The organism is Agarivorans sp. 1_MG-2023, from assembly GCF_030548385.1.
GTDB lineage: Bacteria > Pseudomonadota > Gammaproteobacteria > Enterobacterales > Celerinatantimonadaceae > Agarivorans.
In genome coordinates this window covers 461,373-509,702 of sequence record NZ_JAUOSJ010000002.1, presented here as the reverse complement: position 1 = coordinate 509,702, position 48,330 = coordinate 461,373, and the positions used below count along the sequence as shown (strand labels likewise).

The 48,330-nt window shown below is 44.7% G+C and carries 37 protein-coding genes and 3 tRNA genes; 9 read left to right on the top strand and 31 right to left on the bottom strand.

Annotated features, from left to right (window positions below; genetic code table 11):
* The 3 genes from Q4592_RS04350 to dnaQ all read right to left on the bottom strand — a co-directional run bounded on the left by Q4592_RS04350 (nt 1) and on the right by dnaQ (nt 2,256).
* Nucleotides 1-74 (bottom strand) — tRNA-Asp (locus tag Q4592_RS04350).
* 146 nt (nt 75-220) lie between these two features.
* Nucleotides 221-1,474, bottom strand: a complete 1,254-nt coding sequence (locus tag Q4592_RS04345; protein WP_303510219.1) for a TIGR03503 family protein — start codon at nt 1,472-1,474, stop codon at nt 221-223.
* A 5-nt stretch (nt 1,475-1,479) separates the two neighbouring features.
* Nucleotides 1,480-2,256 carry a DNA polymerase III subunit epsilon gene (gene dnaQ / locus Q4592_RS04340; RefSeq protein ID WP_137674938.1) on the bottom strand — a complete coding sequence of 259 codons (777 nt, stop codon included), beginning with the start codon at nt 2,254-2,256 and terminating at the stop codon, nt 1,480-1,482.
* A gap of 51 nt (nt 2,257-2,307) precedes the next feature.
* On the opposite strand from dnaQ, the gene rnhA reads away from it, so the two are divergent.
* Nucleotides 2,308-2,781, top strand: a complete 474-nt coding sequence (rnhA, locus tag Q4592_RS04335) for a ribonuclease HI (protein WP_137674937.1) — start codon at nt 2,308-2,310, stop codon at nt 2,779-2,781.
* Here the strand turns inward: rnhA and Q4592_RS04330 are convergent.
* Nucleotides 2,778-3,494, bottom strand: a complete 717-nt coding sequence (locus Q4592_RS04330; protein ID WP_303510210.1) for a methyltransferase domain-containing protein — start codon at nt 3,492-3,494, stop codon at nt 2,778-2,780. The genes rnhA and Q4592_RS04330 overlap by 4 nt on opposite strands.
* Nucleotides 3,495-3,565: 71 nt before the next feature.
* Between Q4592_RS04330 and gloB the strand changes: the two genes are divergently transcribed.
* Together gloB and Q4592_RS04320 are read left to right on the top strand one after the other, a co-directional pair.
* Entirely contained in the window at nt 3,566-4,336 is a 771-nt protein-coding gene (gene gloB / locus Q4592_RS04325; RefSeq protein ID WP_303510208.1) for a hydroxyacylglutathione hydrolase, read from the top strand.
* A 61-nt stretch (nt 4,337-4,397) separates the two neighbouring features.
* Complete coding sequence (locus Q4592_RS04320) at nt 4,398-5,999, top strand: LysM peptidoglycan-binding domain-containing protein (protein WP_303510205.1); 1,602 nt, start codon at nt 4,398-4,400, stop codon at nt 5,997-5,999.
* Here the strand turns inward: Q4592_RS04320 and Q4592_RS04315 are convergent.
* Nucleotides 5,974-6,810, bottom strand: a complete 837-nt coding sequence (locus Q4592_RS04315; protein ID WP_303510202.1) for an endonuclease/exonuclease/phosphatase family protein — start codon at nt 6,808-6,810, stop codon at nt 5,974-5,976. The genes Q4592_RS04320 and Q4592_RS04315 overlap by 26 nt on opposite strands.
* Before the next feature lie 94 nt (nt 6,811-6,904).
* Here Q4592_RS04315 and Q4592_RS04310 point away from each other — a divergent pair, with 94 nt between their 5' ends.
* The 3 genes from Q4592_RS04310 to Q4592_RS04300 all read left to right on the top strand — a co-directional run bounded on the left by Q4592_RS04310 (nt 6,905) and on the right by Q4592_RS04300 (nt 11,371).
* The gene (locus Q4592_RS04310) at nt 6,905-7,774 is read left to right on the top strand and encodes a patatin-like phospholipase family protein (protein WP_303510200.1); all 870 of its coding nucleotides are present in this window, start codon (nt 6,905-6,907) and stop codon (nt 7,772-7,774) included.
* A gap of 112 nt (nt 7,775-7,886) precedes the next feature.
* Nucleotides 7,887-9,548 carry a methyl-accepting chemotaxis protein gene (locus Q4592_RS04305; RefSeq protein WP_303510199.1) on the top strand — a complete coding sequence of 554 codons (1,662 nt, stop codon included), beginning with the start codon at nt 7,887-7,889 and terminating at the stop codon, nt 9,546-9,548.
* 161 nt (nt 9,549-9,709) lie between these two features.
* Nucleotides 9,710-11,371 (top strand): methyl-accepting chemotaxis protein, encoded by a 1,662-nt coding sequence (locus tag Q4592_RS04300; RefSeq protein WP_303510198.1) that lies wholly within the window; start codon nt 9,710-9,712, stop codon nt 11,369-11,371.
* Nucleotides 11,372-11,437: 66 nt separating this feature from the next.
* Here Q4592_RS04300 and purL read toward each other — a convergent pair whose 3' ends face one another.
* Nucleotides 11,438-15,331, bottom strand: a complete 3,894-nt coding sequence (gene purL, locus Q4592_RS04295; protein ID WP_303510195.1) for a phosphoribosylformylglycinamidine synthase — start codon at nt 15,329-15,331, stop codon at nt 11,438-11,440.
* A 179-nt stretch (nt 15,332-15,510) separates the two neighbouring features.
* On the opposite strand from purL, the gene mltF reads away from it, so the two are divergent.
* Together mltF and Q4592_RS04285 are read left to right on the top strand one after the other, a co-directional pair.
* Complete coding sequence (gene mltF, locus Q4592_RS04290; protein WP_303510192.1) at nt 15,511-16,980, top strand: membrane-bound lytic murein transglycosylase MltF; 1,470 nt, start codon at nt 15,511-15,513, stop codon at nt 16,978-16,980.
* Nucleotides 16,981-17,089: 109 nt separating this feature from the next.
* The gene (locus Q4592_RS04285) at nt 17,090-17,224 is read left to right on the top strand and encodes a hypothetical protein (protein WP_303510189.1); all 135 of its coding nucleotides are present in this window, start codon (nt 17,090-17,092) and stop codon (nt 17,222-17,224) included.
* Here Q4592_RS04285 and tadA read toward each other — a convergent pair.
* The 15 genes from tadA to rlmE all read right to left on the bottom strand — a co-directional run bounded on the left by tadA (nt 17,204) and on the right by rlmE (nt 32,353).
* Nucleotides 17,204-17,713, bottom strand: coding sequence for a tRNA adenosine(34) deaminase TadA (tadA, locus tag Q4592_RS04280; RefSeq protein ID WP_303510186.1), 510 nt, complete (start codon nt 17,711-17,713; stop codon nt 17,204-17,206). The genes Q4592_RS04285 and tadA overlap by 21 nt on opposite strands.
* A 150-nt stretch (nt 17,714-17,863) precedes the next feature.
* Nucleotides 17,864-19,978 carry a polyribonucleotide nucleotidyltransferase gene (gene pnp, locus Q4592_RS04275; RefSeq protein ID WP_303510183.1) on the bottom strand — a complete coding sequence of 705 codons (2,115 nt, stop codon included), beginning with the start codon at nt 19,976-19,978 and terminating at the stop codon, nt 17,864-17,866.
* A 184-nt stretch (nt 19,979-20,162) separates the two neighbouring features.
* On the bottom strand, nt 20,163-20,432 hold the full coding sequence (gene rpsO / locus Q4592_RS04270) for a 30S ribosomal protein S15 (protein ID WP_016402372.1): 270 nt from the start codon (nt 20,430-20,432) through the stop codon (nt 20,163-20,165).
* A gap of 101 nt (nt 20,433-20,533) precedes the next feature.
* A complete protein-coding gene (truB, locus tag Q4592_RS04265) occupies nt 20,534-21,481 on the bottom strand; it encodes a tRNA pseudouridine(55) synthase TruB (protein ID WP_303510171.1) in 948 nt (315 codons plus the stop codon).
* A complete protein-coding gene (gene rbfA, locus Q4592_RS04260; RefSeq protein WP_303510168.1) occupies nt 21,481-21,903 on the bottom strand; it encodes a 30S ribosome-binding factor RbfA in 423 nt (140 codons plus the stop codon). The genes truB and rbfA overlap by 1 nt, the downstream gene beginning before the upstream one ends.
* A gap of 91 nt (nt 21,904-21,994) precedes the next feature.
* Nucleotides 21,995-24,652, bottom strand: coding sequence for a translation initiation factor IF-2 (infB, locus tag Q4592_RS04255; RefSeq protein ID WP_303510165.1), 2,658 nt, complete (start codon nt 24,650-24,652; stop codon nt 21,995-21,997).
* 23 nt (nt 24,653-24,675) lie between these two features.
* Nucleotides 24,676-26,172 carry a transcription termination factor NusA gene (gene nusA, locus Q4592_RS04250; RefSeq protein WP_137675436.1) on the bottom strand — a complete coding sequence of 499 codons (1,497 nt, stop codon included), beginning with the start codon at nt 26,170-26,172 and terminating at the stop codon, nt 24,676-24,678.
* Nucleotides 26,173-26,184: 12 nt separating this feature from the next.
* On the bottom strand, nt 26,185-26,643 hold the full coding sequence (rimP, locus tag Q4592_RS04245) for a ribosome maturation factor RimP (RefSeq protein ID WP_137675437.1): 459 nt from the start codon (nt 26,641-26,643) through the stop codon (nt 26,185-26,187).
* A 146-nt stretch (nt 26,644-26,789) separates the two neighbouring features.
* Nucleotides 26,790-26,866, bottom strand: a tRNA-Met gene (locus tag Q4592_RS04240).
* A 53-nt stretch (nt 26,867-26,919) separates the two neighbouring features.
* Nucleotides 26,920-27,005: transfer RNA gene (locus Q4592_RS04235), tRNA-Leu, on the bottom strand.
* Between the two features lie 5 nt (nt 27,006-27,010).
* On the bottom strand, nt 27,011-27,355 hold the full coding sequence (gene secG, locus Q4592_RS04230; protein WP_137675438.1) for a preprotein translocase subunit SecG: 345 nt from the start codon (nt 27,353-27,355) through the stop codon (nt 27,011-27,013).
* A 160-nt stretch (nt 27,356-27,515) separates the two neighbouring features.
* Nucleotides 27,516-28,853: a phosphoglucosamine mutase gene (gene glmM, locus Q4592_RS04225; protein WP_303510154.1), complete on the bottom strand. Its 1,338-nt coding sequence runs from the start codon at nt 28,851-28,853 to the stop codon at nt 27,516-27,518.
* Nucleotides 28,853-29,683 (bottom strand): dihydropteroate synthase, encoded by an 831-nt coding sequence (gene folP / locus Q4592_RS04220; protein WP_303510152.1) that lies wholly within the window; start codon nt 29,681-29,683, stop codon nt 28,853-28,855. Before folP ends, glmM begins: the two co-directional genes overlap by 1 nt.
* Nucleotides 29,684-29,742: 59 nt before the next feature.
* Entirely contained in the window at nt 29,743-31,674 is a 1,932-nt protein-coding gene (ftsH, locus tag Q4592_RS04215) for an ATP-dependent zinc metalloprotease FtsH (protein WP_303510149.1), read from the bottom strand.
* A gap of 49 nt (nt 31,675-31,723) precedes the next feature.
* A complete protein-coding gene (gene rlmE, locus Q4592_RS04210) occupies nt 31,724-32,353 on the bottom strand; it encodes a 23S rRNA (uridine(2552)-2'-O)-methyltransferase RlmE (protein ID WP_137675442.1) in 630 nt (209 codons plus the stop codon).
* A 114-nt stretch (nt 32,354-32,467) separates the two neighbouring features.
* On the opposite strand from rlmE, the gene yhbY reads away from it, so the two are divergent.
* Complete coding sequence (yhbY, locus tag Q4592_RS04205) at nt 32,468-32,764, top strand: ribosome assembly RNA-binding protein YhbY (RefSeq protein ID WP_137675443.1); 297 nt, start codon at nt 32,468-32,470, stop codon at nt 32,762-32,764.
* A gap of 39 nt (nt 32,765-32,803) precedes the next feature.
* Here yhbY and Q4592_RS04200 read toward each other — a convergent pair whose 3' ends face one another.
* The 10 genes from Q4592_RS04200 to Q4592_RS04155 form a co-directional block, all read right to left on the bottom strand.
* Complete coding sequence (locus Q4592_RS04200; RefSeq protein ID WP_303510144.1) at nt 32,804-33,298, bottom strand: hypothetical protein; 495 nt, start codon at nt 33,296-33,298, stop codon at nt 32,804-32,806.
* A gap of 169 nt (nt 33,299-33,467) precedes the next feature.
* Nucleotides 33,468-34,076, bottom strand: a complete 609-nt coding sequence (locus Q4592_RS04195; protein ID WP_303510141.1) for an HAD family phosphatase — start codon at nt 34,074-34,076, stop codon at nt 33,468-33,470.
* 58 nt (nt 34,077-34,134) lie between these two features.
* Complete coding sequence (gene greA / locus Q4592_RS04190; RefSeq protein WP_137675238.1) at nt 34,135-34,611, bottom strand: transcription elongation factor GreA; 477 nt, start codon at nt 34,609-34,611, stop codon at nt 34,135-34,137.
* A 147-nt stretch (nt 34,612-34,758) separates the two neighbouring features.
* A complete protein-coding gene (carB, locus tag Q4592_RS04185; protein ID WP_137675239.1) occupies nt 34,759-37,977 on the bottom strand; it encodes a carbamoyl-phosphate synthase large subunit in 3,219 nt (1,072 codons plus the stop codon).
* A 19-nt stretch (nt 37,978-37,996) separates the two neighbouring features.
* Nucleotides 37,997-39,139 (bottom strand): glutamine-hydrolyzing carbamoyl-phosphate synthase small subunit, encoded by a 1,143-nt coding sequence (carA, locus tag Q4592_RS04180; protein WP_303510134.1) that lies wholly within the window; start codon nt 39,137-39,139, stop codon nt 37,997-37,999.
* 317 nt (nt 39,140-39,456) lie between these two features.
* Nucleotides 39,457-43,464 carry a pullulanase-type alpha-1,6-glucosidase gene (gene pulA / locus Q4592_RS04175; RefSeq protein ID WP_303510131.1) on the bottom strand — a complete coding sequence of 1,336 codons (4,008 nt, stop codon included), beginning with the start codon at nt 43,462-43,464 and terminating at the stop codon, nt 39,457-39,459.
* 351 nt (nt 43,465-43,815) lie between these two features.
* Entirely contained in the window at nt 43,816-44,628 is an 813-nt protein-coding gene (gene dapB / locus Q4592_RS04170; RefSeq protein WP_303510128.1) for a 4-hydroxy-tetrahydrodipicolinate reductase, read from the bottom strand.
* Nucleotides 44,629-44,851: 223 nt separating this feature from the next.
* Complete coding sequence (locus tag Q4592_RS04165) at nt 44,852-45,691, bottom strand: ABC transporter ATP-binding protein (RefSeq protein WP_303510125.1); 840 nt, start codon at nt 45,689-45,691, stop codon at nt 44,852-44,854.
* 15 nt (nt 45,692-45,706) lie between these two features.
* Entirely contained in the window at nt 45,707-46,672 is a 966-nt protein-coding gene (locus tag Q4592_RS04160) for an ABC transporter permease (protein WP_303510252.1), read from the bottom strand.
* Between the two features lie 125 nt (nt 46,673-46,797).
* On the bottom strand, nt 46,798-48,183 hold the full coding sequence (locus Q4592_RS04155) for a CmpA/NrtA family ABC transporter substrate-binding protein (RefSeq protein WP_303510123.1): 1,386 nt from the start codon (nt 48,181-48,183) through the stop codon (nt 46,798-46,800).
* Nucleotides 48,184-48,330: the final 147 nt, after the last annotated feature.

The window sequence follows — 48,330 nt, the reverse complement described above, 5'->3', positions numbered from 1 at the left end:
CGGAGTGGACGGGACTCGAACCCGCGACCCCCGGCGTGACAGGCCGGTATTCTAACCAACTGAACTACCACTCCGCAGAACCATCTCGTCTGGTGCGGCGCAGATAATACGGTTATGCCTATTACGAGTCAACAAAGAATTGTCTTATTTCTTTAAAAATCCGTTCAAGCGCCGATGTTTTAGCCAATGCGCCGAGCTTTTAGCCAAGACGGTTAAAAAATCACTCAGACGGCATTTTTAAAGTACTGGCTTCATCCATTTTAGGCTCAACGCTTGGTTGGGCCGCTGGGGCTTCTTTGGCATTTTTTAACGCCGCTTCAAAGGCCTTACGTTTACGCCACCAAATAAACAAAAATGCCAAGCCGGCAACCGCCACAAAACCGAATACCGATAACAGTATAACTAACCACAAAGACATCTCTGGCTCTGGCACAACCACCGTTTTAACAACTACTGGTTCTGGTGGCGGAGGTGGTGGTGGCAAAATCACAAAATCTTCTTCAGGTAAATCGATAACAATTTCGCGGTTTTGAATCGTTGTTGCTAATAACGTCCCCATTACCCGATAGCGGCCTTGTTCTGTAGGTGTAGGCAAATCAACCGTAAACTCTTCACCGTCGGCATAAGTTTGAAAAGCTTGCTCCCACCCTACGTTGTTATATACCTTGCCGCTAATCACTACCGACTCAGGTCGCACTTCATCGGTATCTATCACCAACGCCATACGCGCTTGGCGCTGTTCGTCTTTTGGTGACATCACCTTTATAGACACTGGATTAGGATAAATAAGGACTGGTGAAAGCTGTGCGCGAGTGAAAATTTGGTTTAGCGTGCTCACCACCATCTCATACTTACCTGGCCGAGCTTCTAACTTAATGTGGGTTGTGAATACACCGTCATCGGCATATTCATCATAGTCTTTACCATCATCATAGAATTTACCGAGTTCATCTCGACGCACTTCTACGGTTTGGTCTTCCAGTAACTGTTGACGCATTAGCGCTACGTTCATCAAGGCTTCTTTGAGCATGACCTCTAGATCTATCCGCTCGCCCTTAGAACTTAAACGTGCCGAGATGCGTAAACGTTCGCCTTGATATAGTTGATGGGGGATGGGATCAACGTTGAGTTCTACGTCACTGAGAATCCGAATACGATTACGCCCGTTGTTTTCTGCCACTGCTTGCCAAGGACCACGCATCGGGTTTTCAATGGTCACAATATCCAGCTCGTCGGTTTCTAACCAGCTCACATTTTTGGGCACTTCCCAAGCGTAGATTTTGCTGCCATCGGGGCGTACTAAAATAGCAGCCGGAGAGCCCGGCGAACGATACAGCAGGAAGGTGGCTTTCTCGATACTGTGATCTAAACGAAAGCGGTTATCGATTAAAGGGATATCACGGTTTTCAAAAATAGTGCTGGCTTGCAAGGGCAGCGCCAGCCATAACAACAGCCACAGAGTTTTTTTAATCATTCAGTCTAGTTACGCCAGCGACACTGGCCTCCCTTTTTTTCTACCAAATCTAAGCGCTCTTGGTGCGAACCAAGTTCTTGTTCGCTGGCAAACACCACTTTTAGTGGAGGCCTATTTGAATCAACCAAGCGAACACCTACTCCGTCACCACTGCCCTTTTGCTTTAAGTTCAGCTTATTCTGGCCACCGGTCATCTTTAAGAACACGTCAGCCAATAACTCGGCATCAAGCAATGCACCGTGATAGGTACGTGAAGAGCGGTCTACGCCATAGTAATCACTTAAAGAATCTAAGTTTTTCCGTGAAGGTAAGGGTTTATTACCCGCTAACTGTACTTCACGTTTATTGTACTCGCCTCGTCTTGCCACCAATAATGAATCGGTGATAGTACAAATATCGGCACAATTTGGCATCGCTTTAGTTAAGGTTCGCGACATCATGGCAAACTCGTGATCTAGGAAGCTAATATCGAAGTTTGCGTTGTGCGCCACTAACTCGGCACCACGAATAAACTCAACAAAGTCTCGCGCAACATCTCTAAACAGCGGTTTATCGGCAATAAATTCATCGGTGATACCGTGAACTTGGATTGCCTCTTCATCAATCAACTGCTCTGGATTGATATACACATGAAAAGTATTACCGGTTAGCTTACGGTCAATAACTTCAACACAGCCAATTTCAATCACTCGGTGCCCTTGGTAGATAGGCCCGCCACTATCGTTCATACCGGTGGTTTCAGTATCAAATACAATTAAACGATGGCTCTTAGATTGGTTCAAAATAGCTCCTATGCGACACTAAGCAGATAATCCTGTTAGTTTACCAAAGATATGGCAAAAGAAGTTCACTTGTTTACCGACGGCTCTTGTTTAGGTAACCCGGGGCCAGGAGGTTATGGCGCGCTGCTGGTATATCAGCAACATCGCAAAGAACTAAGCCAAGGCTTTCGCCTCACCACCAATAATCGTATGGAAATGCTCGCTGCTATTGTTGCCTTAGAAAGCTTAAAACAAGATTGTAAAGTCATTCTTACCACCGACAGCCAATATGTGCGTCAAGGTATTACTCAATGGATCCACAATTGGAAAAAACGCGCTTGGAAAACCGCAGCCAAAGCCGAAGTGAAAAATGTTGATTTATGGCAACGTTTAGATGCCGCTTGCCAACGTCATCAGGTTGAGTGGCATTGGGTAAAAGGCCATGCAGGCCACCCAGAAAACGAACGGGTAGACGATTTAGCTCGAGAAGCGGCTACCAATAACCCAGAGCAAATCGACCTCGCCTACGAACAGTTACACGATTAGCCGCTAATCGACGACGTTACAGGTATGCGCTGCTTGACTCGCCAAGCTTTTTTAATAGGAGTAAGCGGGGCTCTGCGTTTGCGCGCTACAATAAAATAGGCTGAGGCTGTGGCTCTAAAATAGCGTTTTCCCCAACGCTCAAACCATTGCGGTGCGGGTCGGCTATTAACAAAAGAGGTGTAAGCTAAACGCTCATCATTTAACACCTCAAAACCCAATAGGTTAAGCCAGTCTTTTACTCGTGCAGGCGTAAACATTCGACAAGACCAAGGTAAACCACGCTTTCTAAAAGGGAAATAACGGCGCATACCTAATAAGCTAAAAGGATTAAAGCCACTAATAATAATGTAGCCGTCGGCAGTGAGTACGCGCTCCACTTCGCGCAATAATTGGTGAGGGTCTTTTGAAAAATCTAAGCTGTGGGCTAACAAGCAAAGATCAATACTACTTTCTTGAAAAGGCAATTGCTCCGGTTTGGCACGCAAACCTATTAAATGCCCCTCCTTCGCCACATTTAGCTGATGACGAATCATAGACGCGTGACAATTAAGCTGAGCACTCAAATTACCCAGTTTTAACATATGATAACCAAAAGCTACTGGAAGATATTGGTCCAACAAACTTTGCTGCTGATCCATTAGCCAATCACCTAATGGCAAATCTTGCCAGAAGTCAGGACTTTCAATTACTTCACGAATTTTCGCCGGCTTCATCAATTCCCCGTACCAATCTATTGCAGATAAGGCAATAATGTCTCATCGACTTTAACGACAGAGATATCATAATGCAAATCATCCATATACCCGCTTTTAATGATAACTATATCTGGTTATTAAAAGAGGTTGATTCAAACCATTGTGTCGTTGTCGACCCCGGTGATGCAAGCCCTGTGAAACAGCGTTTACAAGAAATTGATGGCCAGCTTAGCGCAATCCTTATTACCCACCATCATGCCGACCATATTGGAGGAGTAACAGAGTTACTCGAAGCCTATCCAGCAGCAGAAGTATTTGCCCCAAGTAATAGCAAATATCACTTTCCTCACACTGTTGTTAACGAAGGTATGAGTATTACGCCGCAAGGTTTACGTGATGAGATGTCTGTTATTGAAGTACCAGGGCACACCTTGGATCATATTGCTTACTTTAGCCCGGGGCATTTGTTTATTGGCGATACCATTTTTTCGGCCGGCTGCGGTCGCCTGTTTGAAGGAAGCGCCGAACAAATGCACCACTCTTTAGCCAAAATTTGTCAACTTGATAGTGAAACGCTAATTTATGCCGCACATGAGTACACTCAAGCAAATCTTCAATTCGCCTTAGCTGTAGAACCTGATAATCAAGCTTTAGTGAACTTTCAGCAACAAGTAAGCAAGCAGCGTCAAATGGGCTTACCCACCCTACCCACAAGTTTAGAGCAGCAACTGGCGATAAATCCTTTCCTACGTTGCCAGAATGCCTCAATTAAAGCTGCGGTAGAGCTAGAAAATTTACAGCCATTAAACAATGAGATAGCAGTGTTTGCTGCCCTCAGGTCATGGAAAGACCGCTTCTGACTTGCTAATTTCACGCGACCTCAATAACATTGGCTCTGAATTTTTAGTAGATGGATAAATCATGAAAGCGCTCATTGTTGGCCTTTTTTCATTGTTATTGGGCGCTTGCCAACTGACCACTCCCACCGTAACCGAGCAATTGGCCCCCGCCGATTCAGGACTTACGCAACCAGAACAAAACACCGAAGTAGCGGCGAACAGTCAAACCAGTGACGACAGTCTTAGCAAAGAAACTGAAGTTGTCGCTAAAGTCGAAGCGCCATTGCCTGTGGTTTACGACGACGTGTGGCTACGTATTGAAGACCAACTTGCGATACCGCTACCAGAAAACAACAAACGCCTACAAGCCCAGCTTAACTGGTTTTTAAAACATCCAGATTACATGCGCCGCGTATCAGTGCGCGCCGACCCTTATTTGTTCTTCATTGTTGAAGAAATTGAGCGTCGCAACATGCCATTAGAGCTGGCCTTGTTACCGATTGTAGAAAGCGCCTTTCAACCTTTTGCCTACTCGCATGGCCGAGCGGCAGGCATTTGGCAGATTATTCCAGGTACCGGAACGCGCTTTGGCTTGGAGCAAAATTGGTGGTACGACGGACGACGTGACGTTTATGCAGCCACTCATGCCGCCTTAGATTACTTGGAATACCTCAACAAATATTTCGACGGCGATTGGTTACACGCCTTAGCGGCTTACAACTCTGGCGAAGGTCGAGTTCGTCGCGCTATTCGTGCTAACGAAAAAGCCGGTAAAGCCACTGACTTTTGGTCATTAAACCTGCCAAGAGAAACCCGTGCTTACGTACCAAAACTACTGGCCTTAAGCCAAATGTTACAACAGCGTGATGACTACAAACTGAATATTCCGGCCATTGCGAACAAGCCGTATTTTGAAAAAGTAGCCACCTATAGCCAAATTGATTTAGCGTTGGCGGCTGAGCTTGCAGGTATCAAGCTAGACGAGCTGCACAAATTAAACCCTGGTTTTAACCGCTGGGCCACTGCACCAGACGGCCCACATTACTTGTTGGTTCCAACCAAAACAGTCCCCAACTTTGAGATTGCCTTAGCATCATTGTCTAAACAAGAACGTATGCAATGGGCACGTTACAAAGTAAAATCGGGTGATAGCTTAAGTGTTATTGCAAAGCGCTATAACACCACCAGCAAACAAATCCGCGAACTAAACCAGCTGAGCAACAATACGATTCGAATTGGTCAGCATTTGTTGGTGCCGGTATCTTCTCGCAAACAAAGCGCTTATACCCTAAGCCAAAGCCAACGATTAGTCAGCCAGCAAAATAAGCCACGTGGTGACATCAAACTTAATTACACAGTAAAGTCTGGTGATAGTTTCTGGAGCATCGCGCAAGCCTACAAGGTTAGCCACCGAAATGTTGCTAAGTGGAATAGCATGGCGCCTACTGACACTTTGAAACCAGGTAAAAAGTTAGTTATTTGGCAAAAATCTAAAGCCAGTAAAAACCATATTCAAACCGTGACTTACCAAGTAAGAAATGGTGATTCACTGTCTCGTATTGCGCAGAAGTTTAAAGTATCGATAACCGATTTATTAAAGTGGAATGACCTAAATAAAAATCACTACTTACAGCCGGGTCAAAAGTTGAAGTTATACATTAACGTTGCCGAAGTGAGCGCGTAGAAAACTCAAAACTAGCCATTAAGGCGTTGTGATCCGATGTATCGGTAGCAACGCTTTGGCTACTTTGAAGCGTTAAGCCACGATAAAAAATATAGTCTAAAGCTTTACCAAAAAAGCGAGTACGTTCATCGGGTTTAAACGATACTGTTTTTAATTGGTGGGCCAAAATAAACTGTTCCAACACCGCTAAACGTCCAACACTCCAGGTATTAAAATCCCCCGCTAAAATCAAAGGTCCATCATAAGCGGCCAACCAAGGGCTTAGTTGCTGTAATTGCTTTAAATAATCGGCTTCACTCAAGGTAAAGTTGATACTGTGTACATTAACAATCAATAAGCTTTTATCCTGCCACTGATAGTGTTGTAACAATGCCGATTTAGGCACCCTTATCCACGGTTCGGTGCTTAGCACCAAACAGTTCTCGCTACTCGCTTGTTTTGCAAGATTCACTACGCCTAGGCCGTCACCAAACCACTCAAATGCGATAGCTTGATACATATGCCATTGGCTAAGCTTGCTCCATTGGCTAAAACGCTCTCTGCTCGCTTCTTGTAGCAGCATAAAGTCTACCTGCTGGCTAAACTGCTCAAGCTGCTCTATCCATCCCTCATTTTGCCCTTTGTACGTATTCCAAACTAACACTGAAAAAGACCGGCTGTTTGGCTCGGCTTGCAGCAGCTCTGGCAGAGCTGGCTGATAAGTTAAGTCTTGATTATCGCAAGCAGGCAGCTCTGCAAAACAACTGATGCTAAATAGCACGCTGCAAGCAAGCAATAATTTAACCAGTGGTAGAGGTGTAAACAGTCTCAAGTGGCGCTCTCACAAATCAGTTTATTGTTATAAACAATAGCGATGTAAAAAAAATACGACATACTTGAGCTATCATCAAACAATGGAAACGCTAATGCAATCCAATGAGACAAGGACTTTGGTACCCATCTTTGCGGGAGGTGGAACTCGGCTACCAGCACATATCGGGATCCTCGCGGGCTTAAAAGAGCTCAATGTTCAGTTCTCTCATATTGTGGGAGTATCTGGCGGCAGCATTATCAGTTCATTATTTGCCAGCGGTATGGATGTAGAGCAAATCAAAGCCATTGCCCTAGATACCGATTTCGAACAATTCAAAGGTTTTTCCTTAATCAGTTTATTACGCAACGGCGGGTTATGTTCAGGCGACAAATTCGAAGCGTGGATTGATGATTTGCTTAACGGTGCTACGTTCAAAGAACTTCCTTTACAACTGCACGTAGTAGCCACCGATGTACGCTCTGGTTCACCTGTAGTATTTGATGCTAAAAGAACCCCTGATCTAAAAGTTTCTCGGGCGGTGCGTTTTTCAATGTCTATTCCACTTATCTTTTCATTCAAGCCCTACCAAGACCATTTAATGGTAGACGGTAGCATTTTGTCTGAAGATGCTTTACATCAAGACTGGGCCACCGATGGCACTCCGGTAATTTGCTTTCGTTTACGTGGTGATAACGATATCAAGCCACTTCAAACCAACGGGATTTTTCCACTCGCGGCATACATATCACTATTAATACGTACTTTTATGACCACCATTTCTCGAGAATATGTTAACGAGAAATTCTGGCATCGCACTATTGTGGTTAATACTGGCAACACCTCACCGGTAGATTTTCATTTAGACGACCAAGCAAAACTGCGCTTATTCGACACTGGATATAGGACTGCACTTGATATTGTTCCTGCTAAAATTTGGCATCAACAACACCCCGCCCCTCAAAGTGACAAAAACATTAATTAAAACAATGTATTGATCACGTTTTTAGTCATGACTAATGGTTAATACAAACTAGCTCCAGTTGCCGTCTACACTTATAAAAAGCTGTAAAATAAAACAATTTGGAAGAAAGATTATGTCCTTAACCATTCGAAAAAGACTGTTAATACTTGCCCTTGCCCCCGTGCTTATTTTGTCAATTAGTATCTTATTACTGACAATTTCAGAAACTCAAAAGCTCACTCACGGTCAATCAACCGAAACACGGGAGAATATGGTTGCCATGAAAAAGGCTGAGTTAAAAGCCTACATGGACATGGCTTACTCCGCCGTCGCCGAAATTTATGAAAACGGCGGAACGCTTGAACAAGCACTGCCCATTTTGCAGCGCTTAGAATATGGCGAATCAGGGTATATTTTTGGCTACACCAATAAAGGTGTTCGAGTATTCATGGGGACTTTAGATAAGGGCATTGGTGATAACTTTTGGTCCTTACAAGACAAGCAAGGTCAGTATCTGATCCAAGACTTAATCAAGGCATCACAAAAAGAAGAATTTTATACCTACTACTTCCCCAAACCAGGTGCTACTGAGTCTTCTCCCAAGCTTAGTTATGCTGTCTATTTAGACCGCTGGGATTTAATGATGGGAACAGGCTTTTATACCGACGATGTAGACGCGGTTATCGCTCAGCTTGAAGAGCATGCAGAAGAGAGCCTAAACTCCTCATTAATATTTTTGGGCTTAACTGCTTCAGCCCTGTTAGCCTTTGCTCTGTTAATTGGTTACTTCATTAATCGCAGCATTATGTCTCCGCTGCACGATCTTACCCTGTCTTTTGAGAAACTGGCCAGTGGCGATGCCGACTTAAGTGCCCGCCTAAATACCAACTACGTACACGAATTTGGTCAACTCGCCACTAACTTTAATGCCTTTATTGAACTGCTGCACGAGATCATCAGCATGGTAGGCAAAGTGGCGCACGACGTAGCCCAAGAAACCTCGTCGATGTCTGACCGCGCCAACTCTGTAGACCAACTTTTAGTTGAACAACGCGAAGAAACCGAGCAAGTGGCCACCGCCATGACTGAAATGACCGCCTCGGCGCATGATGTTTCCGACAATGCTAATCAGGCCGCTAACTCAGCTCAGCAAGTGGATAACAGCGCTGGTGACGCAATGACCACAGTAGATAGCGCAGCAGCTACTGTACAGTCCTTGGCAAACGAGATAGGACAAGCGAGTGAAGTTATCGCCAAACTAGAAGGCGATGTACAAAATATCTCATCAGCTCTAAGTGTAATTCAAGGCATTGCCGAGCAAACCAACTTACTCGCACTAAACGCGGCCATTGAGGCTGCACGTGCGGGCGAACAAGGTCGCGGTTTTGCCGTGGTTGCCGACGAAGTACGCCAACTTGCCAGTCGTACTCAACAAAGTACCGGTGAAATTCATGGCATGATCGAGCGCCTTAAGAGTGGGTCTGATGCGGCAGTATCAGCCATGGATAGCAGCCAAGAGCGCAGCGGAGAAGCGGTAACTGGTGCAAACGCCGCTAGTGAAGCACTACAACTGATTAAAAGTTCGATTCAACACATTATGGATATGAACGCCTTAATCGCCACCGCCACCGAAGAGCAAAGCCATGTGGGGCAAGAAATTTCTCAACGGATTGTGCATATTGCCGACCAATCAAGTCAATCGGCGGGTCTTGCTCAGGAAAATCGCAGCGGCAGTGTCAATCTTAATGAGCGAGCCGAACAACTTGAAGAGCTCGTTAAACGATTTACTTTATAAACTCAGCAGGTCGCTCACAAAAAGCCTCAATTTATTTTGAGGCTTTTTTATATCAATTGTTAACTAGCCGGAATAATTCACAAAAATGACTAAGGCCTTGTGTTAGCTTGCCGAATAATAAAAAAGACCTCTAATAAAAATCAACAAGACAGGATCCAACTATGTCTCTTACAATTCGCCAACGTTTACTCGTTTTAGCCCTAGGGCCAGTTCTTATTCTTGCTACCAGCATGTTGTACCTAAGCTACAACGAAACCAAAGCACTCAGTCAAGCTCAGTCCTCAGAGACTCAAGAAAACATGATGGAGATGAAAAAAGCCGAGCTAAAAGCTTATATGGACATGGCTTATTCATCAGTCGCCAACATTTACGAAAGCGGCGGCAGCTTAGAGCAAGCCATGCCAACACTTAAACGCTTAAAGTATGGTGAATCAGGTTATCTATTTGGCTACCACAAAACCGGTACACGGGTGCTGCTAGGCGAAAATGATAAGGGTATTGGCGATAACTTTTGGTCCTTACAAGATAAACAAAATCAGTACATCATTCGTGATTTACTCAAAGCGTCTAAATCAGGTGAGTTTTATACTTACTACTTTCCCAAGCCTGGTGGCAATCAAGCGCTTCCTAAGCTTAGTTACGCCATTTATTTAGATAAGTGGGATATATTTATTGGCACCGGGTTTTACACCGATGATGTTGATGCCCTCATAACAAAACTGGAAGAAGAAGCACAAGCTAGCTTAGAGTCGTCGATGTTTTTCATATTCCTTACTGGTGCGGCATTACTGGGGCTTGCGGTGTTAATTAGTTACTTCATTAACCGAAGCATTATGGCACCACTACAAGACTTGAATCAGTCTTTTGCTAAATTAGCCTCTGGCGAAGCCGATTTAAGTGCTCGCCTTAAGACCGATTATGTTCATGAGTTTGGTCAATTGGCAGGGAACTTCAATGCCTTTATTGAATTGCTACATGAAATCATCAGCATGGTAGGTAAAGTTGCCTTAGACGTCTCAAAAGAAACCTCATCTATGTCAGACAGAGCCAACTCGGTAGACCAACTGTTGGTTGAGCAGCGTGAAGAAACCGAGCAAGTGGCCACCGCGATGACAGAAATGACCGCATCTGCTCATGATGTATCAGACAACGCCAATCAAGCCGCAGACTCTGCCCAACAAGTAGATAACAGCGCAGGAGAGGCCATGACCACCGTAGATAGCGCTGCCGCTACTGTGCAATCGCTAGCAAATGAAATCGCCCAAGCCAGTGAAGTTATCGCTAAGCTAGAAGGTGATGTGCAAAATATTTCGTCTGCTCTAAGTGTGATTCAAGGCATTGCCGAACAAACTAACTTGTTAGCCTTAAACGCAGCCATTGAAGCCGCTCGGGCTGGCGAACAAGGGCGCGGTTTTGCGGTTGTTGCCGATGAAGTTCGTCAACTGGCCAGTCGCACCCAACAAAGTACTGGGGAAATTCATGGCATGATTGAGCGCTTAAAAAGCGGTTCTGATGCAGCGGTATCTGCCATGGACAGCAGCCAAGAACGCAGTGGAGAGGCAGTAACAGGAGCCAATGCTGCTAGTGAAGCTCTGCAACTGATTAAAGATTCAATTCAGCACATTATGGATATGAACGCCTTAATCGCGACCGCCACTGAGGAGCAAAGCCACGTAGGCCAAGAAATCTCTCAACGCATCGTACATATTGCTGACCAATCCAGTCAATCTGCTGGCTTAGCCCAGGAAAACCGTAGCGGCAGTTTGAACCTAAAACAACGTGCCGAACAACTCGAAGAACTCATTAAACGCTTTACTTTGTAAACCCAATCACTGGTTCGCCCAATAAAAAAGCCACCCTAGGGTGGCTTTTTACTCGCTAACGTTTGATTAACCTACGTTAACGCGTGCGTTACGGAACATACGCATCCACGGGCTATCTTCGCGCCAGTCATCTGGGTGCCACGAGTGCGCCACGGTGCGGAATACGCGCTCAGGGTGAGGCATCATAATAGTCACTCGACCATCTTTTGATGACAAACCTGTAATGCCTAGCGGCGAACCATTCGGGTTAGCTGGGTATTGCGTGCTAGCTTCGCCATAGTTATCCACGTAGCGTAAGGCCACGGTACCACTGTTAGCTAAGGCGTCTAAATGCGCTTGGTCACGCACTTCTACTCGGCCTTCTCCGTGAGATACCGCGATAGGCATTTGTGAACCAGCCATACCGTTTAAGAAAATCGACGGTGATTGCTGTACTTCTACCAAGCTGAAACGCGCTTCAAAACGTTCTGATTCATTGCGTACAAAACGAGGCCACAAGTCAGCACCAGGAATCAGTTCACTGAGGTTGGACAACATTTGACAACCATTACACACACCCAGTGCAAACGAATCGTTGCGCTCAAAGAAGTTAGTGAACTGCTCGCGAGCACGTTCGTTGAACAATATCGATTTTGCCCAACCTTCACCGGCACCCAATACGTCACCGTAAGAGAAACCACCACAAGCTACTAAACCTGCGAACTTATCTAGGCTCACTCGGCCAGCCAAAATATCGCTCATATGAACATCTACTGCGGCAAAACCAGCTCGGTCAAAGGCGGCAGCCATTTCGTGATGCGAGTTAACGCCTTGCTCACGCAAAATCGCCATTTCAGGCTTCAAGCCTTTAACAATGAAAGGCGCAGCAACGTCTTCATTAATGTCAAAACTTAAACCAATGTTCAAACCAGGATCTGCCGCATCAAACTTAGCGTCAAACTCTTGTTTTGCACACTCGGGGTTATCACGTAGCGCTTGCATTTGGTAAGTAGTTTCAGCCCAAACACCGCGGTAGTGAGTGCGGGTATTAGCCAGTACCACTTCACCGTTGCGGGTAAAACGAATAGCGTCATCATCGTTCAATGAACCAATCACATGGCTGCAAGAGGCTAAGCCGTGACCTGCTAACACATTAAGTACTGCTTCTTTATCTTCAGTTTTAACCTGAATTACCGCACCTAATTCTTCATTAAATAGTACTTCTACACTGTCTCCAGCGAGCAAATCTAAGGCTACATTTACGCCGCAATGTCCTGCAAAGGCCATTTCTGCCACAGTGGTAAATAAACCACCATCACTACGGTCGTGGTACGCCAATAGCTTTTGATCAGCAGTAAGTGCTTGAATGGCATTAAAGAAACCTTTAAGCAGCTCAGGTGAATCAACATCAGGCACTTTATTGCCTAGCTGTTTATAAACCTGGGCTAAACACGAGGCGCCCATGCGGTTTTTACCCTGACCTAAATCGATTAAGATTAAGTCTGAGTCACCAAGGTCATTACGCAGCTGAGGAGTCACCGTTAGGCGAATATCTTCAACTTTGGCAAAAGCACTGATAATCAATGAAAGCGGCGAAGTCACAGACTTATCTTGACCTTCATCTTGCCAAGCCGTCTTCATCGACATTGAATCTTTACCAACCGGAATGGTTAAACCTAGTGCAGGACATAACTCCTCACCTACCGCTTTAACCGCTTCATACAAACCGGCATCTTCACCAGGGTGACCTGCTGCAGACATCCAGTTAGCCGACAACTTAATGTTGTTTAGCGAACCAATATTAGTCGCTGCAATGTTGGTTAGAGCTTCTGCTACCGCTAAACGGGCTGAGGCAGCGTGGTCAATCAGTGCCGCAGGGGTGCGCTCACCAACCGACATCGCTTCGCCATGGTAAGTATCATAGCTGGCTGCTGTTACTGCACAGTTCGCTACGGGTACTTGCCAAGGGCCTACCATTTGGTCGCGAGCCACTAAGCCGGTAACACTGCGATCACCAATGGTAATTAAGAAGGTCTTCTCGGCAATTGCCGGCAAACGCAACAAACGCTCGGCCGCATCGCTTAAGTCTACTTTTTCAGTGTTGAAACCAGGACCGTTAAAGCGAGCTGTTTTAACATCACGATGCATTTTAGGGGCTTTGCCTAACAGAACCTCTAACGGCATACGAATAGGATCGTTGCCAAAGTGCGAATCGTGCAGGACTAAATCCATTTCTTCAGTTGCTACACCAATCACTGCGTATAGCGCGCGCTCACGTTCACAAATGGCATCAAATACAGCTAGGTGCTCTGGTGCTACAGCAAGCATGTAACGTTCTTGCGACTCGTTACACCAAATCTCTAAAGGCGACATGCCAGGTTCGTCGTTTGGCACCGCGCGTAAATCAAAAATGCCACCGCGGCCACCATCGTTCACTAATTCAGGACAAGCGTTAGATAAACCACCCGCACCAATATCGTGAATAAAGGCGATAGGGTTAGCATCACCTAGTTGCCAACAACGGTCGATAACCTCCTGACAACGGCGTTCCATTTCTGGGTTTTCACGCTGTACCGAAGCAAAATCTAAATCTTCACTTGATTGGCCTGAAGCCATTGAAGAAGCCGCGCCGCCACCTAGGCCAATATTCATTGCTGGGCCACCCAGAACAATGATTTTTGCACCAACCGGGATCTCGCCTTTTTCTACGTGGTCTTCGCGAATGTTGCCTAAACCACCGGCCAACATAATCGGTTTGTGATAACCACGAACTTCTAAGCCGTTAAAGCTTTCTACTTGCTCTTCGTAAGTACGGAAGTAACCAAGAATATTAGGTCGACCAAATTCGTTGTTAAAAGCAGCGCCACCTAGCGGAGCTTCTAGCATAATCTCTAGGGCGTTAACGATACGGCTCGGTTTACCAAAGTCACTTTCCCAAGTTTGTTCAAAACCCGGAATACGCAAGTTACTAACGGTAAAGCCCACCATGCCCGATTTAGGCTTAGAACCACGACCAGTAGCACCTTCGTCGCGAATCTCACCACCAGAGCCAGTAGCGGCTCCAGGGTATGGAGAAATAGCCGTTGGGTGGTTATGCGTTTCTACCTTCATAAGAATATGAATATCTTCTTGATGGTAGTTGTATTGCTTGGAGTCTGAATTTGGGAAGAAACGCCCCGCCACAGAGCCAGTCATTACCGCGGCATTATCTTTATACGCCGACAATACATAATCGCTGTTTAGCTCATAGGTATTCTTAATCATTTTGAACAAAGATTTAGGCTGTTTTACCCCATCAATTGTCCAATCGGCATTAAAGATTTTATGACGACAGTGCTCTGAGTTTGCTTGGGCAAACATCATTAGCTCAACATCATTAGGATTACGTTTCATTTTCTCAAAATTTTCTACTAAGTAGTCAATTTCGTCATCAGCTAAGGCTAAACCCAACTCTTGGTTAGCTTGCTCTAAAGCTTGTTTGCCACCGCTAAGAATATCTACCGATGTAAAAGGTGCTGGGCTAGCGTGTTCAAATAAGGCAGCTGCTTGTTCCACCTCTGCATATACCGCTTCCATCATGCGGTCATGAATCAAGCTGTTTAATTGAGCACTTTGTAACTCGCTTAACTCACTGCTGATTTCTACGTAGTAAGCAATACCACGCTCTAAACGTTGTACGTTGGTTAGTCCACAGTTATGAGCAATGTCGCTGGCTTTTGAAGACCAAGGAGAAATTGTGCCAGGGCGAGGAGTAACCAATAACAGTTTTCCAGTTGGCTGGTGTTCTGCAATGGTAGGCCCGTAGGTTAATAACTTGTCTAATACTTGTTGTTCAGCATCACTTAAATCTGTAGATATATCAGCAAAATGCATGAACTCAGCATAGATAGAAGTAACAGGAAGGTCTTGCTCTGCGCAACGTTTTAATAGTTGTGCAATTCGAAAATCAGACAGTGCAGGTGCACCACGTAGTACCAACATATTTATGGCTCGCTTTTCCAGATGGAGGTGGGAGGGGGAAAATTGCGCGTATTATAGATAAAAACTGCGACAATGGTAAACAAAACGTTAGCTTAACGAGGAAAACCGCGCTTAAAGCTAGACAGCTAGGCGGATATCCATAAAATCGAATAAAAATATTAGTGTGGAAAACAAATTTGATGATTAAACAGCAACGCTTCGCCCTGCTCTTAGCGTTGCTCGCTTTGTTTCTTTTGCAAGGCTGCGAACCCAAACCTTTTGTCTCTGAACTAGAGCAAATTCGCCAACGCGGAAAATTGCGCGTGGGAACGCTGTATAGTCAGCAAGTTTTCTATTACGACCAGCACGAGCAACCTACCGGCATGGAGTATGAGTTGCTAGAGGACTTTGCCGCTTACCTTGGAGTTGAGCTGCAAATGGTGCCTTTATATAACCAAACCGAACTTTACCGAGGCTTGCACAACAAGCAGGTAGATTTATTAGGTGCAGCTTTATCCCCCACCAATGCGCTGCGTGAGAATTTTCGTTTCTCTCCTGAAATTTATCGTGTTGATGCCAAAGTTGTTTACAAGAAAAATACCCGCCGCCCCCGCGATATTAGCCAAGTAGACTCACCGTTATGGATCACCTCGGGCAGTTATCACCAGCCTTTATTAAAGAGTTACCGTAAAGAAAATCCTGAGCTGAGCATAGAGGTGACTGACCGACTGGATAGTAGCGAACTACTTAAAAGCATTGTGGATGAGGAAATCCGCTTCGCCTTAGTCGACGATACCACCTTGGCGCTACATCAGCGCTTTTACCCAGATCTTGCCGAGGCCTTTACTCTTAACAAATCTACGTCAGTGGTATGGATGGTTAACCGGCTTCGTGATGACAGTTTGTATAGCGCCTTAATCGAATTTATTGGAGAGAAGCACAACAGCGGTGGTATTACTCGATTATATGAGCGTTATTTTGGCCATATTCAACGTTTTGACTATGTTGATACTCGCGCCTTTTTGCGCTCTACCACCACTCGCCTGCCGAAGTACGAAGACTGGTTTAAACAATATGCGGGTAAACTAGACTGGCGCCTAATTGCTGCCGTGTCATATCAAGAGTCTCATTGGCGCCCGCACGCTAAATCGTTTACCGGTGTACGCGGCATGATGATGTTAACCCTTCCCACGGCTAAGTCTGTGGGAGTGACCAATCGGCTTGATCCTGAGCAAAGCATTCGTGGCGGAGCTGAGTACTTACAAAAGTTAATTAATCGCGTGCCCGACAGCGTGCGCGAAGATGACAAAATCTGGTTTGCCTTAGTGTCCTACAACATTGGTTTCGGCCACATGTTAGATGCCAGACGAATTACTAGAATGCGTGGTGGTGATCCCGATGCTTGGGTAGATGTGAAGGAAAATTTACCGCTATTGATGCGTAAAAAGTGGTATCAACAGACTCGCTATGGCTATGCTCGCGGCCAAGAAGCCTATAACTATGTGAACAATATTCGTCAATATTATCAAAGCTTACTGTGGTTAGATGCTCAAAGAAAAGAGTCTCAGCGACGCCAGGAGTTAATGAAGAATCGCGCGCCTTACCCAGTGAATAACCCTACAGATCCGGTAAGCACTCCGAATAAAACAGAGGTTAACTCCAATAATTAGAGAATAATCTTGACGATTTGTCACAATACTGTCATGTTTTGTGCTTAATCTACAATGGAGATTAAAAACAGTAAGCGTCCTGCCTAACATAATGGAGAGGATAGATAGTATGATTAGAAAAAAACGCGTTACCCTTCACTCGCCACGCCGCCGCATTCAACTGGCTCGTCAGCATCGTAAGGTTTTATTAAGACAACGTTCTTTTGTTTTGTCTGAAATGGGTTTAGTCAGCGTCGCTGGGTAAATCACTGCTCTGTTGTTTTTTTCGCAGCTTGTGTTGTTCACGACGCTTGCGGAAAAAACGACTAATAGTATCAGCGCAAGATTCAGCTAACACACCAGCTTCAATCTCTACTTTATGATTAAGCTGCTCACAATTAACAATATTGAACACACTTCCAGCCGCACCTGTTTTTAAATCACTGGCACCAAACACTAAGCGTTTCACACGGGCGTGCACCATTGCACCCGCACACATAGAGCAAGGCTCTAAGGTAACGTAAAGCGTGGTGTCTAATAGTCGGTAATTACCTATCTTTTTGCCTGCCTCGCGCAATGCTAGCACTTCTGCGTGAGCGGTAGCATCATTTAGCGTAATGGTTTGATTCCAGCCCTCGCCCACCACTTCGCCTTGGTAAACCACCACTGCTCCCACTGGTACTTCGCCCTGAGCCTCAGCTTTCGCAGCTAAGTTTAGTGCATAGTTCATCCAGTCAATATCAGTGTATTCCAAAACGATGTCTCTCAAGCTTAATTAGTGGGCATATTGTAAACCCGAACAGTGATAGACAAAAGCCAGCAACTCAGGCTTTAACTCATTCACAATACAACAAACACAAAAAAGCCGGCGTATAGCCGGCTTTTTTACTGATTAAATAAGCGTTTATTCAGCAGGTTTTTCTGCTGGAGCTTCGCTAGGCGCAGCCGCTTCTTTAATACTTAAACGAACGCGACCTTGGCGGTCTACCTCTAGTACTTTAACTTTAACGATGTCGCCAACAGTTAAGTGGTCAGATACATTCGCAACACGCTCTTGAGAGATTTGCGAGATGTGTACTAGGCCATCTTTACCAGGAAGGATTTCAACGAATGCACCGAAGTCTGCTAAGCGAACAACTTTACCTTCGTAGAATTGACCCGCTTCAACTTCAGCAGTTAACTGCTCAATACGTTTAATCGCTTCTTGCGCTTGCGCATTGTCAGTAGCAGCAACTTTTACAGTACCGTCATCTTCGATTTCGATAGTAGTGCCAGTTTCGTCAGTAAGTGCACGAATCGTAGCGCCACCTTTACCAATAACGTCTTTGATCTTCTCTGGGTTAATCTTAAGCGTATGGATACGTGGAGCAAACTCAGAGATATCTTCGCGAGAAGTACCGATAGCTTGGTCCATTACACCTAGAATATGTAAACGCGCGCCTTGTGCTTGACGAAGAGCGATTTCCATAATTTCTTTAGTGATACCTTCAATCTTAATATCCATCTGCAATGCAGAGATACCTTCAGAAGAACCCGCTACTTTAAAGTCCATGTCGCCTAGGTGATCTTCATCACCCAGAATGTCAGAAAGAACAACGAAGTTGTCACCTTCTTTCACTAGGCCCATTGCGATACCCGCAACAGAGGCTTTAATTGGAACACCTGCGTCCATCAATGCCAATGAACTACCACAAACTGAAGCCATTGAGCTTGAACCGTTAGATTCGGTGATTTCAGAAACAACACGTACTGTGTACGGGAATTCTTCTGAGGTAGGCATAACCGCGGCAACACCACGTTTAGCTAAACGGCCATGGCCGATTTCGCGACGCTTAGGAGAGCCAATGAAGCCAGTTTCACCAACACAGTATGGAGGGAAGTTGTAGTGCAACATAAAGCGAGATGTTTGCAAGCCAGCTAGCGAGTCAATCATTTGAGCATCACGCTCAGTACCTAAAGTACAGGTTACTAATGCTTGAGTTTCACCACGAGTAAATACTGAGCTACCGTGAGTACGTGGTAATACGCCAGTCATTACGTCTAGGGCACGAATCATGTCTGGTTCACGACCATCGATACGTGGCTCACCAGCAATAATGCGTGAACGTACTACGTTTTTCTCTAATTTTCCTAGCTCGTCACCAATGTCTTGGCTGTCTAGCGCGTCGTCTTCAGCCGTTAATGCTTCAACAACTGATTTTTTGATTTCGCCAACTTTAGCGTAACGCTCAGTTTTATCAGTAATTTGGTAAGCTTCAGTTAACTTAGCTTCTGCTAACGCTGCTACTTTATCTTTAAGTACAACGTCTACTGCAGGTGCTTGCCAATCCCAAGCAGGTTTAGCCGCTTCTTCACACAGCTCGTTAATGGCCGTGATTACCGCATTAGATTGCTCGTGACCGTATACTACTGCGCCTAACATTACTTCTTCAGACAACAACTCAGCTTCAGATTCAACCATTAGTACCGCACTTTCAGTACCGGCAACCACTAAATCTAGTTTGCTTTCTGGAAGCTCTTCAGTGGTAGGGTTAAGAATGTAGTTACCATCAATGTAACCAACACGTGCTGCACCAATTGGACCGTTAAATGGAATACCTGAAAGGCTTAATGCCGCAGAGGTACCAATTAGGGCAACAATGTCTGGTTGTACTTGTGGGTTAACAGATACCACAGTGGCTACAACTTGTACTTCGTTTACAAAGCCATCTGGGAATAGCGGACGAATTGGACGGTCAATCAAACGTGCAATTAAGGTTTCATCTTCAGAAGGGCGACCTTCGCGCTTGAAGAAACCACCAGGAATTTTACCTGCTGCGTAAGTACGTTCTTGGTAGTTAACAGTCAACGGGAAGAAATCTTGGCCAGGAGTAGCGGTTTTCTTGCCCACTACCGATACAAATACTGTTGTATCGTCCATAGTTACCATTACAGCAGCGGTTGCTTGACGAGCAATAGCGCCAGTTTCGATGGTGACTGTATTCTCACCGTATTTAAACGTTTTTACGATAGGATTCACGTGAATTTCCTTTAATTTATGTGCTCTTTTAATTCGCGCTAAAGTATAAAACAATGCTATTGCAAAAGATAACTTTATCCTTATTAAAAGCCTTGTTATTGCGCGAGTTTGTGATTTTTATTTAGGCAACAAAAAAGGGAGCCATTAGGCTCCCTTTCGGTATTCTTTCTTGGCGACGTTAAAATTAACGACGTAGACCCAATTTAGCGATCAACTCAGCGTAGCTCGCTTGGTTTTTACGCTTCAAGTAATCAAGCAATTTACGACGCTGGCTAACCATGCGTAGTAGACCACGACGGCTGTGGTGATCGTGAATGTGCTTCTTGAAGTGACCTTGCAAGTGGTTGATTTGTGCAGTTAACAAAGCAACTTGAACTTCAGAAGAACCAGTGTCTCCTGCTTCACGTGCGTATTCTGCAACGATTGCTGCTTTTTCAGTGCTACTTAGTGACATACTAACTCCTAAAAATGTAAATTTACTCTCCGCCAATCACTAACTCAGCGAAGAAGGACGCGCATTATATAGCGCGCTCAGAACAGTTGCAAGCAACTAACTTAACTATCGCTGCTTTGAATCAAACGCTTGGGCGCTACTAAACCATCATCATTCAGCTGGCCAATTCCAACAAATCGGCGTTGCTCGCCAATAGTCAACCTGAACACATCATTCAACGGCGCGCCAGCCACTTGCATAGCTTGGCCTTGCATTAAGTAACCGCCTAAACCTTCAGGGATATTTACTTCAGGCAAATGCTCAACTGCAGAGTCCATTGGCAACAATAAAGGGTCCAATAACTCTTTAGGTGCAATCCCCTGCTCACTGGCTTGCTCTAACAAGGCTTCAAGTTGCTCCGGCGTAACCATTCGCTCACTGGGGTAACTAGCCACTTGCGAGCGATGCAGTTTAACCACATGTGCGCCACAGCCAAGCAGTTCACCTAAATCATCAATAATGGTACGAATATAGGTACCCTTACTGCAGTGCACGTCAAGCGTGAGCATATCGCCTTCAAGCGAAATGAAGTTGTTCTCATACACTGTAATCGGCCGAGCTTCGCGCTCAATAGTGATACCTTCGCGAGCATAACTGTATAAAGGCTTACCATTGTGCTTTAACGCCGAGAACATCGACGGCACTTGATTGATAGGCCCTCGAAAAGTATCTAAAGCCGCTTCTACGTCTGTTTGATTAACGTTTACTTCACGTTGCTCAACCACTTCACCATCTGAATCAGAGGTATTAGTACGAACACCTAGCTGAGCAGTTACTTGGTAACGCTTATCTGAGTCGAGCAAAAACTGTGAAAATTTGGTCGCTTCACCCAAACAAATAGGCAACATACCGGTCGCTAAAGGATCTAACGCGCCTGTATGCCCTGCCTTTTGAGCAAAATAAATCCGCTTAATACGCTGCAAAATGCCGTTAGACGACACGCCAGTAGGTTTATTCAGCAGAAGGATGCCATCAATCGCGCGTCCCTTTTTTCTGCGTCCTTGTCCCATTACTCGCCCTCTTTCTCTTGCTCTGCATCGTCGACTAATGTGCGACCAGAAGCTTCCGCTTTTTGCTTATCGTCTTTCACCGCTTTAGTCGCCAGCTCTGTCATGCGTAAACCTTCACGCAATGAGCCGTCGTAATGAAAACGCAACTCTGGTACCGCACGTAAACGCATTGCTTTAGCTAATAGATGACGAACATAACTTACATGTTCCTCTAACGCTTCTAGGCTAGCTTTTACCGCGTCTTCGCTATCATCTAAAAAAGTGACAAAGACTTTGGCATAAGCTAAATCTCGGGTCACTTCTACCGCTGATACTGTTACCAGGCTCAAGCGAGAGTCACGTACTTCACGCTGTAAAATAACAGCAACTTCTTTTTGAATTTGTTGGGCAACCCTATCTGGGCGGCTAAATTCTCTAGGCATCACAATTCTCCTGATACCACTCCCAAGGGAGCATTAAAAACACAAATGGGGGCGCAAGCCCCCATCTTAGAGATAATGTATAAACTTACACTTACAGTGTGCGTTTAACTTCTACTATCTCAAATACTTCGATTTGGTCACCAGCACGCACGTCATTATAGTTCTTCACGCCGATACCACATTCCATGCCGTTACGAACTTCGTTTACGTCATCTTTAAAGCGGCGTAGAGATTCTAGCTCACCTTCATAGATAACCACGTTTTCGCGTAGTACACGGATTGGGTTAGAACGCTTAACTTGACCTTCAAGTACCATACAACCAGCAATAGCGCCCAGTTTAGGTGACTTGAATACGTCGCGAACTTCTGCCAAGCCCATAATCTGCTGTTTGAATTCAGGGGCTAATAGACCCGTCATCGCACTTTTCACTTCATCGATTAAGTCATAAATTACGCTGTAGTAGTGTAAATCTACGCTTTCTGATTCGATGATGCGGCGCGCAGTTGCGTCGGCACGAACGTTAAAGCCAAGAACAATTGCGTTAGACGCTGCAGCTAGGGTTGCGTCGGTTTCAGTGATACCACCTACACCACGACCAATGATGTTAACTTTAACTTCTTCTGTAGACAGTTTAGTTAACGAATCTGCAATTGCTTCTAGTGAACCTTGTACATCAGATTTCAGTACAATGTTCAGCTCTTGAACCTCACCTTCTTCCATGTTGGCAAACATGTTTTCTAGTTTAGATTTCTGTTGACGAGCAAGCTTAACATCGCGGAACTTACCTTGACGGTACAAGGCTACTTCACGAGCTTTCTTCTCATCACGAACTACTGTCGCTTCGTCACCAGCTTGTGGCACACCAGAAAGACCTAAAATCTCTACTGGAATAGACGGACCAGCAGTCTCAATATCTTTACCGTTCTCATCTCTCATAGCACGAATACGACCGTATTCTAAACCACAAAGAATGATGTCACCTCGTTGCAACTGACCATGCTGAACTAAGATAGAAGCAACTGGGCCACGGCCTTTATCAAGACGAGACTCAATAACCACACCTGAAGCTGCGCCAATATGGCTAGCAGTTAGTTCAAGAACGTCTGATTGCAATACAATGGCTTCTAATAAGTCATCGATGCCTTCACCGCTTTTCGCTGATACGTGAATAAACTGAACATCACCACCCCAGTCTTCTGGAATAACTTCATGTTGTGACAATTCATTCTTAACGCGATCAGGATCCGCGCCTTCTTTATCCATTTTGTTTACAGCAACAACCAATGGTACTTCAGCCGCACGAGCGTGCTGAATTGCTTCAACAGTTTGAGGCATTACGCCATCATCTGCAGCAACAACTAACACAACGATATCGGTTGCTTTAGCACCACGAGCACGCATTGAAGTAAACGCAGCGTGTCCAGGAGTATCTAAGAAGGTAACCATGTTACCGTTAGTTTCAACGTGGTAAGCACCAATGTGCTGGGTAATACCACCCGCTTCACCATCGGCAACTTTAGCGCGGCGAATGTAATCAAGTAGCGATGTCTTACCGTGGTCAACGTGACCCATAATAGTAACAACAGGAGCACGTGTGGTTTGCTCGCCAGTTGATTCAGCTTCTTGCATAACTTGTTCTTCAAGTGCGTTTTCTTTTACAAGAACCACTTTATGGCCAAGTTCTTCAGCTACTAAAGTAGCAGTTTCTTGGTCAATCACTTGGTTAATGGTCGCCATGGCGCCCATCTTCATCATTGCTTTAATCACTTCGGTCGCTTTAACGGCCATTTTGTTAGCTAGTTCACCAACAGAAATGGTCTCGCCAATGCGAACGTCACGCTCTACTGGCTGCGCTGGCTTATTGAAGCCATGCTGCATAGCAGAAGGTGTTGCAACCTGACGCTTGTTGCCTTTACGGCCACCGCGGCGATGGTTGTTATCGTCATTTTGCTTAGGCTTACGCTTTTTACGACGTGGCGCTTCAGCTTTTTGCTCTTGCTCATCTTCTGCGGCTCGCGCATAAGTAGAGGTAGTTACGTGGTAGTCTGCTGACTCTTCACGTTTCTTACGAAGCTTTTCTTCCTCGGCCCAACGAGCAGCATTTTCAACTGCCAGCTTTTTAGCTTCTTCAGCCTTTTTCTCGGCGTCGGCTTCAGCTTTAGCAATAGCAGCTTCTTCTTGCTTACGTGCAATATCAGCAGCTTCTTTCTCAGCAGCTAGTTGCTCTGGAGATTTCTCAGCATCAGCTTGCTTAGAGGCTTCTTTCGCTTTAGCGGCGGCAGCTGCAGCGGCGGCAGCTTTCTCTTCACGCTTAACTTTGTCTTCTGCAGCCTGCTTAGCAGCAGCTTCAGCAGCTTGCTTAGCAGCCGCTTCAGCATTAACGCGAGCAGCTTCTTCAGCTTCAATGCGTTCTTTTTCTTCTGCTTCTTGCTTAGCCTGTTCTTCAACAGCGCTACGCTTCACATATGTGCGTTTCTTGCGAACTTCAACTTGTACAGAGCGCGCTTTACCGCCACCAGTACCAGCAACATTCAAGGTGCTTTTTGTTGTGCGCTTCAAGGTCATACGGCTTGGCGAGCTTTCTTCACCATGCTGTGATTTTAAGTGCTCAAGAAGCTTAGTTTTCTCTTCTTGAGTAACACTATCGGTTAAAGATTTTTTAATACCAGCGTCTGCAAATTGCTGAATTAGTTTATCTTCGTTTGTTCCCACGTCGGTCGCGAGTTGTTTAATTGAAACTTCTGTCATCGGGCTATAATCCTCCGTCGACCTTATTCTTCGTCGCCGAACCAACAAATCTGTCTGGCGGCCATAATCAGTTCGCCGGCTTTTTCTTCCGACAATTCTTCGATATCTTCTAACTCGTCAATGCCCTGCTCTGCAAGGTCTTCCAAGCTAATTACACCTTTACTAGCCAGTACAAACGCAAGGTGGCGTTCCATACCTTCTAGAGCAAGTAATTCTTCACTTGGTTCAGCATTATCTAAAGACTCTTCTTTAGCTAATGCTTCTGTAACGAGTGCTGCTTTAGCACGTTCGCGCAAGGCATTTACCATGTCTTCATCTAGACCTTCAATACTTAGTAACTCGTTAACCGGTACATAAGCAATTTCTTCTAGAGTGGTAAAACCTTCTTCCGCAAGTACTTCAGAGAACTCTTCATCAATATCTAAATATTGTACAAAAGTATCTACCGCTTTCTGTGCTTCAGCTTGATGCTTGCTATTAGCATCTTCAACGGTCATCACGTTAAGTTCCCAACCCGTTAGTTGAGAAGCAAGACGAACATTTTGACCATTGCGACCAATCGCTTGCGCTAAGTTGTCAGCTTCAACAGCAATGTCCATTGAATGACTATCTTCATCAACGATGATTGAGGCAACCTCAGCTGGTGCCATAGCGTTAATAGCAAACTGTGCTGGGTTATCGTCCCATAACACAATATCTACACGCTCATTGTCCAACTCACCCGATACAGCCTGAACACGCGCGCCGCGCATGCCCACACACGCACCAACAGGGTCGATACGGCGATCGTTACTTTTCACTGCGATTTTTGCACGAGAACCTGGGTCGCGGGCAGCCGCTTTAAGGTCAATCATTTCTTCAGCAATTTCTGGCACTTCAATGCGGAATAATTCAATCAGCATTTCAGGGCGAGTACGGCTCATAAACAGTTGAGCGCCACGCGCTTCGGGTTTAACTTCATAAAGTAAACCACGCACTCGATCACCTGGTCGGAATGCTTCACGGGGAAGCGATTCTTCGCGATGAATCACAGCTTCTGCGTTATTACCTAGGTCAACAATGATATTTTCACGGCTTACCTTTTTAACAACACCTGTTACTAGTTCGTTAACTTGATCGAAGTACTGCTCAACCACTTGAGCGCGCTCAGCTTCACGTACTTTTTGTACGATAACTTGCTTAGCAGTTTGTGTAGTAATACGGTCAAATACTACCGATTCAATTTGCTCTTCTACGTAATCACCAAGTTCTTTATCTGGTTCTTCGTATTGGGCAGCTTCTAAAGTAATTTCGCGATATGGGTTCTCAATCGCTTCTTGGTTTTCTACCACCATCCAACGACGGAACGTTTCAAAACTACCGTCCTTACGATCGATATCTACTCGAACTTCGATATCACCTTCATATTTTTTCTTGGTTGCAGTGGCTAAGGCGACTTCCATAGCTTCGAAAATCTTTTCGCGCGGCAACGCTTTTTCGTTAGATACCGCGTCAACAACCAACAAGACTTCTTTGTTCATTCCTGGCCCTCTTTAATCAAACTGGGGAACTAGATGCGCTTTTTGTACGTTACCCAGCGCGATCCGATGTTGTTCTTTGTCTACTGCAAGCACGACAGTGTCGTCTTCCACAGCAATAATTTCACCCTGCCATTTGCGGCGATTGTTTACCGGCATACGTACTTGCAAAAAAGCAATTTCGCCAATAAAACGTTGGTAGTGTTCCGCTTTAAAAAGGGGGCGTTCTAAACCAGGAGATGACACCTCAAGGTTATATTCGGTACTAATTGGATCTTCAACATCCAAAATAGCGCTAGCTTGTCGACTTACGTCGGCGCAATTATCCACGTTAATACCGTCTTCATGATCAATGAAGATACGTACAATGGAGTGCTTGCCAGCACTGACATATTCAATACCTACCAACTCAAATCCCAGCGCTTCAACCGCTGGAGTAAGCATGTCAGTTAGTCGTTGTTCTACAGTTGCCAAGGTTCCCCTCCAGAAACAAAAAAAGGGCGTAAAAGCCCAGTTCTAGCACCTAAGGTGCGGCGCGAAAATAACAAAAAGCCCCGAATGAAGCGGGGCTTTAAAATTTCTTAGCCTTTTACACTACCCATACCTAAGTATTTGATAGTTGGTTGCGGGAGCCGGATTTGAACCGACGACCTTCGGGTTATGAGCCCGACGAGCTACCAGACTGCTCCATCCCGCGTCCGATTGCCGAGGATTATAACAATCACTCTGACAGTATGCAAAAATAACTATTGGTGCCGAGAGCGGGACTTGAACCCGCACGTCCATAGGACACTACCCCCTCAAGGTAGCGTGTCTACCAATTCCACCACCTCGGCTAAAATTAGTTTGGTACGTCGCTACCTGGGCTAGCAGGTGATACTGGTACATCACCATCTTGGATAACTTGTTCTGCTGCAGGTTGCGATAAATCGCCCCACTCATCAACTTGTTGTGTTTGTTTGGCAGAGAGGTTGCCTAACACTAAGCTGATAACAATAAACAAGGTAGCAAAAATGGCCGTTGCTCTAGTTAGGAAGTTACCTGAACCAGAAGAACCAAACACAGTGTTTGACGCGCCAGAACCAAAAGATGCGCCCATGTCGGCACCTTTGCCTTGCTGAATTAACACTAAACCAATTAAGGTTAGCGCTACTACTAAATAAACTACTAATAAAATTTCGTACATTCTCTTTCACCTAAGTCTGGGTCGGCCTTTAATCCGACCGTCATTTAGTGAAACACAAGTCACCAAAGCGGGCGAGATATTAGCGAACCTCTGCGACTAATACAAGCGCCAGCTTCAAAAAACTTTTACTCTGTGTTCAACCGTTTAAATATTGTTCGCTTTAATCGCAAGCAACACGTACTGCTTCAGCAATATCGTTTGCACATTGTTCAACTAATGCGGAATCGGCACCTTCTACCATTACACGTAGCAATGGCTCTGTTCCTGACTTGCGCAATAAAACGCGACCAGAATCACCTAACTGCGCTTCGGCTTTTTGCTGGGCCATTTTGACCAAATCGCTACTCAGTGAATCTGATTCGCCTTTAAAACGAACGTTCACTAGCAACTGTGGGTATAAAGTCAGCTCGCTTAATAAACCGCGCAAACTTTGCTTTTGCGCCAACATAGCGGCTAGCACCTGTAATGCAGCAACAATACCATCGCCAGTGGTGGTATGTCCTAGGCAAATAATATGTCCAGAGTTCTCGCCACCGTAGCTCCAGCCTTTTTCAGAAAGCTGCTCCATAACGTAGCGGTCACCTACTTTTGCACGGCTAAATGGAATATCCATATCAGCAAATGCCTGCTCCAGCGCTAAGTTGCTCATTAACGTACCAACAACCCCACCACTTAGATGATGGCTTAATTTCGCATCTCGAGCCAAAATGTAGAGGATTTCGTCACCGTCAACTTGCACGCCGTGTTGATCTATCATCATCACGCGGTCGCCATCACCATCAAGAGCAATACCTAAGTCGGCTTTATGCTCTAACACTTGCTCAGCTAATAAGCCGGTATCGGTGGCACCACATTTCTCATTAATATTAAGCCCGTCTGGCTGATTACCAATCGCGATAACTTCAGCGCCTAACTCACTAAACACTTTAGGTGCGATATGGTAGGTAGCACCATGAGCACAATCGACTACTATTTTTAATCCAGCAAGGCTGAATTTGTTAGGAAATGTACTCTTACAGAACTCAATGTAACGACCTGCTGCGTCTTCGATGCGGCGGGCTTTACCTAAAGCCGCAGACTCTACACAGGTCATAGGGTTATCAAGCTCAGCTTCAATGGCCAGTTCTACGTCGTCAGGTAATTTAGTGCCGCCAGCTGAGAAAAACTTTATACCGTTGTCGTAGTAAGGGTTATGTGAGGCGCTGATTACAATGCCCGCTTCTGCGCGGAAAGTACGCGTCAAATAAGCGACTGCAGGGGTTGGCATAGGGCCAACAAAGCTAGCCTGAACACCCGCTGCCGAAAGCCCAGCTTCTAAAGCCGACTCCAACATATAACCAGAAATACGGGTGTCTTTACCAATCAACACTTTACGCGTTCCAGTACTCGACAATACCTTACCTGCAGCCCATCCTAGTTTTAATGCAAATTCGGGAGTGATTGGGTATTCACCCACCTTTCCACGAACACCATCCGTGCCAAAATATCGTCTTGTCATTACTTACTCATCTGTACTTTAGAAAAAATTGTTAGTGCATCTACCGTTTCTTTAACGTCATGCACACGAAATATGTGGGCTCCTTGTTGAGCCGCTAACACTGCGCCGGTAATACTTGCTGCTAATAGATTATCTGTCGATGTAGACAATAATTTACCGAACATGCTTTTACGCGACATGCCTGCCAATATGGGCAAACCTAACTGTTTAAACTCATTAAGTTGAGCTAACAGCTGAAAATTATGGTCAAGAGTTTTACCAAATCCAAAACCAGGGTCAACTATTATATTCGATTGGCAAATACCTGCCGCAACACAGCTCTCAACTCGCTGCTTTAGGTAAGTGATTACTTCGCTAATAACATCTTGGTATTCAGGATTTGCTTGCATAGTGCGCGGTAGCCCCTGCATGTGCATTAAACACACGGGTACGTTTAAGCTAGCGGCTACCTCTAAAGCACCGGGTTTGCTTAAAGCACAAACATCATTAATGATATCGGCACCGGCCATAACGGCCTGCAGCATCACTTCAGGTTTGTTGGTATCAATAGAAACTAAACACTCGAAGCGTTGCTTGATCTCTGAGATGAGATTCACGGTTCTATCTAACTCATCTTCAAGGCTTACCTCAGCGGCGCCAGGACGAGTCGATTCGCCACCAACATCTATAACATCAGCCCCTTCCTCTAGCATTTGCTCTACGCGCGCTAACGCCTGCTGACGAGCAAAATAGCTGCCACCATCTGAAAAAGAATCAGGAGTGATATTAAGAATGCCCATAATCACCGGTCGAGAAAACTGATGAGGACCAATATTGAATGCTTGAGTCATATTTTTTACTTACAAAAAAGCCCTGCAAGCAACTTACAGGGCTAATAAATTATTACCAATTACTGTGCTGGATCTTCACCTACAGTTTTTGGCTGTTCAGGTGTCTCAGCCTTTGGCTCATCGCCCTTGTCGTTAGACTCTGGCGGAGTACTTGGCTTATCTGAATCGTCCCAATCAGCAGGTGGACGCGGTGTTTTGCGTTCCATCAAGTCATCGATTTGCTTAGCATCAATAGTTTCGTACTTCATCAACGCATCTTTCATGGAATGTAATACATCCATATTTTCGTTGAGTAATGCTTCTGAGCGCTTGTAGTTACGGTCAATCACCGCACGAATTTCTAAATCAATAGCCTTAGCTGTATCGTCAGACATATGCTTAGTCTTAGCAGCGCTGCGACCTAAGAACACTTCGCCTTCTTCATCAGCGTACAGTAACGGTCCCATTGAGTCAGATAAGCCCCACTGGGTAACCATTTTACGTGCAATTTCAGTCGCGCGTTCAATGTCGTTACTCGCCCCTGTAGATACTTTCTCATCACCGTAAATAATGCGCTCAGCTAATCGACCACCGTAGAGACTCGAAATCATACTCTCTAGGTGTTGCTTGCTATGACTAACTCGATCTTGTTCAGGTAAGTACATCGTGACACCTAAAGCTCGACCCCGTGGAATGATACTTACTTTGTAAACAGGATCGTGCTCAGGCACCAAGCGCCCTACAATAGCATGACCCGCTTCATGGTAAGCAGTCATCTCTTTCTCAGCTTCAGTCATCACCATAGATTTACGCTCAGCGCCCATCATGATCTTGTCTTTAGCTTTTTCAAACTCTTCCATTGAAACAGTACGTTTGCTACCACGAGCAGCAAATAGCGCAGCTTCGTTTACTAGGTTAGCTAAATCAGCACCAGAGAAACCTGGAGTACCACGCGCAATAACTGCAGCATCTACGCCATCGCCTAGAGGAACTTTGCGCATATGCACTTTAAGAATCTGCTCTCGTCCGCGAATATCAGGCAGACCTACTGTTACTTGACGGTCAAAACGACCTGGGCGCAGTAAAGCTGGATCTAATACATCTGGGCGGTTCGTTGCAGCGATAACAATAATACCTTCGTTACCCTCAAAGCCGTCCATTTCTACGAGCATTTGGTTAAGAGTTTGCTCACGTTCGTCGTGACCACCACCTAAACCTGCGCCACGTTGGCGACCTACCGCATCAATTTCGTCGATGAATATAATACAAGGTGCCGACTTTTTAGCTTGCTCAAACATGTCGCGCACACGAGATGCACCCACACCCACAAACATTTCTACAAAATCAGAACCAGAGATAGTAAAGAACGGTACTTTAGCTTCACCAGCAATAGCTTTGGCTAATAGGGTTTTACCTGTACCTGGAGGGCCTACCATCAAAATACCAGTAGGGATTTTACCACCTAACTTTTGGAATTTAGTAGGGTCACGCAGATAATCAACCAGCTCACTGACTTCTTCTTTCGCTTCATCACAACCAGCAACATCAGCAAAAGTAGTTTTAATTTGGTCTTCGCTCATCAAGCGCGCTTTACTTTTACCAAATGACATTGCGCCTTTACCGCCACCGCCTTGCATCTGACGCATAAAGAAGATCCAAACACCAATCAGCAGTAGCATTGGGAACCACGAAATAAAGATAGAAGTTAACAAGCCTTGCTCTTCTGGCTGCTCACCCAATACCTTCACGTTGTGATTGATAAGATCGTTTAACAGGTCTTTATCATGCAGAGGAATGATTGTGCTGAACTGTTCACCAGTACGCTTGATGCCTCGAACATCTTGCCCACTGATTCTCACTTCGCGGATCTGTTCTTGATTCACTTCCTTAACAAAGGTGGAATAATCCATTTGCCGACCACTGTTTGAATCAGGGCTAAAGCTTTGGAATACAGACATCAAAACCACTGCTATTACTAGCCATAGAATCAGATTTTTTGCCATGTCACTCAAGACGTAAACCTCACCGGTTATATTTAAATAAGAATTATTAGCTAGCCTACTATAGTTTAAAGCCACTAGCCACTATATAGACTTCTCTAGAGCGAGCTCTAGAAGAGTCAGGTTTGCGTGTTTTTACGCTGGTAAACATAGAACGTACTTCTTGTAGGTATTGATCAAAACCTTCGCCTTGAAATACCTTAACGGCAAAACACCCTTTAGGTGCAAGTACTTCTCGACACATCTCTAATGCTAGTTCAACCAAGTACATTGCACGTGATTGATCAACATTATTGTTGCCGCTCATGTTTGGCGCCATATCAGACAGCACAACATCAACTTTTTTCTCGCCTACTCGCTCAAGCAAAGCGTTAAGTACATCTTCCTCACGGAAATCGCCACATAGAAAATCTACGCCCGCAATCGGATCCATTGGTAAAATGTCACACGCAATAACATGTCCGTCTAGACCCACCTGTTCTACACAGTATTGCGACCAACCACCCGGGGCGGCGCCTAAGTCCACAACTGTCATGCCAGGTTTAAGTAATTTGTCTTTATTTTGAATTTCTTCAATTTTAAATACAGCGCGCGAACGCAGACCTAGCTTTTGCGCTTTTTGTACATAGTGGTCGTCGAAATGTTCAGTTAACCAGCGTTTAGAACTGGCTGTATGTTTTTTATTGGTCACAAATTGTTTCCACTATAGTTACAAAACCACACGGTATGTTGATTATAAAATAGTATTAAGACTTAGATGGCGCTAGAATGTGCTTTTTTCAACCCCGAGTAAGCAGAAAGTTTCATGCAACTGACTAACAAACAAAAACAACACCTGAAATCCTTGGCTCATAACCTAAAGCCAGTTGTGATGCTTGGGTCTAATGGGCTAACCGAAGGGATTTTGGCAGAAATAGAGCTGGCCTTAGAGCACCATGAATTAATCAAGGTGAAAATTGCCACTGACGATAGAGAAATGAAGCAATTAATTGCAGACACTATTGTAAGTAAAGCAGAGGCAGCAAAAGTTCAAGTGATTGGACATATCTTGGTCATTTACCGCCCTAGCGACGCTAAGAAAATCGAACTACCAAGAAAATAAAAAAAGCGGCTTTAGCCGCTTTTTTTTAACTCATTATTCTTAAACAGCTAACGCAACACTTTGATAAGGCTCTGGCTGAGGCTCTTCATTTCCCCCACCATACTTGGCATAAAACTCGGCAATCGCTAATTGTTGATTAACTTGCTTTTGCTGCTCTAAGTTACTGTTTATGCTTTCTAAGGCTTTGTAGCTAACGGGATTGCTCCCACTATTTTTAGAGTCGTTTCCGGTAGCGCTAGTGTAATAAGTATCGAGTAAATTCTGCTGGTGATTCACCGCCGACACACCCACTACAGCATTACGCTTAGCATCAATCTCTGCTTGCTGTTTTTGCTGATAACTGGCTACTTCACCGCCAACATACAAGCGAGCATTACGTTGTTCTTCAGGGCTTAATTGGTCATATTCGTCAGAAATCTTATCGACAATATCACCATAATTGGGACTGCTTTGAGAGGAAGTAACTGAACTAGTTGACGAGGTACTAGGCTGCGGATATTGGTAGACCGAGCTTGAGTTGACTTGCATTGACATTAATTCACCTCTAAATCAGTTGAAAAGCAACCAATCCTTGGCGAACTTCTGCACTATAACAAATGCTTAGCGCGTGTACAATTAATAAGCTAGATATCTACAATAAGTCAAATGAATAACTTAGGTCTGCATCGATTAAGCAGTAAATAACTCCCTGCTCACCGGTAAATTAAGAATTTACCGCCATAAAAGCATCTAACTTCATATCTTTAACCAGGACACAGTCCATACCTGCGTTATGCGCAGCTTGTAGGCCAAATGGCGTATCTTCAAATACCAAGCAACGTTGCGGAGCAACACCTAGTTGTTTAGCCACTTGAAGAAAGGTATCAGGCTCGGGCTTATGGGCTTGCACATCTTCAGCACAAACCATCGCTTCAAAGTATTGAGCCAAATCTAAGTTGCTAATAATTCTCTGCATGTTTACTCGCTCTGCACCCGTGCCTAAGCCAAGCTTTTTAGTTTGTTGAAACTCTGCTAGCAATTGACAGCTCGCATCGATGCGGGACACTTTCTGCCACAAAGCATCAAACCCTGCACGCTTATCTTGAAGCAGACGCTCTCCATCAATATTCACCTTAAAGTGCTGTTGATACTGATCAGCAATTTTTAAGGTCGGCATTCCACCACGCTGGGCAACAAAATCAATATGCACTGGCAGCTGCTGCTTAAGCAAGGCTTGCTCCCAAGCGGACAAATGCGCAGGCATGGAGTCTACTAGGGTGCCATCCATATCGAAAATTAAGGCATCGTATTTAGCGTAATCAATGGTTAACACAAACTTTCTCCCATAAAAAACGCAGCCTTATAGCTGCGTTTTTTGAATGACTTAAATACTAGATGTATTCAACGCCAGTAATTTCGTATTCTACTTCGCCACCCGGTGTGGATACCGTCACTTCATCTTCAACACTTTTGCCTATAAGCCCGCGAGCAATTGGAGAATTCACCGAGATGCGGTTTTGCTTAATATCGGCTTCGTCATCGCCCACGATGGCGTAGGTGACTTCTTTATCGGTGTCCAAATTTAGCAAATTCACAGTGGCGCCAAAGATCACTTTGCCCACATTGTTAATTTTGGTTACGTCGATAACCTGCACGTTACTCAACTTGCCTTCGATGTCTTGAATTCGACCTTCACAAAAGCCTTGCTGCTCACGAGCGGCATGATATTCAGCATTTTCTTTTAAATCGCCATGCTCACGCGCTATCGCAATATCTTCAATAATTTTAGGTCTAACAACTGTCTTTAAGTGTTCTAGCTCTTCGCGTAATAGCGTTTCGCCGCGCACCGTCATAGGAACTGGTTTCATATCTACTAACTCAATCAAACTGAAAAAACAGAAAAAAATTTGGCTGTCGAAGACAGCCAAATTTCCTTGTACTAATAATTGCAGTGTAACGCTATTTCACGCTGCGGTGAAGATCTTCACCGCTTTAGGCGCAACAATAGTCACCGATTAGATGATACGTTTATGCAATTCTTGAACAGATGTCACAGTACCGCGGTCATCAGCTGTGTGTGCTTGGCAAGTTGCAAATGCACCATTTAAGGTAGTGGTGTAGTTCACTTTTTGCGCTAAGGCTGCACGACGTAACTGACGAGAATCTTCAATAGATTTGCGCCCTTCGGTAGTGTTAATCACGTAGCTATACTCGCCATTTTTCAAACGGTCGAGAATATGTGGACGCCCTTCATGCACCTTATTAACTAAGCGAGGATTAATCCCTGCTTCGCCAAGGGCAACTGCTGTGCCGTGTGTAGCATCTAGCTCATAGCCAAGCTCTAGTAATTTACCAGCAAGCTCCGCTACACGTTTCTTGTCTGAGTTACGCACTGATAACAGTACGCGACCACTTTTAGGGCCATCGTTACCAATACCTAATTCAGCTTTTGCGTAAGCTTCTGCAAAAGTATCACCTACGCCCATCGCTTCGCCCGTAGAGCGCATTTCTGGGCCTAAGATAGGGTCTACACCGTGGAACTTGTTAAATGGCAGTACCACTTCTTTCACAGAGTAGAATGGTGGGATGACTTCTTTAGTAATTCCCTGCTCAGCCAAAGAAACACCCGCCATTACCCGCGCGGCTACTTTTGCGATGGGTACGCCAGTGGCTTTAGATACAAACGGTACAGTACGTGCAGCACGTGGGTTAACTTCGATAAGGTAAATCTCATCGTCTTTAACCGCAAACTGGGTATTCATTAAGCCAATTACACCAAGCTCAAGAGCCAGCGCGCGAACTTGTTCACGCATGCGGTCTTGAATTTGTGGGCTCAAGGTATAAGCCGGTAATGAACACGCAGAATCACCTGAGTGAACACCTGCTTGCTCGATATGCTCCATAATGCCGCCAATCACTACATCTTTGCCATCACAGATGGCATCAATGTCAATTTCAACTGCATCGTTTAAGAAACTATCAAGCAGTACTGGTGAATCATTAGATACACTTACTGCTTCTTTAAAGTAACGGCGTAGGTCAATTTCGTCGTAGACGATTTCCATCGCCCGGCCGCCCAATACATAAGATGGGCGAACAACTAATGGATAACCGATGCGCTCAGCAGAGATAACCGCTTCTTCGGTAGTGGTAACCGTGTCATTTTCTGGCTGTTTAAGCTTCAAGCGGTCTACAGCTAGCTGGAAACGCTCACGGTCTTCGGCGCGGTCAATCGCATCTGGTGAGGTACCAATAATTGGCACACCAGCCGCTTCTAGTTCGCGCGCTAACTTAAGTGGCGTTTGACCACCATATTGAACAATTACACCGGTAGGCTGTTCAACACGTACAATTTCTAATACGTCTTCCAGCGTAACTGGCTCAAAGTACAAGCGGTCTGAGGTATCGTAATCGGTAGAGACCGTCTCAGGGTTACAGTTAACCATAATGGTTTCGTAACCGTCTTCACGCATAGCGAGTGCCGCATGAACACAACAATAATCAAACTCAATACCTTGGCCAATACGGTTAGGACCGCCGCCTAGCACCATGATTTTTTTGTTATTCGATGGCTTCGCTTCACACTCTTCATCGTAAGTTGAATACATGTAAGCGGTATCGGTAGCAAATTCTGCAGCACAGGTATCTACGCGCTTGTAAACGGGTAACACTTCTAAACGATGGCGCAGTTTACGCAACTCTTTTTCAGACACGCCCGTTAGCTTAGCTAAACGCGCGTCAGCAAAACCTTTGCGCTTAAGTTTACGCATCATTACTGCGTCTAAACTAGCAACGCCATCTTTAGCAACTTGCTGCTCAAGTAAGATGATGTCTTCGATTTGTACCAAGAACCAACGATCGATATTCGTTAAACCAAAGATATCTTCTACGCTCATGCCGGCACGGAATGCATCAGCAATGTACCAAATACGATCACAACCTACGTTTTGTAGTTCGTGACGAATGGTTTCCATGGCGTCAGGGGCATTTAAGTCAACGATAGGGTCAAAGCCATCAACACCTACTTCTAAGCCACGCAAGGCTTTTTGTAGAGACTCTTGTTGGTTACGACCAATCGCCATTACTTCGCCTACAGACTTCATTTGCGTGGTTAAGCGGTCGTTAGCACCAGCAAACTTTTCGAAGTTAAAGCGAGGGATTTTGGTTACAACATAGTCGATTGAAGGCTCAAACGATGCAGGTGTTTGGCCACCCGTAATATCGTTTTGCAGTTCATCAAGGGTGAAACCTACAGCCAGCTTCGCAGCAATTTTAGCGATTGGGAAACCGGTAGCTTTAGAAGCAAGCGCAGATGAACGCGATACACGCGGGTTCATCTCAATAATCACCATACGGCCAGTATTTGGACAAATACCAAACTGTACGTTTGAACCGCCAGTTTCTACACCAATCTCACGCAAAACAGCCAAAGAGGCGTTACGCATTAACTGGTATTCTTTATCTGACAAAGTTTGAGCTGGTGCTACTGTGATTGAGTCACCAGTGTGCACACCCATAGGGTCGAAGTTTTCAATGGCACATACAATGATGCAGTTGTCGTTTTTATCACGAACCACTTCCATCTCGTATTCTTTCCAGCCAATTAAGCTTTCATCAATCAGCAATTCACTGGTTGGCGAAAGATCTAAACCGCGAGTACAAATTTCATCGAATTCTTCTTTGTTATAAGCTATACCGCCACCGGTGCCACCCATAGTGAAAGAAGGACGAATAATACAGGGAAAGCCAACTTCGTCTAATACGCTGTAAGCTTCTTCCATTGTGTGTGCAATACCGGCATTTGGACATGCCAAACCGATACTTTTCATGGCTTTATCGAAACGGCTACGGTCTTCGGCTTTATCAATTGCGTCAGCGGTAGCGCCAATCATTTCAACATTGTATTTTTCTAGTACGCCTTTGCTTTCTAGTTCAAGTGCACAGTTTAATGCTGTTTGACCGCCCATGGTCGGTAATACGGCGTCTGGGCGTTCTTTTTCAATAATGCGCTCAACCACTTCCCAGTGAATAGGTTCGATGTATGTAGCATCGGCCATTTCAGGATCAGTCATGATGGTAGCGGGGTTAGAGTTAACCAAAATAACTCGGTAACCCTCTTCGCGTAGCGCCTTACAAGCCTGAGCGCCAGAGTAATCAAACTCACAAGCTTGGCCGATGACAATTGGGCCTGCGCCCAATATTAAAATACTTTTTATATCATTACGTTTTGGCATAAGTTCTGCTGCTCTCTACCTACGCTTGGCCGTTAAGGCGCTGCTCGATTAATTCAATGAAATGGTCAAACAATGGTGCTGCATCGTGCGGACCTGGGCTCGCTTCAGGGTGCCCCTGGAAGCTAAACGCTGGCTTATCGGTGCGATGAATACCCTGTAAGCTCTGGTCGAACAATGAGAAGTGAGTCATTGTAAGGTTTTCAGGCAAGGTCTTTTCATCAACAGCAAAACCATGGTTTTGCGCAGTAATCATTACCCGGTTGTGTTCAATATCTTTAACCGGATGGTTACCACCATGATGACCAAATTTCATTTTTACTGTTTTAGCGCCACTGGCTAAAGCAAGAATTTGATGGCCTAAACAAATACCGAATACTGGAATATCAGTTTCTAAGAAAGTTTTCACTGCAGCAATGGCATAATCACATGGTTCTGGATCACCAGGTCCATTTGATAAGAAGATACCATCTGGTTTAAGTGCTAGTACTTCTTCAGCTGGTGTTTGTGCAGGAACAACCGTAAGTTTACAACCTCTGTCCACTAACATACGTAAAATATTACGTTTAACACCGAAATCGTAAGCAACCACGTGAAACTTACTGTCTTCACTGTCGGCCGGTAAGCCGTCAACCAAATCCCAGCTACCTTGCTTCCATGTATAGGCTTCTTTAGTGGTAACTTCTTTAGCTAAATCCATGCCTTTAAGGCCAGGGAATCCTTTAGCAGAAGCCAAGGCTAGAGCCTCATCTAAGTCATCACCCGCTACTACACAACCAGCTTGCGCGCCCTTCTCTCGAAGTATGCGGGTTAGCTTGCGGGTATCGATGTCAGCAATACCAACTACGTTACGCGACTCTAGGTATTCACTTAAGCTTTGTTGACTACGGAAGTTACTCGCAACCAAAGGCAAATCTCGAATCACCAAACCACAAGCGTGGATAGTATTCGATTCTTCATCTTCGGGGGTCGTACCATAGTTACCAATATGTGGGTAAGTGAGGGTGACTATTTGGCGAGCATATGAGGGGTCAGTTAAAATTTCTTGGTATCCAGTCATCGAAGTATTAAAAACGACTTCTCCAACGGCGGAACCATTGGCTCCGATTGCGGTTCCACGGAACACGGTACCGTCTTCTAATACCAGCAGCGCTGATTTGCTCAAGGCAACCTCCTAACAAAGAACTGTCGACACGACAAAGTTGAACTAAGGTTAAAATTTAGTCCAATACGATAAAAATTTGGCAAATTCCGCGGATTATAGAAGAGATATTAAGAAAGGTCTATCAATTTTTATACAAACTTATAAAAACAGGCTGTTAAGAAGAAATTAATACAATAAGCCGCAAAATAGAATGTTTTGACATATAGGTAACTGCTAGAGGTTTAAATTAACTACAAAGCCTATCAGTACTCATAATCTCTAAATAAAAAAGCCAAGGCAGAGCGCCTTGGCTTTTATTATTAGCAAATACCGACTAGTTATTCAACTTCACAAATGCTAATAGTACCGTTATCTACGTTGTCGCTTAACTCACCGTTTACAGTCAGTGTAAGAACGCTATCGCCAGCTAATGTAATCTTGTTATTACCTGGGTCACCAATTGCGCTATCGCCAACTCGAGCCCACGCTTGGTAATCTACGTTCATTACAAGATTTTCGACACGAGCATCATCAGCATAAGCAATCATCTGAGGGTCCCAACTTTCACTATCCGCAGCAAGCTTAAACTCATAGCTACCAGCACCTAAAGATACTTGGTAAGTATTGTTGCCTTTATAACTTAAAGCATAACTTGCATTCCAAGCCCAATCAGAGTGGCTACCACGAACAGCAAGTTCGCTCGCTAAAGGCCCCGCATCGGCGCTGTCTTCTAGCAGACCACAGCTAGCAACTATTTCAGAAGTTACCATTAAGGTTGGAGCATCGATATCACTGAAGTCGGTCACAAACTTAACAACAGACTTATCTTCCAACGTTATGCTCAAGTTACCTTGTCCAGCAATTATCGCTTTGCTAGTGCCTAGAGTTACCTCTGCTTCGTCGTTACCGAAAGATGTTGCGTCAGACCAATCTGCATCAGCAACCTTAAAGCCATAAGTACCAGCGTCTAAAGTTTTAGTAAACTCATATTTGCCATCTTTAGAGAACACCAACTCAAAATCTGTTCCCCAGCCTGCATCATCTAATCCGCGCACATAAATCTGCAAGTCACCTAACGGTGGGATTGCACTTAAGTCTTTGTTAGAGGTATCTACCCGAAGACCTGTACCACGCGCTCCATCTCTTGGTTGAACAAATACTGCTGTAGTACGAGCAGGTACGGTAAAGCTTGCACCAGTAAAGCTTGCGCCCATTACGACAGAGTCAGCTGAAGCTTGTTGAACCTCATGCAACTCGAAACCAGTTGCACCTGTTACTTCAAACTCTTGCTCTTCATCGGTGGCGTTTAAAACCACTACAATCGCATCATTGTTTGCGTCTAAATCTTTGCCAGCACCCGTGCCGTTGTCGATAGACATAACAATTAAGCCTTGTACTTGCTCTGCACCTACGTTGCGGAAGTCAACACGAGCTTGAACTTCTTCAGCTGTAGTTAAGCGGAACAAGTCACTGCTAGAGCGGATAGTGAGCATTTCCAAGAATTGAGCTTTAGCTAACGCAATATCATCTTTAGATGGCTTCGTTGAATCATCAGCAATAATAGTCTTAATTAGATCCCAGTTATCGCCATCTTTGTCCGCACGAGGAAGACCCACATTCCAGTTATTGTCTGAACCGTCAAACCTTACACGGTTAAACCAATCGCCTGAATCGTAACTGTCACGCTGCATAGACTTAGAGCGCAGTAATTCAGAACCCATGTGAACAAACGGTATACCTTGGCCGAACATTACTGTAGACAAACTCACTGTTTGCATACGAGAACGATCAGCTGAAGTAGTGCCCGTTGTAGCCTTATAAGCGTTGTTATCCCACAAAGTCTGGTTGTCATGCTTAGATACATAAGAAATATTTTCAGATGGATTTAAGGTATAACCCGCTTTAGCACCATTGTAGTTAACATCTTGACCACGTTTAGTCTTACCTTCCGAATCCAGCAAAACAAACTTCTGAAGGTTACCCGCCATACCTACACGAATTAAATCTTGATTATGTAGGGCTTCGGTACGGTAGCTATCTTCATCTGTAATAAGCTCATTTAAGGTATCAGCATTACCAAAACCTTGAGTTTTACGAATACCTTCACCGCTATCAAATGGGCTACCACCACGAACAGCATCACGTAAACGGTCAGAGAAAGTACCAATCTCAGTACCAGCCATGTTCCACTGTGTAGCTTGTTCAAAACGAGCGTTATTGGCTACTTCACCAAAATCCCAACCTTCGCCGTAGAACAATGTATCTGGGTCTACTGCGCGAACAGCTTCTAGAGAATCAACCATCAAATCTTTTGGTTGGTGCCCCATTAAATCAAATCGGAAACCATCTACTTTGTAAGCCTCTGACCAAGTAACTAATGAATCGGTCATCAGTTTACCCATCATTAGATTTTCAGTAGCGGTGTTATCACAACAAGTTGACTGCTCCACTCCACCGGTGTTTGCGTCACGACGGTGGTAGTATCCTGGGACAATTTTATCTAAAACAGACTTGTCATTAACGCCAGAAGCATTGGTATGGTTATATACAACATCCATAACAATTTTAAGGCCCATGCCATGAGTGGCTCTAACCATTTCACGGAACTCTAAGATACGGGTAGTGCCTTCAGCATCAGAAGCGTAACTTCCTTCAGGAACGGTGTAATGGAACGGGTCGTAGCCCCAGTTAAAGCTATCAAGTCCACGTAGGTCGTTCATTAACGATTGCGCGTCACCAGTAGTAGGGTCAAAGCTTTCTAACTTGGCTTCAATTGTGCCGGAAGCGCTTGCGCAGTAATCATCCGTTTTTTCAATAGCTGCACATAGATCAGCTAAAGGCGCATCAATATCGATGGCATTTTTTTCATCAACAGTAGCAATATCAAATGCAGGAAGAATATGTAAGGTTGTTAATCCGGCATCTTTTAGCGCTTGCAGATGAGTTACTGACTCACGTTCAGATTCGGTTAACGCTAAGTATTTGCCGTTATTAGCGGCAGTACCTTGGGTATCGCTTACACTAAAGTCGCGTAAATGAGACTCGTATAATACATGGTCAACATCTTCAGCCATTTCTGGGCGAGTATAATTGTCCCAATCAGCAGGTTTGAGTTCTGTAGCATCTAAGTCAACAACTAATGAATACAATGAGTTAGTTGAAAGTGCTAATGAGTATGGGTCTGTAACCATACGTGTTTCAATTTTCTTCGTCGTTGGGTGATATACCGTTACTTCGTAACGATAGTATTTACCCACAACACCAGATTGGTCAGCAGACCAAACACCGTTTGCAGCTTCAGTCATCGTCACAGCTTCACCAGCTGAAGTCATGTCTTCATTGTACATGTACAATTTAACGCTTTGAGCCGTAGGCGCCCAAACTTTAAAGCTTACGTCATCACCGCTAACTACCGCACCAAGCTCAGCAGCTAATGCACCACCATCACCTTTCACGAATACTTCGTCAATTACACCTGGTTTTTGAACTTGTGTAGCTGCCGTTGCAACGCCTTCTGCGTCCATAGCTACTACTACGATTTGGCTTTTCAGAATAGCTTTAAGGGTTGCATCATCTACTTCAATGGCTGCTGCTGATAAACCAGATAAGTGAGGGAAACGTGCTTTAGCATCGTCTGTTAGGGTTCCAGCTGATAAAGCAACCGCAGTACCGCCTGTTACCTCTTTAGTATCAGGGTCCATCTCTATGCCATTTGCAGGGTCATAGCGAAGCTCTAATTGAGTTGCACTACCAGCAGATTCCCAAGCGATAGTGCCAGCATCTACCCAGTGAGCTTTAGCACCATCAATAGCAACTGGACGTTCCGCGATTGGAGCATAGAATAGCTCGCTGCTTCCATGGAAACCAAATATGCCTTTATCTGCGTCTAATTTAGTCAGCTCAACCTTCAAGTTGCTACTGCCAAAGCCGCGATCATCACCACTATGTAAAATGAAGTTCATACACTCATGTGGGTCAGATGCGCCAGCGTCTACTTTTAGTACATAATACGCACCGTAGGTTTCACTGATACCGGTAGCCATCATTGGCGAAGCCCAGTCAGTACCGCCGTCAGCAATTCCCATACCTGCTAAATCTGTGCTGGTACAGCCTTCACCATTCCATAAGTGTAAGCCCCAACCTTCATATGCAGACTCATCAACCTTGGCATGAGCTTCGTCGCGCTTGTAATAAATGACAACTTCGTTTTCCCCTGCTGGGTGCAAGCCATCAATAACGCCACCGCCACCAGGTGTGGTGTCGTCATCACTTCCACATGCTGCAAGTAATGCTGTTGCTAGAACGGGCATGGTAAGCCTTGCTAGCTTACTAATTTTTATATCCATGTCAGCCTTTCCTTTCCTATTACTGAACCGATATTCAGCAAATTAATGTTTTTATGTGTAAATTTTTTTTGCTCTCGCCTTCCATTGGACGAGATGCACATAAGGTAGGATTTCGGGCAAAAAAGGACTGTGACGACAACGTAACTTTGGGTAACACAATGTTACATAGCAGTGTTTTTTATAGGCTTTGTGAGACTGCTCAAAGAACATAATTCTTGAAAACGGTTTCATAAAAACCCTTGATAACGCTTTCAAGATGTTTAGCCGAATAAAATACTATGTGGAATTAAGTTAGAAATAAAAAAACGCCGCATAGCGGCGTTATTTAATAAGCGGAAGAACGAGTATCAATTAGTCGTTTAAATCCAATACATCTCGCATGTTAAACAAACCCTTAGGTTTATCTTGTAACCAAACGGCAGCTCTTACGGCACCATTAGCAAAAGTCATTCTGCTAGAGGCTTTATGGGTTATTTCTACACGTTCGCCAATATCGGCAAACATGGCAGTATGCTCGCCCACTAAATCACCAGCGCGAATAGTCGCAAAGCCAATTGTCTCTCTGTCGCGCTCACCGGTAATACCTTCTCGACCATATACTGCAACTTTCTTTAAGTCTCGGCCAAGAGTATCTGCAATCGCTTCGCCCATGCCTAGAGCGGTCCCTGAAGGAGCATCAACTTTATGGCGATGATGACCTTCAATAATCTCAATATCGGTGTAATCACCCATCACTTTGGCAGCTACTTCTAGCAGCTTAAATACTAAATTCACTCCAACACTCATGTTAGGCGCAAACATAATCGCGATATCTTCAGCGGCATCAGCTAATTCTTGTTTTTGTTCGTCACTAAAACCGGTCGTGCCAATAACCATTTTCTTACCATTTTCTCGGGCCCAAGCAAGGTGTGCGAGTGTAACGACGGGTGCGGTAAAATCGATGATAACGTCAATGTTGTCTTTAGCTTGTTTAATACTCTCTACAATAGCGATGTCGAGTTTACCTAAACCTGCCAACTCACCAGCATCAACACCAATTAAACTAGAGCCTGGGCGCTCTGTGGCGGCGCCTAAAGTGGTGGCTGAACTTTCATTTACTGCTTCCAGTAAATTTTTGCCCATTCGTCCATTACATCCAACAATCGCTACTCTTACTGGCGACATAACTATTCTCCTTTTAAACCGCTACTCATACCGAGATTGTGCTCGACTATAACAAAGCAAGCTATATAAAACGAGGCTTAGCCAAGAGTTAGGCGAAGAGCGGCTAGAAACACATAATCTTCTAGTGAATTACGCTATGGGCAGTATTGCCAGCTTTGACTCCCCATTAACAAAAAGGCCACTGTTAACGTGGCCTTTTTGTTATCTAAAATGCGAGCAATGCTTACGCTGCCTCGCCTGATTTAACCAGTTTAGGTTTAACTTTTTCACTCGCCTGAGCCGGATTACGCTGGCGCTCATACAAGAATTTAAGCACTTGTGAACGGTAATGGTTATATTCAGCATCATCGGCTAAAGCCACCCTATCGCGCGGACGTGCTAGTTTTACATCTAATACTTCACCAATGGTGGCAGCGGGTCCATTGGTCATCATAACGATTTTATCTGATAATAAAACGGCTTCATCTACATCGTGAGTAATCATAATAACGGTGTTGTTAAGCTCTTGCTGGATCTCCATTAAAGAATCTTGCAAGTGAGCCCGAGTTAAGGCGTCTAAGGCACCAAAAGGTTCATCCATTAACAGCACTTTAGGTTGCATTGCTAAAGCCCGTGCAATACCAACCCGCTGCTTCATACCGCCAGAGATCTCATCTGGCCTTTTGTCTTTCGCATGAGTCATATGCACAAGCTCTAGATTGTGCTCAATCCACTCTTTCATTTCAGCTTTAGACTTTTGCCCTTTAAAGACTTCTTTTACCGCCAACTCAACATTTTGATAAGCGGTTAACCAAGGTAATAAAGAGTGGTTTTGAAACACTACCGCGCGGTCGGGGCCAGGTTGGTAAACTTCTTTCCCCTCCAAAACAACGCCGCCTTCAGTGGCGTTATACAACCCTGCCACAATATTAAGTACCGTCGACTTACCGCAACCAGAGTGGCCAATCAGCGATACAAACTCACCCTTTGCTATTTTTAGGTCTACACCATCTAGCGCTCTAAAAGGCCCGTTTTTGGTGGGGAAATCAATGCTTACATGATCGATTTGTAAATACTGTGACATAGTTATTTCCTTATCCTAACGTGCACTTTCTGGGCTTGAATGAGAGATTATTTTTTGCAGGCTTACCATCAACCAGTCAAGTACATAACCAATTAATCCAATCACTACTACAGCCACCATAATGCGGCCTAACGAGTTGGAGCTACCATTTTGGAATTCGTCCCAAACAAACTTACCCAAACCGGGGTTTTGTGCCAGCATTTCAGCGGCAATCAATACCATCCAACCAATACCCAAGGAGATACGTAATCCAGTGAAGATCATCGGCAACGAAGCTGGAATAGCAATTTTGAAGACCTGTTTACTCCAGTGCAGCTGAATCACGCGGCCCACGTTTAGCCAATCTTTATCAATAGAGGCAACACCCGTGGCCGTATTGATTAAAGTAGGCCATAACGAACATAGTGTTACGGTGATAGCTGAGGTAACAAATGACTTAGAAAACATCGGGTCGTTACTCACATATACCGCGCTCACCACCATGGTCACAATAGGCAACCAAGCGAGCGGTGATACTGGTTTTAATATTTGAATAATCGGGCTAATTGCCCCGTAAAGCTTTTTGTTTAAACCGCATGCTACACCAATAGGAATGGCGATAATGCTCGCTAAAATAAAGCCGGTAAACACGGTAAATAAACTGGTAAGAATTTGGTCAAAAAAGGTTTCTTTTCCGGTATAAGGGCGAACCTTTATTTTGGCGTCGGGGTTCTTAGCTAATTTTTTTTCGTTACGCACTTCTTGGCGTTGATAAAAAGCTTCTTCTTTTAACCGCTCTTCTTGGTGTTCAACCACCAAACCCTGATACTGCTGCCACACCTGCGAAGGGCCAGGTAAGGTCCCTAGACTGGTTTGCACCTTAGCTGCCGATACACTCCAAAGCAGTAAGAACAAAGCAATCGCCAGAAAAGGCAATCCAATACGCTCAAAAATTTCACTTAATTGCTGCTTTGGGTTTTCACCGCTGGCCAAACGCACCATGGGTACTACAGGGCTCAAACCTACTGTTTCTAGAGAGTGAATTAATTTATCTTTCATCACTACAACTCCTTTTGCGAATCTCGATGCCGGGCACTAAGCCCGGCCGCTCTCAGTAATGATATGACTTAGATCTTGTCGTCTTTTTTCAAACCAATGTCGAACTTATCTAAATAGGCATTTGGTTTTGAGCCGTCATATACAATATTGTCAATGAAGTGTGTTTGCGGTGGTTTAAAACCAGTCTCAGTTTTGAAGTTAGGAAACTCTGAGGCATCAATAACACCATCAGCAATCAGCTCTTTTGCCGCTGTCGCGTAAATGTCTGGACGGTAAACCTTTTTGGCAATATCCATGTACCAAGAATCTGGTTTGTTATCTGAAATTTGTCCCCAACGACGCATTTGCGTTAAATACCAAATTGCATCGCTGTAGTATGGGTAAGTCGCGTTGTAGCGGAAGAATACGTTAAAGTCTGGCACTTCACGTTTGTCGCCTTTTTCGTACTCAAAAGTACCGGTCATGCTGTTAGCAATAACGTCGTAATCGGCACCTACGTATTGGCTTTTAGACAAAATTTTCACAGCTTCTGGACGGTTCTTATTGTTCTCTTCGTCTAACCACTTAGCGGCGCGAATCATCGCTTTAACGACCCGAATGTGAGTATTTGGGTATTCATCAGCCCAGCCTTGGCTCACTCCAAATACTTTTTCTGGGTTATTTTTCCAAATCTCGTAATCGGTAACAACCGGTACACCAATGCCTTTAAATACTGCTTGTTGGTTCCAAGGTTCGCCCACGCAGTAACCGTAAATAGTTCCGGCTTCCATGGTAGATGGCATTTGCGGTGGCGGTGTCACCGACAACAGGGCATCTGCGTCAATTTTGCCTGATGTATCACCTTTATGTGGCGCATAGTAACCAGGGTGAATACCGCCAGCCGCTAACCAATAACGTAACTCGTAGTTGTGGGTAGACACTGGAAACACCATGCCCATATTGAACGGTTTACCTTGCTCAATGTAACTATCAACAACCGGCTTCAGCGCGTCGGCTTTAATCGGGTGAACGGGCTTGCCGCCTTCATGAGGCACATGTGGTTTCATTTGCGCCCAGATATCGTTTGATACAGTAATCGCGTTACCGTTTAAATCCATGCTGAAGGCTGTAATAATGTCGGCTTTAGTACCAAAACCAATAGTTGCACCTAGTGGCTGACCCGCTAGCATATGAGCACCATCTAGCTCACCGGTAATCACCCTATCTAATAAAACCTTCCAGTTCGCTTGTGCTTCTAGCTGAACATAAAGGCCTTCGTCTTCGAAGTAGCCTTTCTCATAAGCTACCGCTAACGGCGCCATATCGGTTAACTTAATAAAACCAAATTTTAAATCTTCTTTTTCAGGCTCTCCCACTTCGGCATGAGTAAAGCCAATAACACTGGCCGAGAGCACAGCTGTAGCAATGGTTTTTTTAATAATTTGTTGTAAGTTAACGGTGATTAATTTTTGCATCCCTGCTCCTAAGTACCTAGTTTGAAGTAATCATAAGGTGTTAATACTTAGTAGGTAGCCAATCACGTGCCAAGATCTAGATCACATTTTTTTAACGCTATAAATCATCAACTTAAAATTATTTATACCCCTTAAGTAGTATTTGTA

Bases quoted from the DNA above. Each gene is read 5' to 3' on its own strand.
- truB (WP_303510171.1), bottom strand. From the start codon at position 21,481: ATGGGACAAGGACGCAGAAAAAAGGGACGCGCGATTGATGGCATCCTT.
- Q4592_RS04165 (WP_303510125.1), bottom strand. From the start codon at position 45,691: ATGTCACAGTATTTACAAATCGATCATGTAAGCATTGATTTCCCCACC.
- Q4592_RS04155 (WP_303510123.1), bottom strand. From the start codon at position 48,183: ATGCAAAAATTAATCACCGTTAACTTACAACAAATTATTAAAAAAACC.
- Q4592_RS04320 (WP_303510205.1), top strand. From the start codon at position 4,398: ATGAAAGCGCTCATTGTTGGCCTTTTTTCATTGTTATTGGGCGCTTGC.
- carB (WP_137675239.1), bottom strand. From the start codon at position 37,977: ATGCCAAAACGTAATGATATAAAAAGTATTTTAATATTGGGCGCAGGC.
- secG (WP_137675438.1), bottom strand. From the start codon at position 27,355: ATGTACGAAATTTTATTAGTAGTTTATTTAGTAGTAGCGCTAACCTTA.
- Q4592_RS04160 (WP_303510252.1), bottom strand. From the start codon at position 46,672: ATGGTGCGTTTGGCCAGCGGTGAAAACCCAAAGCAGCAATTAAGTGAA.
- infB (WP_303510165.1), bottom strand. From the start codon at position 24,652: ATGACAGAAGTTTCAATTAAACAACTCGCGACCGACGTGGGAACAAAC.
- Q4592_RS04300 (WP_303510198.1), top strand. From the start codon at position 9,710: ATGTCTCTTACAATTCGCCAACGTTTACTCGTTTTAGCCCTAGGGCCA.
- Q4592_RS04200 (WP_303510144.1), bottom strand. From the start codon at position 33,298: ATGTCAATGCAAGTCAACTCAAGCTCGGTCTACCAATATCCGCAGCCT.
- folP (WP_303510152.1), bottom strand. From the start codon at position 29,683: ATGACTCAAGCATTCAATATTGGTCCTCATCAGTTTTCTCGACCGGTG.
- greA (WP_137675238.1), bottom strand. From the start codon at position 34,611: ATGAAACCAGTTCCTATGACGGTGCGCGGCGAAACGCTATTACGCGAA.
- Q4592_RS04285 (WP_303510189.1), top strand. From the start codon at position 17,090: ATGATTAGAAAAAAACGCGTTACCCTTCACTCGCCACGCCGCCGCATT.
- purL (WP_303510195.1), bottom strand. From the start codon at position 15,331: ATGTTGGTACTACGTGGTGCACCTGCACTGTCTGATTTTCGAATTGCA.
- glmM (WP_303510154.1), bottom strand. From the start codon at position 28,853: ATGACAAGACGATATTTTGGCACGGATGGTGTTCGTGGAAAGGTGGGT.
- Q4592_RS04330 (WP_303510210.1), bottom strand. From the start codon at position 3,494: ATGAAGCCGGCGAAAATTCGTGAAGTAATTGAAAGTCCTGACTTCTGG.
- Q4592_RS04305 (WP_303510199.1), top strand. From the start codon at position 7,887: ATGTCCTTAACCATTCGAAAAAGACTGTTAATACTTGCCCTTGCCCCC.
- rbfA (WP_303510168.1), bottom strand. From the start codon at position 21,903: ATGCCTAGAGAATTTAGCCGCCCAGATAGGGTTGCCCAACAAATTCAA.
- Q4592_RS04310 (WP_303510200.1), top strand. From the start codon at position 6,905: ATGCAATCCAATGAGACAAGGACTTTGGTACCCATCTTTGCGGGAGGT.
- gloB (WP_303510208.1), top strand. From the start codon at position 3,566: ATGCAAATCATCCATATACCCGCTTTTAATGATAACTATATCTGGTTA.
- Q4592_RS04345 (WP_303510219.1), bottom strand. From the start codon at position 1,474: ATGATTAAAAAAACTCTGTGGCTGTTGTTATGGCTGGCGCTGCCCTTG.
- pulA (WP_303510131.1), bottom strand. From the start codon at position 43,464: ATGGATATAAAAATTAGTAAGCTAGCAAGGCTTACCATGCCCGTTCTA.
- nusA (WP_137675436.1), bottom strand. From the start codon at position 26,172: ATGAACAAAGAAGTCTTGTTGGTTGTTGACGCGGTATCTAACGAAAAA.
- rnhA (WP_137674937.1), top strand. From the start codon at position 2,308: ATGGCAAAAGAAGTTCACTTGTTTACCGACGGCTCTTGTTTAGGTAAC.
- dapB (WP_303510128.1), bottom strand. From the start codon at position 44,628: ATGTCGCCAGTAAGAGTAGCGATTGTTGGATGTAATGGACGAATGGGC.
- rpsO (WP_016402372.1), bottom strand. From the start codon at position 20,432: ATGTCACTAAGTAGCACTGAAAAAGCAGCAATCGTTGCAGAATACGCA.
- mltF (WP_303510192.1), top strand. From the start codon at position 15,511: ATGATTAAACAGCAACGCTTCGCCCTGCTCTTAGCGTTGCTCGCTTTG.
- yhbY (WP_137675443.1), top strand. From the start codon at position 32,468: ATGCAACTGACTAACAAACAAAAACAACACCTGAAATCCTTGGCTCAT.